This is a genomic window from Paraburkholderia megapolitana (assembly GCF_007556815.1).
Lineage (GTDB): Bacteria > Pseudomonadota > Gammaproteobacteria > Burkholderiales > Burkholderiaceae > Paraburkholderia > Paraburkholderia megapolitana.
Genome location: NZ_CP041743.1, coordinates 2953378 through 3011048, shown reverse-complemented (window position 1 = coordinate 3011048; position 57671 = coordinate 2953378). Strand labels below are relative to the sequence as shown.

Here is a 57671-nt window from a genome sequence, read left to right as displayed (position 1 = left end):
CACACCGCTCACGCCTGCATCGACGGTCACGGCCGCGGCGTTGGCCACCGCGATCTGCGGCGTCGGCGCGGTGTTCGTCGTCGGTGTGGGCGTCGAAGTCGACGAATTGGAGCTGTTGCTCGTGCTGGTAGTGCTGCTGCCGCCACCGCCGCCGCCACCGCACGCGGCGACAACGAGCGAGATCAGGATCGCGAAGACACGCAAGAGGAACGACCGTTGATAACTCATGACCGCTCCGTTATTGAATGACGCTGACATCGACGCCGGCAGGCACGGCCTGCGGCAGATAGGCGTAGCCCGAGAACGCGCGCAGATGACCCGCCGAGTACACGACGAGGTCGTCGCTCGACACCGCAAGCGGCGTGGCCCGGCGTGTGGCGTTGGCGGCAACGTAGCGATCGAAGGCCGCACCGAGCGTCGCCTTCAGGTCGGGCAACGTCGGGCCGTCCCACGCGACACCGAAGACGATGCCATCGGCCGCGACGTACTCGCGGACCACGGTGCCCGAGGGCAGCGTGATCGTGTGCACGGTGTAAGCGGAGGAAGCTGCGGCAGCGGCGGTGTGCGTCAGCGCATGCATGCGGAGCTGGTCGTTGCCGACGCTGCTGACGTTGCCGCCGAGCGTTGCGTAGGCCGGCAAGGAGAGCGCAAAGGTCGCCCCGAGCATTGCGCCGGCAATGCCTGTATGAAGCATCGGTTTCAAGTGCGTTCCCTCTAGGTGAGAACGTCCGTGCCTGCCGGAGGGGCCGGCACGGACGATAAACGGAGCACGCTCACCGCGGCCGCTCGTTCGCTGTTTCAATCGCGCTGCAGAGGTGGCGTGAATGCGTCTACGGAACGGCGGGGGAAAACTTTAGGGAATGTGAAGTCTTTGGCGCAATCGTTTGCGGCAACGATTGCGTCAAACGCACCGTTCGATGCGTTTGAGAAAAAAAATCGCTGAACCGGCCGGCGGCGCGGGCCGGGGTGTCGAGCCCGAAAAACGCGTTTAAGCGAACGGCTGTTCGACAGACGGAATCGCTGGGAAAAATATTTTTGCGAAACGCGTGATGAAGCGCGGCAGTTTAAAAAATCGCTACACATGGGCGGTGTGTGGGAGCGGTTTTAGTGGTGGACCTGGCGGGCTGTTGGTGCTCGTTGCCGATTGCGACGAAAGCTGCAGTACGGTTTGTGACAGCGTTGCCGTTGTGCAAATAAAAAACGGCTGCCGTCGGAAACGGCAGCCGTGTCGAAACGAAACTTGCAGCGATCAGTACGCGCCGGGCGGAGGCGGCGGAGGCGAGCCCGGCGGCGGAGGCGGCGGCGCGTAGCCGTAACCGCCCGACGACTGCTGTGCCGAGCCCATACTGCCCGCCGACACCGGAATCCGGTCGCCGGCCGCGTACATGCACTGCATGTACGCGTAGTCGTAGCGACGCTGTACGTCGTAAGCCGAGCCTTGCGCCGCACCCGCACCGACCGCGCTGCCGGTCAGCAGCCCGGCGCCCGCGCCGATCGCGGCACCCCGGCCGCCGCCGAACGCAGCACCGGCCGCCGCGCCGAGCGCGGTACCGATCGCCGCGCTGCCCAGCGCGCTGGCGGTGGCGGCCTGGTTGGTCGATACGCCGCCGGTCTGTTGGAAGGCCCATTGGCGACATGAGCCGTCGTCCGCGCGGAACTGGTCAAAGGATTTGCCGCTGCCCGGCAGCGCCATCACGCTGGGGCCGGTCGGCACGATCGCGCAGGCGCTCAGGATTCCGAGCGAGGCAAGCGCTGTAACAAGAGCGAACCTGGAATGTTTCATGTGCTTCTCTTTGCGATAGATCGTTTTCGGCGGCATGTTCAGTTGCCCGGTCCCGAAGGCTGGGCCGGCACCGGACGCCATCCGGTGCGGCATTCCTTCACGTACGGGTAGTAGGTTTTCGACGCGTCGCAGTAGTACCAGGTACCGGCCGACTGCTCCGGCCCGGCCTGGGCCGGTCCCTGTCCCTGCTCGACGTATTCCTGCGGCTCGGGTGCGGGCACCGGTACCGGCACGACCACCGGCGCAGGCGGGTAGTAGTACGGCGCCCACGGGTAGTAATAACCGCCGCCGCCGATATACACGCCAACACGTGCGGCCTGTGCTGTTCCGCTCGCGCAGATGACGAGAGCGGCCGACAGCCCGAGTACAACATTGAGTTTTTTCACACGGATCTCCACGACGAACAACGGGAGCGGAACAGGCGCTCACCGCCATGGCTGAACGCTATGCCAGCCGGCGTGGCAACTCAATTACGGGGGGCAGGGTGAATTTTTCGCGGCATTACGCCATTAACGTTTTGCCTGTTCAGGCAATAACGGGGCGCGGGCGCGGGGTCTGGCCCGGACGTGCATCGGCGGCACGCACGGTGCTAGCAGTCGGGAATGAAACGTAACGTGTCGGTAACATCCTGTGCGCATTGGGCGTTGCAGATGCGCAATCAAACGCGGCGGTTTCCAGGAAAACGCGAGGTAGACGCGCAGACAAGCCATTGCGCGCTGCGCAAGATTGTTCGCGCAGCGACGTGCGCCGCTGCGCGCTTTCGTGCCGGCTGCGGATCAGACGTGATGTACGCGCGGCGGGCGGTCGACAGGCGGAACCGCGATGCGGTCGTAGTCGTCGAGCTCGAGCAACAGGCTATCGACCGAGCACAACTGGCCCTTGGTCAGATGGTTGCCGTTGAGCAGTTGATGCAGACGTTTGCGCCAGTAAGGCGCGGGAAGAATCGGACCGCCGAGGTCGCCAAGCAGTGACGGACGCATCACTCTGGCTATATGCGCGATCTCGTGATCGATAAAAGTAATCATGGTTGCCCCCGTAACTTTTTTAATCTGGCCGATCGAATATCGACGTTTTGTAAGACAAAACTTTAGGTCAGATTTCGCAAATTGCAAATCTGCTTGATGCGCGCTTGACCCGATCCAGCGAGGCGACTCTACCCGGAGTGGGCGCGGATCAATCTATCGATTAAGGGGCATTTCCGGCCGCATATCGTAACCAGAGCGAATGCGGCCGAAAGCAATGAAAGAAACAGGTCTGAAGAGTGAGCAAGCGGCGCTCGCCGACGATGGCAGCCACGCCATTCTGTAGCCAGCAAAGGGCCACGGTGCGGCTCATAGACTTCGGTCACGTTCAGCGGATTTTGCCCAGCCTTCGCGCGAAGCCGCTGCACGGTACTCCCGTTGTCCCCCACATCAAGGAGCCGCACCATGAACAAGCTTATCGCCGCCGCCTCATTCGTCTCGCTCGTCGCCTTTGCCGGCGTAGCCAGCGCCCAGGATGCCCCCACCGCCAACCCCGCTGCACCCGACCAGTCCGCAACGACGAACGCCGGCGCGGCCGATGTAGGCGGAACGTATTCCGGCTCGGGTGCGTCGGGCGGTTCGATGGGACTGTCGCGTCAGGCCGTGCGTCAGCAACTGATCAACGCCGAGCGCGATGGTCAGCTTCAGCAGTTGAACAACACGGTCTACAAGGGCGATTGACGCAAACGGGCGACGCACCGCGTGCGTCGCCTTTCGTCCATCCGCTATTGCCTGCGCCGTCCCGCTTCCCGTCGCGATACTGACAGCCGCGCCATGTTCACGTCATTATGGCGCCCGGCCCGTCCCCTAGCATCCCGGGTATTTCGTTATCCGCCTGTCCGGATCTGAGCCGGGGCGGCCACCTTTTCCATGACCTCGGGTTGCCCCCATGTGGATCGTCAATCTGGCGCTCAAGCGGCCCTATACCTTCATCGTTCTCGCGATCGGTATTCTGCTTGCCACGCCCTTCGTGTTGCTGACGATGCCGACCGATATCTTTCCGTCGATCGATATCCCGGTGATCAGCGTGATCTGGAATTACACCGGTTTGTCCGCACGCGATGTCGCGGATCGCATCACGTCGGTCAACGAGCGCGGCATTACGACGACCGTCAATAACATCCAGCACATCGAATCGGAGTCGCTGTCGGGGATCGCGATTATCAAGCTGTTCCTGCAGCCGGGCGCGAGCCTGCAGACCGCGATCGCACAGACCGTCGCATCGGAGCAGGCGCAGTTGCGGCAGATGCCTCCCGGTGCCACGCCGCCGCTCGTCATTACTTACTCGGCGTCGAGCATTCCCGTCATCCAGCTCGGCCTGTCGAGCCCGACGATGAGCGAGCAGGCCGTCGCCGACATCGCGCTGAATTTTCTGCGCCCGCAGCTGATCACGATTCCGGGTGCCCAGGTGCCGTTTCCGTACGGCGGCAAGACGCGCGTGATTTCCGTCGATCTCGATTCGCGCGCGCTGATTGCCCGCGGTCTCGCGCCGGCCGATATCGTCAACGCGGTCAACGCGCAGAACCTGATCCTGCCCACTGGTACCGCAAAGCTAGGACAGACCGAATACACGATCGGCATGAACGGTTCGCCGGATACGATTGCCGCGCTCAACGATATTCCAGTGCGCACATCGGGTGGTTCGACGGTGTACCTGCGCGAAGTCGCGCACGTGCGCGACGGCTACACGCCGCAGACCAACGTCGTGCGCCAGGACGGCCACCGCGGTGTGCTGCTGTCGATTCTAAAAAGCGGCGACGCGTCGACGCTGCAGATCGTCGATACGCTGAAAGCGCTGCTGCCGCATGCACGCGACACGTTACCGCCGGACCTGAAGATCGCGCCGCTCTTCGACCAGTCGGTGTTCGTGCGGGCGGCGATCAGCGGTGTGATTCGCGAGGCGGGAATTGCCGCGGCGCTCACGGCCGCGATGATCCTGCTGTTTCTCGGCAACTGGCGTAGCACGGTGATCATCGCCGTATCGATTCCGCTGTCTATCCTCTCGTCGCTGCTGATGCTGCATGCGCTCGGCGAGACGCTCAACATCATGACGTTGGGCGGCCTTGCGCTCGCGGTCGGGATTCTCGTCGACGATGCGACGGTGACGATCGAGAACATCGAGCGGCATCTGCATCTCGGCTCCGGCCTCGAACTCGCAATTCTCAACGGCGCTGGCGAGATCGCGACGCCCGCGCTCGTGTCGACGCTGTGTATCTGTATCGTCTTCGTGCCGATGTTCTTTCTGACGGGCGTCGCGCGCTATCTGTTCGTGCCGCTCGCGGAAGCGGTCGTGTTCGCGATGATCGCGTCGTACATCCTGTCGCGCACACTGGTGCCGACCCTCGCGCTGCTGATGATGAACCATCGCGCCGCACCTGCGCATGCAACGACCGCGAAACCGGGGCCGTTCATGCGGATTCACCGGTCATTCGACGGCGCCTTCGAGCGGGTCCGCGCGAACTACATCGTGCTGCTCAGCATGCTGCTGTCGCGGCGGCGCTTCTATGCGCTTGCGTTCGTCGGCTTCTGTATCGTATCGACAGGGCTAGTGCTTGTACTCGGCCGCGATTTCTTCCCGACCGTCGATGCCGGCGACATCCGTCTGCACATGCGTGCGCCGAGCGGCTACCGGATCGAGGAAACGGCGCGGCTCGCCGACCAGGTCGAACACGTCGTGCGCGAAGTCGTGCCCGCCAGTGAACTCGAAACGATCCTCGACAATCTCGGCCTGCCGTATAGCGGGATCAACCTGTCGTATAGCAACGCGGGCACGATCGGCACACTCGACGGCGAAATCCAGGTGGCGCTGAAGCCCGATCACAAGCCGACCGAAACCTATATGCGCCAGCTGCGCGCACTGTTGCCGCAGCGCTTCCCCGGCGTCGAGTTCTTCTTTCAGCCCGCCGACATCGTCACGCAGATTCTGAACTTCGGGCAGCCTGCCGCAATCGACGTGCAGGTAACGGGCAGCAATCTCACCTCCGATATGACGGTGGCGAGCCACCTGATGAAAGACGTGCGCCAGGTGCCCGGTACCGTCGATGTCCACGTCGAGCAGCGCAACGACAGCCCCACGCTGACCATGCAGATGGACCGCACGCGCTTGCAGCAGGTGAGCCTCGTCGCGAGCAACGTCGCGCAGAATCTGCTGGTGTCGTTGTCGGGCAGTTCGCAGACGGCGCCCGCGTTCTGGCTGAACCGGCAGAACGGCGTCGAGTATCCGCTGACCGTGCAGACGCCGCAGTATCAGATCGAATCGCTCGATGACGTGCTGCGTATTCCGGTGGCGCAGCCTGCGGCTGGTCCCGGGGTTACCCCCATTCCTAATGTGCCCGCCGGTGCCCCTGGCAACAATCTGCAACTACTCGGCAATCTCGCATCGGTGCAGCCCGGTGTGCAGCCGGTCGTCGTCACGCACTACAACATCCGGCCCGCGGTGGACCTGTATGTGAGCGTCGACGGCAGCGACCTCGGGTCGGTGGCATCGCACATCGATACGCTCGTGACGAAAGCGCGCGCATCGCTGCCGCGCGGCACCGATATCGTCGTGCGCGGCCAGGTCGAGACGATGCGTTCGTCGTATGTCGGGCTCGGCGTAGGCGTGGCGATGGCGATCGTGCTCGTCTACCTGCTGATGGTGATCAACTTCCAGTCGTGGGTCGATCCGCTGATCATCATCAGCGCGTTGCCCGCGGCGATTGCCGGCATCGCGTGGATGCTGTTCCTGACCAGCACGCATTTGAGTGTGCCCGCGCTGACCGGCGCGATCATGACCGTTGGCGTTGCGACAGCCAACAGCATTCTCGTGGTGTCGTTCGCACGACAGCGGCTGCACGATGGCGCGATGCCGCTCGTCGCCGCGCTTGAAGCTGGAGCCACGCGGATTCGTCCCGTGCTGATGACGGCGGCCGCGATGATCATCGGCATGGTGCCGATGGCGCTCGGCCTCGGCGAAGGCGCCGAGCAGAATGCGCCGCTCGGCCGCGCGGTGATCGGCGGCCTGCTGTTCGCGACGGTCTCTACGCTGCTGTTCGTGCCGCTGGTGTTCGCGGGGGTGCACAGCCGCCTCGCGCGACGCCAGGCCGCGCGGGCAGCAGGCACCGATTCTCTTTCCTGAAGCGACACCGACCGACATGAACGACAAACATCACGAATCCCTTGCGATTCACGCGGACGATCCGGACCGCGGCATGGACCTGCCGTCACGGGCGACGGTGCGCCGGCGCGCGCGCTATGCGGCCTATGGCGTCGCACTGGTGCTCGTAGCCGGATCGATTCGCACCATCCTCGCGAACGTCAGCAACGACCACGCGCTGTCCTCATCCGTCGAACAGAACGCTCGCCAGTACGTGAACATCGTGTCGCCGACACCCGCCGATGCGGCCACTGCCGCCGAGGCCAACGTGACGCTGCCGGGCACGCTGCGCGGCTATTCGGAGTCGCCGGTATATGCGCGCGCAACCGGTTATGTGCGGCGCTGGTACGTCGATATCGGCACGCATGTGCAGCAGGGCCAGTTGCTCGCGGAACTCGATACACCCGAGGTGGATCAGGAGCAATCGCAGGCTAGCGCGCAACGGCAGCAGGCTGAGTCGACGCTCGCGCTCGCCAAGGTATCGCTGGCTCGCGCGTTGCAGCTACGACAACGCGACGCGGTGTCGCAACAGGAACTCGACGATCGCCAGGGGGCGTACAACCAGGACGTCGCGAACATGTCGGCCGCCGAAGCGAACCTGCGACGCCTGAACCAGCTCGAATCGTTCAAGCGCATCGTCGCGCCGTTTAGCGGCGTGATCACCCAGCGCAACATCGATACCGGCGACCTGATCGATGCGGGCAGCGGCAGTTCGACCCGCGCGTTGTTCGCGGTTGCGCAGTCCGATCCGCTGCGCGTGTTCGTGCAGGTTCCGCAGTCGTATTCGAATACCGTCGCGGCCGGGCAGCATGTTGCGATCCGTCAGACCGAATTGCCGGACAAAGTGTTCGACGGGGTGATTTCGGATGTCTCCGGTGCAATCGATGTCGGTACGCGTTCGTTGCAGGTCGAAGTGCGGCTACCGAATCCCGATGGTGTGCTGATACCCGGCGCATATGTGCAGGTGAGCTTTCCCGGCGCAGTGCAGGGCAAGCTGATCCTGCCGGGCAACACGTTGCTGTTTCGCGCGCAGGGGCCGCAGGTGGCCGTGGTCGGCGCGGACAACCGGGTGAAGCTGCACTCGGTCGTGATTGCGCGTGACTTCGGCTTGACGCTGGAAATTGCGAGCGGCGTTGGACCGAACGATCGCATCGTCCTTAACCCGGCCGATTCGATTGCGGATGGAGATCCGGTGACGATCGCACCGGCCGCGGGTGCGGGTGGCAGCCCCGTTGGCAATAGCAAAGGCAACAGCGGGCAGGGCGGCAAGCCCGCGGCGGGAGCGGCGGCATGACGGGTTTGCGCATCAGGCAGAGCCACTGGACTCGCTGGACTCAGCGCGCGCGCTGGCCCGCCGGCGCGCTGGCCCTGCTGTGGCTCGCGGCCTGCACGGTCGGCCCGGACTACGTGCGCCCAGGCGTCGATACGCCGCAGGCGTGGCGCACCACGCCCGATCCGGGCTGGCGTGTAGCCGAGCCTGGCCACGCGCCGCTTCAGCCCGACTGGTGGCGCACGTTCGGCATCGCGCGGCTCGACGATCTCGAACAGCAGGCGCTCGACGGTAACCAGACGCTGCGCGCCGCGAGCGCGCATTACGAGCAGGCTCAGGCGACGCTGGCCTCGGTTGCGTCGACGCAGGCGCCGCAGGTCGCGTTGAACGGCGGTCTCGCGCGCGAGCGAGTGTCCGCCGACCGGCCGCAGACGAACTATGCGACCCCGAACACATCGACCGTGCAGAACGATGTGACCGCGGGCATTGGTGCGAGCTACGACATCGACCTGTTTGGCCGGATTCGCCGCGAAGTCGAGGCGTCGACGGCATCGGCGGAACAGGCCAGCGACGATCTCGCGAACGCGCGCCTCGTCGTCACGACCGATCTCGCCACCGCCTATTTCGCGCTGCGCGAGCTCGATGCGGAAATCGACGTGCTCGATCGTTCGACGGTACTGCAGCAGAAGGCGCTCGCGTTCGTCACCGCGCAGCACGACAGCGGCGCGGTGTCGGGGCTCGACGTGTTGCAGCAGCAATCGGAACTCGACGCGACGCGCACGCAGCGGCAACTGCTCGTGAACCAGCGCGCGCAGTTCGACACGGCGATCGCTGCGCTGATCGGCGTGCCGGCGCCGCAATTCACGATCGCCCCTGCCGTCGAACTGCCGCCGATCCCGGTGCTGCCCACCGGCATGCCGAGCGACCTGCTGCAACGCCGCCCCGACATCGCCTCCGCCGAACGCGCGATGGCTTCGGCCAACGCGAGCATCGGCGTCGCGCGTGCGGCATACTTCCCCGATCTGACGCTGTCGCCGCAGCTCGGCTGGGAAAGCACCCGTTTCGCGAGCCTGTTCGGTGCGCCGGCGCTGGCGTGGTCGATTGGGGCATCGGCGGGCGAGGTGCTGTTCGATGGGGGCAAGCGCGCGGCGGGTGTGGCGTTTGCGCGCGCCGGCTATGTCGCGGCTGAGGCAAACTACCGGCAAACCGTGCTCGACGCGTTCCAGCAGGTGCAGCGCGCGGTGACCGGTCTGGCGGTGCTCGACGACGCGCATGCGCGCGCGCACGAGGGCGTCGTCGATGCGCAGCACCTGCTGAGCCTCGCCAACGACCGTTATGCGGGCGGCCTGACCGCCTTCATCAACGTGCTCGACGCCGAACAGCAGCTATTGACCGCACAGCGTACCGAGGTGCAGATTGCAGGGGATCAGGCCGCCCTTGTCGTGCAACTGGCAAAGGCGCTCGGCGGCGGCTGGCGGCCCGATGCGGCGCGGCAGAATGGCGGTGTGGGGCAAACTGCACAAGCGGCACCGATAACACACGACGTAACACCCGCAGCAGCTAGCCCGGACAATCCGAGGATGTGATGAAAGTACTGCTGATCGAAGATGAACCGAAGGTCGTCGAATACCTGCGCAATGGCCTCTCCGAACAAGGCTGGGTGGTCGACGTCGCGACCGACGGCGAGGACGGTGCGTTCATGGCGATGGAATACGACTTCGACGTGGTGATTCTCGACGTGATGCTGCCGAAGCTCGATGGCTTTAGCGTATTGAAGAGGATTCGCGCGCAGAAGCAGACACCGGTCATCATGCTGACTGCGCGCGACCGCGTCGACGATCGCGTGCAGGGTCTGCGCAGCGGCGCCGACGATTACCTGATCAAACCGTTTTCGTTTCTCGAACTGGTCGAGCGGCTGCACGCGCTGACGCGCCGCGCGCGTACCCAGGAATCGACGCTGATCTGCGTGGGCGATCTGCGGGTCGATCTGATCAGCCGGCGCGCGAGCCGCGACGGCACACGGCTCGAACTGACCGCGAAGGAATTCCAGCTGCTTAGCGTGCTGGCGCGCCGGCACGGCGAAATTCTGTCGAAGACGCAGATCACCGAGCTGGTGTGGGACGTCAACTTCGAGAGCGACACGAATATCGTCGAGACGGCGATCAAGCGGCTGCGTGCGAAGCTCGACGGGCCGTTTGCGAATCGCCTGTTGCATACCATCCGCGGGATGGGCTACGTGCTCGAAGAGCGCGAGGGAGTCTGATCATGATGAACCTGTCGATCTCGCGCCGGCTATCGATCATGTTCGCGATGGTCTCGCTGCTGGTGTTCACGCTGGTCGGCGTGGGGCTCTTCGTGGTGATGGAACGTCAGTTGAGTGGCGATGTACGCGCAACGCTCGACGCTCGCGCCGAGATCGCCCGCTCGGTGATCGCGCGTGTGAGCACGCCGGAAAAATGGCATTTCGTCACCGAGCATCTGAGCGATCTGTCGCCGGCGGGGCGGCCGCTCTTCTTTATCCAGAGTTCCGATCCGCGGTTTCGTTTCGGTACGCCGTTTACCGCTGAAAAGCAGCTTTCCACCGACGGCCGTTATCGCGTGATCCGGGTTGCCGGGCTGAACGCCGACATGGTGACGACGGAGTTCACGGTACCGGCTGCGGGCGTGCGTCCGGCCGTCGATGTCGTGGTGGCCGGCGACTGTACCGCGAGCGAACGCACGCTGCACCACCTCGCGGTCACACTCGCCGCGCTGATCGCGCTGGCATGCGCGACCGTGCTGTTGCTGAGCAGCGTCGTCACGCGCTTCGGCTTGCGCCCGCTTGCGCGGCTCTCGGACGAAGCGGGGCAGGTGAGCGCCGGTAACCGCGGGCAGCGGCTGCGCACCGACGAGTTGCCCGGCGAACTGCACGATCTCGCGACGTCGTTCAACGGCGCGCTCGAGCGGCTCGACGGCGCGTATGGTCGGCTCGAGTCGTTCAACGCGGACGTTGCGCACGAACTGCGCACGCCGGTCAGCATCCTGATCGGCCAGACCGAAGTCGCACTGACCCGCGACCGCTCGATCGGCCAGTTGCAACAGACGCTGCAATCGAATCTCGAAGAACTCGAACGGCTGCGTGTGATCGTTAACGACATGCTGTTCCTGTCGCGCCGCGATCGCGGCGAACGCGCAATCAACCTGACCGACGTGTGGATGGCCGACGAAATTACCCGCATGCTCGATTTCATGGACATCGCGTTCGACGAAGCGCAGCTGCGGGTCGAGTTGAGCGGCAATGCGCGTGCATCGGTGGACCCTTCGCTGGTCGGCCGGGCACTGACCAACCTGCTGACCAATGCGATCCAGCATTCGCAGCCGGGCGGCACCGTATCGGTCAGCGCGCAACAGCGCGGCGAGCTGGTGTTCGTGGCGGTATCGAATGTGGGCACGCCGATCGCGCCGGAACTGCGGATGAATATCTTCGAGCGCTTCTACCGGCTCGACGAATCTCGCTCGAACAGCGGCGAGAACCACGGGCTCGGTCTCGCGATCGTCAAGGCGGTGGCCGAGATGCATGGCGGCAGCGTGTTCGTGAGCTGCGAGGACGGTGTCAATACGTTTGGCTTTTCGGTGGCCGCGGCAAGCGCCCATAACGCACCCGATGAACGGCCGGTCAGCGACGCGCGGCGGCCGTTGCGGGTGCCGGAAGCTGCGCTGCTATTTCCCGCTTCGCGCCGGCGTAATCGCGCGTAGGGCGGTTGGGCCCGGTCCAGCTTCGTCCGGGGCCGCCGGGGTCCCGCCCGGATCTGCCGAGGTCTGCCCGAGCCGTCCGGTCTGCCTGGTCGATCCGCCCCGGCCCCGCTCGACGCACATTCCCGCAACCAGCCCACGCACGGGCAACCACAACCATCCCCGCCCCGCCTGACCGTCAGATGACAAAACGGTCATTTTCCAGCCAGTGTTCCGACAGCACCTCGCGCCTAGACTGTGCCCATACCGAGGTACCCGTCGCTCTTGCATTCGCCGCGACGGTTCAATGGGACTGGCCCCCGCCGGTCCGATGCACGAGCCACTGGAGTCGTTTCATGGATCATCTGGAATCGATGCGGATTTTCGTTCGCGTTGCGGATCTCGGCAGCTTTGTCCGTGCGGCGCAGGCCCTCGATGTGTCGGGCGCCGTCGTGACCCGCCACGTGGCCGGCCTCGAAGGGCGGCTTGGCGCGCGCCTGCTGAATCGCACGACGCGCAGCCTGTCGCTGACCGAAGCCGGGCAGCTTTACCTGGAGCGCGCCCGCCAGGTGCTCGGCGAACTCGAAGACGTCGAACAGATGGTGCTGTCGCGCAATCATCAGCCGATCGGTACGCTGCGCATCGTTGCTCCCGTCGAATTCGGCATGCATAACCTCGGGCAGGTGCTGCAGACCTACACCGAGCGCTATCCGAAGGTGACACCCGATGTGACGCTGGTCGACCGGCCCGTCGATCTGGTCGAAGAGGGCTTCGACGTCGGCGTGCTGGTGTCGTCGCAGGTGCGGGCCGGCAGCATCGTGGCGCGTCGTTTCACGACGACCTATCTGATCGCATGCGCGGCGCCGGCCTATCTCGCGAAGCACGGCGTGCCGCGGCAACCCGAGCAACTGAACGACCATGCATGGCTCGGCCAGTCGTCCGATTCCTGGGCGGCTGCACAGACCTTCATGAATAGCGACGGCAACGTGCGCGTGAGTCCGTCCGGTGCGGTCGTCGCCAACAACACGGAAATGCTGCGCCGCTGCGCGCTGCTCGGCATGGGGATCGCGATCCTGCCCGCCTATCTGGTCGACGAGGATCTTGCGAACGGCCGCCTCGTGCGGTTGCTCGACGATTACACGCTGCCGCATATCGAGTACAGCGTCGCCTATCCGAGCCGCCGCCATCTGCCGGCGAAGGTGCGAACCTTCGTCGATCATGTCATCGCGCGCTTCGGCGCCATGCAGGCCGATGCGCCGCGCGTGGTCGACGATGCGCTCGACCACGCACACGAAGACGCGCTCGTATAGGCCGGTTCGGCCTGCAGAGAGCGGAGATTCAGCGGATGGAAGGCGGTTTTACGACCCGGCGCCGTTATCGCGCGGCGGGTCGTCGCTTTTTTCCAGCTCGGCGATGACCGTATCGATCAGGCCACTGCGTTTCCATTGCAGCCAGCGGGCGTAGCAGGTCTGCGACGGCGGAAAGGTGGACGGCAGGTGGTGCCACTTCTCGTGATTCAACAGAACCCACAGCACGCCGTTGAGCACATCGCGCGACTGTCTGCGCGGCCGGCCGACGTTCGTGGGCCCCGCCGCAGGTTCCTCAAATAGATGACAGACACGCAGCCACGCGTCGTCTGTCAGGGGGACGGTTGTCATACAGCAAACTTCGTTAACTAGTAGGTACACTGAATTATGCCAAAACCGTGCATGGTTGAATATTCAATGTAGGTGGCTTTTCCCGACTGGTTAGAGGAATTTTGCAGTTTGTTGGCAATTTGTCTGAATAAAGTAAAAAGGTCAGACAATTTTCCATCTTTATACAAGCTGTTTCACAGAACTGTCGTCGTTGCTGCTCCTGTAAGCAGGAATAAGCGGGAATCAGCGCGGCCCGAGCGTCTTCGCGGCCGTGCTGCGCCAGGTAGCGTCGAGTCCATCGAGCACGGCAGACAGATCGCCGGTGGGTCGCGAGAAGTAATAGCCCTGTACCAGCACGTTGGGCCACTGTTCCAGCCAGTGCGCCTGATCGGCGGTTTCCACGCCTTCCACGACAACGCGAATATCGAGTTTTTCGAGCAACGCCAGGATACCGGCGATCACCGCGCTCGCCCGCTGACGCGTCGGCACGAAAGCCAGCAGTTCGCGCGCGAGCTTCACCGTGTCGACGTCCATCTCGCTGAGCAGCGCAAACGACGAGTAGCCGGTACCGAAGTCGTCCATCGAGATGCGGATGCCCGCTTCGCGCAACGGCCGGGTCAGCGTTCTCGTCGCGAGGATCTTCGCCGTGTCTTCCGTTTCCACCAGTTCGATTTCGAGCAACGCGGGTGCGACGCCGTGCATCTGCGCGATCGCTTCGACTTCGGCGGCGAAATTTTCCTGTGCCGCAACCGAAGGCGGTACGTTGACGGCGAGCGGAAGCGCCTTTTGTCCCGCGCGCAGGCATGTCGCGAGTTGCGCGCAGGCGCGATCGATCACGAAGTGTGTGACGTCGACGGCGACCTCGAGATCGTCGTGAAGCGCAGGAACAAAAGCGTCCGGCAACAGCAGACCGTAGTCGGGATGGTTCCAGCGGATCAACGCTTCGATGCGCTCGAGCTCGAGCGTGCGCGCGCCATAGATGCCCTGAAACACCAGATGAAATTCGCCCGCGCTCAAGCCTTGCTGGATGCGCTGGCCGAGACGGTTGCGCACCGGCGTGTCGAGTGCGTCGATTGGATCGATTGCGACTGCCTGTCGTATGTGTTCGATTTGCACCGGAGGTCCCCGTCTTTTGCCGTGTCGATTCGCATGCGCGCTTTTTTTCATGGTCACTCTTTCAGATCGCGCGAGGCCACATTACCCCTGCGGGAATCAGCACGTTTCATGCCATCGATTGGGATCGGCACGAACCCGTTGTGCGCGCTACACGCACGTGTGTAGTCGCGGTTTTGCGCGTCGTATTTCGCACTGAAGGACCGCGCTTCGCATCGGTCACACGCGCGTTTGTTCCGGCCTGTTACGGCGGAGCGTTACGTAACGGGCGCGTTTTCTTTGCATGCGCCGCGAGGTCCCGAAGCACGAATCAGCGCAACAACATTAACTCAAAACGCATAGCACATGCGCTCCTTAGGACCGTGTACGAGTTTTCGATAGAACGTTGTCCGACAATTGGCATGGATGCTGCTTATTCGATGGCGCAGTGCACAACCTGACATCAATAAGACAGGATCCGTAAATGACTATCTGTTTGAATCAACCGTTCTGGTCCGGGGCGAGCCAGCGGTTCTTCTCCTCACCACCCCGGTCCGTGTGTTCTGCACGGACCCGTCCAAGCCGGGCGCGCAGTCGTATCGATTGTGCGATGCCGGATCCAAGTAGTTCGTAAAACGCAAGTACTGAAGACCGCTTGATCGGCATGACGGACTGATTGTTCCGTACGGCGTTCGTGCGTCCGTACGACAGGCAGGTTCGATGCGACAGGCGGCGGTGCGTAGCAGCGCGCTTTTTCGCGTGCGGGGAGAAGTGTTGCCGCGCGAAACGCAACGGCTGGACGCAACCGGCTTGGCGGTGACATACGACGACCATTCGCAGACGACGTGCCGCCTGATGGGCGATTGCGCGTGGGCGAAGCAGAGGACGACCAGAGCATGAGAACAAACCGATCGCACCGCGGTACAGCGACCCGCCTCCTGCTGCGCGAGCAGCATGCGTCGTGCCGGCATACGGGGATGCCGACGTGAGTACCGCCGACTTCGCTTTCACACGACGCAGCACGCAGGGTTCCGGACCGCCAGGGCTGCTCGCGCGCGCAGTCGACGTGCTGCTGATCGTCGGCGGTGCGGCGGCTGCGGCACAGATCCGCTTCGAGCACGTCGCACACAGCCGCCTCGATGCCGCGTTCGTTGCGTTTGCAACAGCCTTCACGCTGGCGCTGTTTCCGGTGTTCGGCATCTATCAGTCGTGGCGCGGTCGTTCGCTGCTGCGACTCGCGAGCCAGATATCGCTGGCATGGGTGGTCGTGCAGGGCTGTGCGCTGGTGTTGATGTTCTCGCTGCACCGCACGGATTTCATCTCGCGACTGTGGTTCGCGTACTGGACCGGCATTACCGGCGGCGGGTTGATCGTCTCGCGGCTCGCAACGCATGCCGTGTTGCGGCGCGTGCGCCATGCGGGGCTGAATCTGCGCAACGTCGCGGTCGTCGGGCGCGGTGTGCATTGCCACGACGTGGTGAGCAATATCGTGGCGTCGCCGGCGAGCGGGTTTCGCGCGGCCGCTGTGTTCGATGTCGCTCCGAACGTTGTTCCCGCAAGCAACGCCGCCATGCCAGGCGTGCCGACCTTCGACGATCTCACGCAGTTCATCCGCCATGTTCGCGAGCAAGGGTGGCAGGAGCTGTGGCTCGCGTTGCCGCTGTCGGAAGAACGCACGATGCTGCGCCTCGTCAGCGAGTTCCGCGACGACCTCATCAACATCCGTTTCATTCCGGACATCAGCAGTCTTGCGTTGTTCGACGGCGGCATGATCGATCTGATCGGTGTGCCGGCGATCAACCTCGCCGCATCGCCGCTGCCGCCGCATGCGCTCGCAAAGAAGGAACTGTTCGATCGCGTGTTCGCGGTGCTCGCGCTACTCGCACTGACGCCGCTACTGATCGCCATCGCGCTGGCCGTCAAGGTGTCTTCGCGCGGCCCGGTGCTGTTCAAGCAGCGGCGCAAGGGCGCGGACGGCCGCGTATTTCGCATCTACAAGTTCCGCACGATGCGCACGCACGACGAAGCGGCCGGCGTCGTTACCCAGGCAACCCGCAGCGATGCGCGCGTGACGTCGCTGGGCCGCTTTCTGCGCCGCACGAGCCTCGACGAGCTGCCGCAGTTCGTCAACGTGCTGCGCGGCGAGATGTCGGTGGTGGGGCCGCGTCCGCATGCGCTCGAACACGACGAGCTGTACCAGAAGGTGGTCAGCGGCTACATCCACCGTTACCGGATCAAGCCAGGGATCACCGGCTGGGCGCAGGTGAACGGTTTTCGCGGCGAAACCGATCGCGTCGAGAAGATGCAGGGACGCGTCGAGCACGACCTGTACTACTTGCGCAACTGGTCGTTTGCGCTCGACATGCGCATCGTCGCGGCGACGATCGCAAGAGGCTTTAGCGACAGCAACGCATTTTGACGGCGCGAACGTGCCGCACAGGCGGCGCGCGCGGTACACGCAAAAAAAGAATTGCAAGCAATACGGGGTGAATCAGATGGGACCTTTGACGAACCGGTGCAACGCCGGCAAAACAGGTGGGCGCCGCAGGCCGGCAGCGCTCGCGCTGAGTATCGTGGCAAGCGTTGCGTTGTCCGCCTGCGGCGTGGCGCCCGGCATGCGGATGATCACGCCTGCCACATTGCCGGTGACGGGTGGCGACGCCCAAACGCCGGCCACCGACATGCCGGTGCCGATCGCCGACATCAATACGACGCTGATCCGGCAACTGCGCGACGACGCTGCGCAGGCCAACGTCGACCAGCTGCGCGAGCTGTCGGTGAAACCCGGACCGTACACGCTCGGTATCGGCGACGTGCTGCAGATCACCATCTGGGACCACCCCGAACTGACGGCCGCGCTCGGAGCGCAACCGCAGATCGCCGGTCGTCCATTCGATCCGGCGCTCGGCTTCGTGGTCGACAGCGGCGGCAACGTCCAGCTGCCGTATGCGGGCAGCGTGCACGTCGCGGGCCTGCGGACCGATCAGGCGCAACAGACGGTTTACGCGGCGCTCGCTCGGGTCTTCGCCAAACCGCAGGTGACGGTGCGGGTCGCATCGTTTCGCGCCAAACAGGTCTATGTGGACGGCGAAGTGCATACGCCTGGAACCGTGCCGGTCAACGACGTACCGATGACGCTCTACGAAGCGATCAGCCGCGCGGGCGGCTTCAACCCGACGGCCGATCAAAGCCGCATGGTGCTCGTGCGCGACGGCGTGTCCTATTCGCTGAACCTGTCGCGGATGCTGGAGCGCGACCAGAACCCGTCGGACATCGTGCTGAAGACAGGCGACCTGTTGCGTGTCGTCTCGCGCGACGACAACGGCGTGTACGTCATGGGCGAAGTCAACAAACCCGTGACTGCAATCCCGATGAAGACCGGCAAGCTCACGTTGAGCGATGCGCTGTCGCAGGCAGGCAGTCTCAACACCGCGAGCGCCGACGCCGCGCAGCTGTATGTGATTCGCGGCTCGCTCGAAGCGAAGCCGCAGGTCTATCACCTCGATGCGCGCTCGCCGGTGTCGGTGGTGCTCGCGAACCAGTTCGAACTGCAGCCGAAGGATGTCGTGTACGTGGATGGCAACGGTCTCGTGCGCTTTAGCCGCGTACTGAGCTTGTTGTTGCCGGGGATCAACGCCGGTCTCACTGCAGCGATTGTGACGAAATGATCGAACGGATTCTTGTTGTGTGCGAGGGCAACCTCTGCCGCAGCCCGATTGCGCAGGGCCTGTTGCGGCGTGAGATGGCGGACACGGTGGTGGCGTCGGCGGGGCTGTCGGCGGTTGCCGGTACTGCGATCGATCCGGTCGCTGCATCGTTGCTGGCGGCGCGCGGTATCGACATGTCCGCGCATCGGGCGCGCCGGCTCGACGAGCGGATGTGCCGCGTCGCCGATCTGATTCTCGTGATGGAACTGGCGCAGCAGCACGCCATCGAGCGCTTCTATCCGATTGCACGCGGCCGTGTGTACCGGCTTGCCGAAGCGTATCCGACCGACGTGCCGGACCCGTACGGACGACCGCATCGTAGTTACGAGTACGCGCTGACGCTGATCGACCACGGCGTGCAGGACTGGACCAGACGCATTGCCAGCCTCGCACGCAGCAGTCGCTACTGACGCTGCACATGAGCTCCTGACGTTTTCCATCGTTTTCCGTATCTGCATCGACAACCTGTAGCGACTATGAATGCTCCAAACCTGCAGCACCAGTTTTCCCGCGACGCGGACGAGATCGACATCCGCGCAGTGCTCGATGTGCTGATCAAGAACGTAAAGACCATCGTCGCCGTGACGGCGGTGTTCGTGCTGGTGGGCGCGCTGTATGCGCTGCTCGCGCGGCCGGTCTACAGCGTCGATATCACCGTGCAGGTGGAAAGCAACGACGATCTGGCCGGCGCGGCCGCGGGCAATCTGATTGGCGGATTGAGTTCGCTGTTCGATGTGAAATCGACCGATGACGGCGAGATGGAGATTCTCCACTCGCGGCTCGTCACGGATAAGGTCGTCGACGACCTGCGGCTCTATATCGATGCGCAGCCGCACTACTTCCCTGTGATCGGCGCGTGGATCGCGCGCCACGGTCATACGCTGTCGCGGCCGGGGCTATTGGGCATGGGCGGTTACGCGTGGGGTGCCGAAAGTATCGCGGTGAACCAGTTCGACGTACCGAAAGACTTCGAAGAGGACAGCTTCACGGTCACCGCGCTCGGTGCCGGCCGCTACCGCCTCTCGGGCAGCGACCTCGACACCGATGCAACCGGCCAGGTCGGCACGCCGCTGAAGGTCGCCACGCCGCAGGGCGACATCACGCTGCTGGTCGCGCAACTGAATGGCCGCACGAACGCACAGTTCGTCGTGAAGCGCTATTCGAAGCTGAAGGTACTCGACAAGCTGCAGAAAGACCTGACCATTACCGAGAAGGGCAAGGACCAGTCGGGCGTGATTGGCGTGACCTACGAGAACCCCGATCCGGCGCTTGCGTCGGCCGTACTGAACGAGATCGCCGACAACTACGTGCGCCAGAATGCCGACCGCAAGGCGGCGACGGCAGAGAAGTCGCTGCAGTTTCTGAACGCGCAGTTGCCCGATGTCGAGCGCCAGTTGCGCACTGTCGAAGACCGCCTCAACGCGTATCAGAACAAGCACGAAGTGGTGGATCTCAGCGAACAGGCGAAGGCCATCCTGACGCAGTCGGTGGCGGCGCAATCGAGCCTCTTCGAACTCGAACAGAAACGCAAGGAACTCACCGCGCTCTATACCCCGGAGCACCCGGCACTTGCCGCGCTCGACCAGCAGATCGCGGCGGCGCGCGCGAACATGGATTCGTTTAACGGCTCGATCCAGCGGCTTCCGGATGCGCAGCAGAACATCGTGCGGCTGCGCCGCGACGTGACTGTCGAAACCGATCTCTATGTCGGCTTGCTGAACAGCATGCAGCAATTGCGGCTCGCCACCGCGAGCAAGATCGGCAACGTACGCGTGATCGATCATGCGGTGATCCCCGACGAGTCGGTCAAGCCGAAACGCGTGCTGATCGTCGCGATTGCCGCGGCGCTCGGGCTGCTGTGCGGCGTGAGCACGGCGGTCGTGCGCGCCGCGCTGTTCGGCGGTCTGACCGATCCGATGGATATCGAACGCGACGCGATGTTGAACGTAATCGCGACGATTCCGCTCAGCGGCGCGCAGCGCCAGCTGATGCGACCCGGCGAGCGTTCCGATCTCGTCCCGTCGATCCTCGCCCTTGCGCGACCGCAGGAACCCGCCGTCGAGGCGCTGCGCAGCCTGTGTACCGCCTTGCAGTTCGCGTTGCTCGAACGGCCGGACAACAACCTCGTGCTGATGACGGGACCGTCCGGTGGGATCGGCAAGTCGTTCATTTCCGCGAACGTGGCGACGTTGATCGGCCTGTCGAAGAAGCGCGTGCTGCTGATAGACGGCGATCTGCGGCGCGGACACCTCGCGACCGACTTCGGCGTGCCCGGCCGCGTTGGCTTGACCAACGTGCTGCGCGATGCCACGCCGCTCGGCGAAGCGATCGTCGCCGACATCACGCCGAACGTCGACTTCCTGCCCACTGGACCACTGGTTTCGCAGCCGGTCGAACTGTTCTCGGCGGGCGGACTCGCGGACGTGCTTGCATGGGCCGCGCAACGCTACGACGTCGTGCTGCTCGATGCGCCGCCCGTGTTGCCCGTGACCGACGCGACGGTGTTCGCGCCGTATGCGGGAATCGTGTTGCTCGCCGCGCGCTCGGGGATGACCAGCAACGGCGAAATTCTCGAATCGGTCAAGCGTATCGAACGTGTCGGCGCGAAGGTGACCGGTGTGGTTTTCAACGGATTCAGGCCGGGCCTGCGCTCGGCGCAGTACGGCAACTACGGTGGTTATGCCTACCGGGGCAACGAGCAGGAAGCACAGCTTGGCAGTCGTTGAAGACGTTGACGGAGCGATACATGGACATCGGCAGAAAGAAGATTCTCGTCACGTTCGGCACGCGGCCGGAGGCGATCAAGATGGCTCCGGTCGTGCGCCGCCTGCGCGCAATGGAGCACGTCGACTGTGAAGTGTGCGTGACTGCACAGCACCGGCAGATGCTCGACCAGGTGCTCGATCTGTTTGCGATCGCACCCGATTACGACCTCGACGTGATGCGGCCGGGCCAGACGCTGGCCGGACTGAGCGCACACATGCTCGGCAAACTTGGCCCGGTACTCGAAGCGAGCCGGCCCGACCTCGTACTGGTCCACGGCGATACGACGACGACCTTCGTCACGTCGCTTGCTGCGTACTACCAGCGCATACCGGTCGGCCATGTGGAAGCGGGGCTGCGTACCGGCAACCTGTACTCGCCCTGGCCGGAAGAGGCGAATCGCAAGCTGACTGCCGCACTCGCGGCACATCATTTCGCGCCGACCGAAACGTCGCGCGGCAACCTGCTGCGCGAAGGCATCGCGCCCGGACGAATCGTCGTGACCGGCAACACCGTGATCGATGCGCTGCTGACGGTGCAGGCGCGGCTCGATCGCGAGCGCGACCTTGCGCAGCGTTTGCGCAGTGCGTTCGCGTTTCTCGACGAGACGAAGAAGATGATCCTCGTTACCGGTCATCGACGCGAGAATTTTGGGCAGGGGTTCGAAGACATTTGCGCCGCGCTGCGACGCATCGCTGCATCGCATCCGCAGGTGCAGATCGTCTATCCCGTGCATCTGAATCCGCAGGTCCGCGAGCCGGTGAACCGGCTGCTCGGCAACGTACGCAACGTCGTACTGATCGAACCGCAGGAGTATCTGCAGTTCGTGTTTCTGATGACGCGGGCGTGGCTGATCCTGACCGATTCGGGCGGAATCCAGGAAGAGGCGCCGTCGCTCGGCAAGCCGGTGCTCGTGATGCGCGATACCACCGAGCGGCCCGAGGCGGTTGCGGCGGGCACCGTGCGTCTTGTCGGGACGGACGCACAGCGCATTGCGGACACGGTCGCGCGTCTGCTGAACGACACAGCGGAGTACGAGGTGATGAGCCGCGCCCATAACCCGTACGGCGACGGACAGGCTTGCGAGCGGATTGCCGCTGCGTTGCCTGCGGTGCTCTGGGGGGACGCGCTGCAGGCCGAGCAGACCGATGCCGTGCATTAGATCGATTACAGACAGTCAAAACAATCAGGCGAAGAGACCTACGCTATGTCATTCGATGTCGTTTCCATTCTTGGGCTCGGGTATATCGGGCTCCCTACGGCGGCTGCGTTTGCAGCGCGCCGCAAGACCGTCGTCGGTGTCGACGTCAATCGCGAGACGGTCGATACGATCAATCGCGGCGATGTTCACATCGTCGAACCCGAACTCGACATGCTGGTGCGTGCCGCGGTGACACAGGGACATCTGCGCGCGACTACCGAGGCCGAGCCAGCCGATGCGTTTCTGATCGCGGTGCCGACGCCGTTCTGCGAAGGCCACAAACCTGATCTGAGTTATGTCGAAGCGGCGAGCCGTGCGATTGCACGGGTGCTGAAGGCGGGCGATCTCGTCGTGCTCGAGTCGACTTCCCCGGTGGGCACCACCGAGAAGGTGGCTGCATGGATGGCTGAGATGCGACCTGACCTGAGCTTTCCGCAGCAGGCGGGTGAGGCGTCGGATATTCGTGTTGCGCATTGTCCGGAGCGCGTGCTGCCGGGGCACGTGATTCGCGAGTTGGTGGAGAACGATCGTGTGATTGGCGGGATGACGCGTCGCTGCAGTGAAGTCGCGGCTGACCTGTATCGGACGTTCGTGCGCGGCGAGTGCGTGTTGACCGATGCGCGCACCGCGGAGATGTGCAAGCTGACAGAGAACTCGTTTCGCGACGTCAACATCGCGTTTGCCAACGAGCTGTCGATTATTTCGGACACGCTCGACATCAATGTATGGGAGCTGATCCGGCTGGCGAACCGGCATCCGCGTGTGAGCATTCTTCAGCCGGGGCCGGGGGTGGGTGGGCACTGTATTGCGGTTGACCCGTGGTTTATCGTCGATTCGGCGCCGGAGCAGGCGCGGTTGATCCGGACGGCGCGGGCTGTTAATGATGATAAGCCGCATTATGTGGTGGAGCGGGTAGAGCGCGCGGCGAAACGGTTTCGCGAACCGGTGATCGCCTGCCTCGGCCTCGCGTTCAAGGCCAATATCGACGACCTACGCGAGAGCCCGGCCATCGAGATCGTGAGTCAGCTTGCGCAACGGTTCGAAGGACAGGTGATCGCCGTCGAGCCTAACGTCGACGCATTGCCGCCATCGCTGCACGGCCGGGTGCGCTTTGGCGATCTGTCGAGCGCATTGGCGCAGGCCGATGTCGTCGTGATACTCGTCGATCACACGCCGTTTCGACGCATCGATCCGGTGAGGTTGCAGGCGAAGGTGGTGATTGATACGCGGGGGGTGTTGTCGCATGGCTAGGCGAGGACTTGGCCTGGCGGCCGGTTACGCGACTTCGTTGATCGGCGGAATCGGTGCGCTGGTGTTGTACGCCCACGTACTCGGCCCCGCTGATTATGGGCGGCTCGCTGTTTACCTGGCATTAGTCGAAGCGATTCAAGGAGTGCTGTTCCAGTGGCATCGGCTAGCGGTCGTGAAATTCTGGGCGGTCAACGAGGACGCCGATCTTGCGTCGTATCTGGCGACCAGCCATCTGACGTGGGTGGGGATGGCATGTGTAGTCGTGGTAGCTGGACTGGCAATCGTGACGGTCGGCAGTCGACCGCCAGTTGAATGGCTGGCAGCCGCTGCGATGGGCGTAGGCAAGAGTGCTGCACTGTACGCACAGGAGCTTGCGCGAGCGTCGGGGGCAGGCCTGCGCTATGCGGTCGGTTCGCTTTTAATGACGCTCGTGTGTGCCGCTGTGGGTGTCGAGGCGTACCGGGTCAGTCATTCGATAGTCGCAATACTGGTGGCGTCGACCGTCGTGTTTGCCTGCACCGCTGTCGTGTGTGGATGGAGAAGAGGAGAAACCGGCTTGCGTGGCAGGTTCCGGCGCGGTCATTTTCGTGCGATGTTGAGGTATGGCTTGCCGCTGATCCCCGTGTTCGTCGCCACCGTTGCGATGACGCGTCTCGACCGTCCAATCCTCGCGCAATTCGAACCTGCACGCATTGTAGGTATCTATGCAGCGACCGCAACGCTTGTGTCCAATGTCATTTCGGCGGCGTGTCTGCTCGTAGTGACGCCAGCCTATCCGTGGCTGTTGCGCGAGAAAGAACGGCGTACGGCCGCCGACTATCGACGGCTGCATGTCCAGACCGGGCTCCTGATGCTCGGTGGTGTGCTAGCGGTGTCGACGTCAATGTACTGCGCTCGTGGTGTCGCAATGCCTTTGCTGCTGGGTAACGATATCGGCGAGGCGGCACAGTCTTTAGTTCTTCCGTTACTGGCAATTACCGTCGTCGGAGGCTTTAGGGCGCATTTTTTTGACCAGACATACCACCTCTTTTCGAGGACGCGCACGTTGATGATGCTCAATCTTGCAACGCTTGGCATGGCGGTTACCGCGCTGTATGTCGGAGCGCGCATCGACGGATTGAACGGTCTGCTGGTCGGTCTGGCCGTCGCGAACGGTCTCTCGCTTTTGCTAAGCGCGATTTTTTCAAGGGCGTTTATCGATCTCCGCAAGCTGACGGATGGCATCGGTTTACTGCTCGTTGTGCTGGTGACCGCAGGTATCGCCGGCCGCCTCGCGGCAGTGATGGGCTGGTTCCGGATTCTGGACGATCACTTGCGAGGCATTGCGACTGCCGGGATTGTCGCAGTCGTGTTTGCCAGCGGGATGTACCTCGCCAATATTGGTGCATTGCGTACGATGTTATCGAGGCGCTCATGAAGCAGAGCTACGACGTAATTTTGCATATTCCTTCACTGGGGGGCGGCGGTGCCGAGCGGGTGGCGCTAGACATCGCGCGACATTTCGTCGCCGAAAAGAAGACTGTCGCACTCTTTATCTATCGAAACGGATCCGCCTACGAGTTGCCTGCCGGAGTCGACGTAATCGTTTCGCGCAGCAACGGACACATCGGGCGTGTTCTGGAGTTTCGTGCACTATTGCGCAACGTAGAAGTGCAGACGGTGGTGTCGTTTCTTCCCTATGCCAATCTGGTGTCGCTACTCGCTAATCTATGGGTGAGGCAACGCCCGCGACTCGTGGTAAGCGAGCACCTTTCGTCCGTGGAGTTGGGGCATCCCAGTCTCAAGGAGCGTATCAAGTTTGCGCTTCTCACTCTTTTGTATAAGCGAAGCGACTGCATCGTTGCGGTGTCGGAAGGCATCGCCGCAGATCTGAGAATGCGGCTCGGAAAGGCGATCTCCCACAAGATCGTGGTTATTTATAACCCCTGCCGCATAACGGAAATATACGATTCGTGTCCATCTGGGGACGCGCAAAACCAGACCATTCTGGCGGTCGGAAGACTGGTTCCGCAGAAAGGCTTTGACACACTGATTTCGGCATTTCGCGATGTCAGGAAAAGAGTGGCCGATGCCCAACTGACGATTCTGGGTGAAGGTCCAGAACGCCTGAAACTAGAGGCGTTGGTGGCGCAATACGGCTTGCAGGAGAGCATCGCGTTACCGGGTTTCTCACGAGATATCGCCGGTGCGTACCAGTGTGCCGATCTCTTCGTTTGCTCCTCGCGTGCAGAGGGTTTTGGAAACGTGATCGTGGAGGCGCTGTCGTTCGGTCTCCCGGTTGTTTCAACTGCATGCAGGCATGGACCCGAGGAGATTCTCGAAGGCGGTCGATACGGAACTCTGGTACCGGTTGGTGATGAGCGTGCGCTCGCGGACGCGATCGTCGCAGCGTTGGGAACGACTGTCGATTCGATGAGACAGATTGCGCGATCCAGGGATTTCTCGCTCGACATCATAGGCGACCGCTACATGAAGGTCGCGGGGTTCAACGCATGAAACGCAGACTGCTTTCAATGATCGGACTGACGATGTGTTTCGGTAGGGAACACACGCAGCCAGTCGAGATGAAAGTGACGTACACCGAACACGGATCGTTGCAATGAGCACATTGTCTTTCGAGGTATCCGCGCGTTTAGCGCGTCGACAACTCAGTTGCGGTGCTGTGGGATTTGCCGTTCTGGCGATTTCGTATCTCGCGTTCTGTATCAGCGACACGATGCTTGCGCTGGACGACGATCGCTCTCAGGTAATCAAGATTTGTGCGTTCGGTCTTCTCTTGCTGGCGCTCGCGATGCGTCCGCGATTTCACCGATTGATTCTACTCTGCGCTCCTTTGCTCGTGCTGCTACTGATCGGACTGATGCGATCGTTCAATTACGACGCCGGATGGGAGGAATTTCTCCGCTTTCTGTTTCCGATCGTCATTACGATGACGTTGTTTGCGTATCGAGACAGACTGGATGGACTGGTGAAGGTGTTCCTGGCCGTAGTGATCAGCAACGATCTGTTTCAGTGCTACTTCTACGCGGCGTACCTCACGGGAATGCCATTGCTGCTTCCAATACGTATTGATTCAGGGCTATTTCTGCGGGCTCAAGGCTGGATTGGATTTTTCTCGGAGTTCAGTTTCATCAACTTCTGTGCCTTCATGCTTTGCCGATGGTACAGGCCGACGAAGCTCGCCCGGTTTATGTCATGGGGTTACATGCTGTTCGCAGTTCTGGGTTTTTCGTTCAAGCTGTTTGCGCCGCTGATCTTCTATCCGCTGATCATCAAGAAGGGATCGCTGCGGGTATGGCTGGCTCTGGTGGCGGTTATCTGTGTCGTCCTGTTTTTGCTGGCCAACGGTTATCTCGACTCTCTTCTGGGGGTTGCCGCGGCGAAGCTGTCGTTTTACGTGATCGCCGGGAATTCGGCCCGAGCAGAATCGTACCGGGTGATGTTTGAGTCTCTGGGCAAGATCAATCTCATCGGAGAGGGCCTCGGATCGTTTGGCGGTCCTGCTTCGGTCAAGTATGGTTCGCCCCTTTACAGTGAATATCACTTCAACTGGTACGGCCTCGGGGACATTCTAAAGACTACCGATACTTTCTACCCTCATCTTTTTGTCGAGTTGGGATTGATCGGAGCAACGATCTGGATGCTACTGGTGTTGCTTTACGGTCAAGGTCGGAGGTGGAATGCCCCGTGGCTGTTCATTGTTGGAGCGTTCTGCTTCGACAATCTTTTTTCGATGGCCATCCTGTCTCCCTCCTACGTGTTTTCCGCGTTGCTGACCATGTATGTCTTCTCGCGAAAGTATCCGAACCCCAACGGTGTATTGAGCGGATCATGAAGCCATCTAAAAAAATGCGTAGTGCAGACGCACCTCGTCTCATTGTCCAGATCGGACCGGATATGTCGGCGCATGGCGGGATCGCTTCCGTGCTGTCCGCCTACGCGTTGCATCGGGACGGATTCGAAGCGTTCGGTTACCGACTGCTGTTCATCTCAAGCGGTGCTGGGTCCGGACGTGGTGCCCTGGGAGTATTTTTCCTGGCATGGATCAAATTGGTGATCCTGTCTCTAAGCGAGCAGGTTCATGTCGTGCATATCCATGTATCGATAAAAGGCTCGCTGCTGAGAAAACTGGTATTTGCAATAACCTGCATGCTGTTTCGCAAGAAGTACGTCATTCATGTTCATAGCGGGATGTTTCCGGCGTACTGTGCCGGTCTTCCCGGCTTCGCATGGCGGATTGTCCGCACAGTACTGACGAGCGCCCAGTATGTTATTTGTCTGTCCGGACACGCGCAGAAGCAACTCATTTCGATGCGACTGACGACACGTGAGAAATGTCGACTCGTGTACAACGGTATCGCGGAACCGATCGGCATGGAAACACGAAAAACATCGTCGTCGTCCGACATAGCGCTTACCTTTCTGGGAAAATTATCCGAACAAAAAGGGATATTCAGGTTACTGGAGGCGCTCGCGTTACTCCCAGAATCCAGTCCGCGATATCGCCTGTTTGTTGGTGGGGAGGGAGAGGTCGAGGCGCTTTCTGAATTGTCGAGAAAATATCGCCTGGACGATCGAGTGGTTTTCGGCGGTTGGGTGACCGGCGAAGCAAAGACCCAATTGCTCGCTGATACCGAGATATTTGTGCTGCCATCGAGAAGCGAAGGTTTTCCGGTATCGATTGTTGAGGCGATGGCTTTCGGTACGGCGATCGTATCCACGCGAATTCCGGGCGTAATGGATGCCATCCGGCCAGAGCTGGAGGGTTTGCTGGTCGAACCCGATGATATCGGTGGGTTGCGCGATGCGATATCGCTGCTGCTTGGCGATGCAGCCACACGTCGCCGTCTCGGCGACGCCGCGCGTCGACGGTTTCTTGATCAGTTCACGATACAGAAGACCGTCCACAGCCTCGTTTCAATATACGACAACGTGACGTGATCGCTATGGGAACGACATCCCCTTATACCTTCGATGCAACGGCAATTGCCGACTCATTGCTTGCACAGAGCAGGCTTGAGAATTTTGCCGGCTACGATCCGTTCGATGGATTGAACAGTGTTTTGTTTGACAGACTAGGGGCGAAGCGCTTTTCTCTCGCACGTATAGCATGGCTGCAATTGCACAAGCGAAGCCCGATTAATCTTCGTGGACTCGTGGGAGTCGCGAAGAAGCGAAATCCCAAGGGGATCGCACTCGTTATTCTCGGACTCATCGAGCGTCGTCGTGTCGATCGGATTGCGACAGAACTTGACGAAGCCGTAGCGCTGGGAGACTGGCTGCTTGCACAGAGTGTCGATCGAAAAGTATGGCGTCACTATGCATGGGGCTATCACTTCGACTGGGCAGCGCGAGCGTTTTACGTGCCATGCGGGAAGCCGAATGCGATCACGACTTGTTATATAGCGAGAGCGCTCTATGCGCTGGGCAACGTAACGGGGTTTGCGCGATTTACGGATGCCGCCGTCGACGCAGGGCGTTTTCTGGACGATCTATACGTGCCGACGGAAGACGCCGGATATTACGCGTACATTCCCGGTGAAACCACATTGGTGCATAACGCGAGTTTATGGTCTGCTGCAGTTGTAGCGGAAAGCGCGGTTCGTTCAAACGATAGCGGGATGCGAGAGCGGGCGCTGACTGCTGCGCGGCTGTCATCGTCGATGCAAAGGGAGGACGGTTCGTGGCCGTATGGAGCTCGTTCACATCATGGGTTTATTGACGGATTTCACACCGGTTATAACCTGGAGGCACTGAGTTCTCTTCAGGCTGCCTTCGGGACCACAGAATTCTCCCGCGTGATCGACAAAGGGATGAGGTATTACCGGAGGAATTTCTTTCTGCCCGACGGAACAGTCAAGTACTACAACGATTGCATCTGGCCCATCGATACACATTCGGTGGCACAAGCAGTTATCACGCTACTGAAGGTCGGCGGTTCCGACGAAGACCGTACACTGGTCGACGTAGTGCTGTCGCGAGCTCATCGAACGCTTTATCTTGCCAACGAAAATCGCTTTGCGTACCAGAAGGGACGCTGGCTGACCAATCGCATCAACTATTTTCGCTGGACTCAGGCTTGGGCTTTCTACGCACTCAGCTTTTACATAGCAGAAGCATCGAACTGGCGGAGGCATTGCGATGAAGCGAATTGAGTTCCTTTCATGTCCTATGGATGTTGCGACGATGGACGAGAGTGTCGAATGGATTCGCTCGAGAATAGAACGAAGGCAGTTCACGCAACACGTGGTCGTCAATGTTGCAAAGCTTGTTCACTTGCAGAAAGACCTCAAACTGGCGGAGTCGGTTCGTGCTTGCGACATGATCAACATCGACGGAATGGGCGTTGTCTGGGGCGCGCGTTTAATGGGGTTTTCTGTTCCCGAACGCGTAACAGGTGTCGACCTCTTTGAGAATCTGTTGCAGATGGCGGAAGAGCGAAGTTTGCCGATATTTTTACTCGGCGCAACCGACGCAGTGGTGACGCGGACGGCCGAAATCGTAGCTGAGCGTTATCCGAAACTGCAAATCGCCGGCTTTCATCACGGGTACTTCTGGAACGATGAGGCGCAGGTGGTGGAGAAGATCGGCAACTCCGGGGCGCGCCTGTTGTTTGTTGCAATCACGTCCCCGAGCAAAGAAAACTTCATCAATCGCTGGAAGGATCTTCTGCGCGTCGATTTCGTCATGGGCGTGGGCGGAACATTCGATGTCGTGGCGGGCAAAGTGCGCCGGGCGCCGCGATGGATGCAGCGCAGTGGCCTTGAATGGGCATTTCGCGTTCTGCAGGAGCCGCGTCGGATGTGGAAACGCTATCTCGTGACGAATTGCCAGTTCGCGATGATGTTACTCAAGATTCGTCTTGCATCGATCTTCCACCGGACTGTCGACGAACATGGCAAATAAACTTGCATGGCTGACGGGTCTCGTCTTTGCGGGAGCGACCTATGGTCTGCCACTGGCTGACGGGCATGAAAATGGCACGTACGTGCTGGTCTACAAAAGTATGTGGCGTACAGGAATCGATCCACGTCTGACGATCCAGGCGCCCGATAAAGATTCGATTTCGACGGTAACAATGCCTCCGTTTGACGGCACCGTACTCAAGGTCACGATGCGGCGTTCCGACTACATCAGTCACAAGGTTAGTGGCGTGCCGCGCGCCGAAGTGGTTTTTGCACCAGTCGCCCGCTTCGCGCCAGGACACGAATACGAGGTGAGATGGACGACGATGATCCCATCCAGTTATCCGATCGATTCGTTGCAGCCGGAGATCATTACGCAGGTTCATCACAGCAGCAGCGTGGGTTCTCCGCCGTTTTCGTTGATGTTAGCCGGAGCGCACTATCAGGTCGACGTGAGAGGTGGCTTGGGTACACCGAGTCGATCATATACATTCGGTGCGCCGCTTGAGGATGAGGGCAAGGTCGTAGCGTGGGTACTCCGTTACCGCCCGGACGACCAGGGGCAGCATGCATTGACGGACCTGTACAAGGACGGAGTGCTCGTGGTGCACAGCGCCGGCAAGCCAAATGCTTACCCCAACGATAAAAATGCCTATCTTAAGATCGGCGTGTACAAGTGGTGGTGGAATACGCGTCCGTCGGACGTCAGTGAGCGCACTATGTATTACGGTAATGTCGAGATCGGTGAGCAGTTGCTTGCGTCTGCGAAACCGTGAGGGGTTTGCTCGCCAACATGCCGCTTTGCCTGGTAGAGTGCGAGACCCGGCTGTTAGCTTCTGGAACTCTCGGCAGACAATGACATGTAACGCTGCGTAATCTCCGCATGACTAGCTGCATCAGCACTAACAGTACTACCGTTACTTCGCATAACATTGACCCGTACTACCTCATGAGCAACTTCATCGTGTTCGCTGCGTTGATCTGCGGCGCGATGAGCGGTACTACTGCTCGATTGATCGCCGGCTAGCGCCGGTGCGTTGGCTGTGCGCATCGCATGCATCACCCGCGATGCCGCAGCGTTGAATCCCGATAAGCTCCCATAAGCCCCGTGATTAAAATCCCTATGTCAGACGCGGACTGGATACGCGTCAAACCTCTTTTCGACACCCCAGAACCCGTGACAGCGCGTGGCCGCCCGCGCCGCGATGCCCGTCAGATCCTCGATGCGATTCTCTGGGTACACCAGAGCGGTGAGAAATGGCACCGGTTGCCGGCACATTTCCCACCGCAGCAGACCTGCTATGCAAAGTTCATCGCTTGGCGGCGTGCAGGCATCCTGCATCGCGTTGCTGCGATCCTCGATATCAAGCCGTTCGATACCTGATACCTGATGCTCGATGGAGCGTGTCAGGCACTTCGGTCTGAACTGCTCCAGGCGATCCCGCTTATGCAATCCCCTGCACAGCTGCAATATCCGACAAACTGCCGCGAAACTCGTAACTGCCGATGTGTCCAACCTCAAACCACGGCGCTCCATAAACAGCCCCACCCATGTCGCGCCAACGCTTACAAAAAAACAGATCTTCCGACAGCATCTCGCCACGCTCGTTCTTGCCGATATCGAAGAACGTATGAATGGTTTCGTTACCGCCGGCGCGATCCGGAGACGACATGACTTCGTTGGGATATGCATCGGCCATGTCCAGGAAAACATGCCGCTTGATTAGCATGATTCCTGTGCCGATTCCCTCGACCTCCACGGGTTTCTCGACGCTGAACCCCTGGCCCGGTTGTTTAAGCTGATAGGTTCCATATGAACCTGCCACCTTGGCCAGTTCACCCGGCGCCATGTCCGGATAGGCACGTGCCGCCGATGCAACGTTCAGCCAGTTGATTTCCTTCCGAGGACACATCGCAGCGATCACATCCAGATCGGCGTCCAGCAGCGCCAGCACGTCGTCGCTGCGGAAGACCATATCGGCATCGATAAATAGCAAGTGAGAGCAGTGGGTTCGCTTGAGGAACCAGTTGCTCAGCAGATTGCGGGCGATCGTGATGACGCTCGAGCTTTTCGTCCATGCATACTCGAAGCCTATGCCGCGTTGATACAACGCAGCCTGCAACTGCAACAACGAGTGGGTATACGAGCCGTAACACTGGTCGTTGTAGATCGGCGACGCAACCAGGATGCTGATGGGGCGCTGCGTATCATCGTGCTGGATCATTTTTTCACAGAAGGGCTGGTTGGACCGGACGCGGCCATACAGGAATTTTCCCCAGACGTTGGCGACAACGTCGCCGTCGAGTTTACGACATAGCCGGCCGGACATCTAAACACCACCTTGCCGCGATCGCGGCCATCCTTGATTCCATATCTTGAGTTCGCGGTCGCGAGTTGCACGGCAAAGTCCTGAAAGTCCTGCTTCATCGTGTTCACGATGGTCGGAAACTCCGCCTGAGTCGGCGTGCCCCGTCCGCCCGTGCCGGTATAACAGCCGAAGTTGTTCTGGCGATTGCCGGATGTGTCGCTGGCCGAATAACAGAGCAGGAAACGGACACGAGAGGGTTTGGTGACAACCAGATATGACTGGGCGTCGACGATCACGGCACCCGGATTCAACGGATCAGCCGACATCGAACCGTCGTTACCGAGCACCCATGTTGCGCCCGTATCGAGAAGACCCAGTGAACCAGGGCTCTGGTTGAGATTGATTTCCGACGGCGCAATATCGATCGGGTATGACCACACCCTGTAGGACATCGCCAGCTCTGGCCACGTGAACATGGTGACGCAATCGTTCGCGCCGGAAGTCATCGATAGTTTTGCGTTCAGGTTGGCCACATAGCCTGCCGGACATCTAAACACCACCTTGCCACGATCGCGGCCATCCTTGATGCCATATCGTGGGTTCGCGGCCGCGAGTTGCACGGCCAAGTCCTGAAAATCCTGCTTCATGATGTTCACGATTGTCGAAGACTACGCCCGTGTCGGCGTTCCTAGTCCGCCGGTGCCTGTATAACAATCGAAATTACTCTGACGACTATTAGCCATGTTAAGCGCCGAATAGCAGAGCAGGAAACTGGCTTGAGAGGGTTTCCTGATCACCAGATAGGCCTGGCTGGCGAGGACCGTGGAACCCGGATTCAACGGATCAGCGGACATCGAACCACCGCTACCCAACGCCCATGTCACGCCCGGACTCAGAAAACCAAGCGAACCAGGGCTTTGGTCAATATCAATTTCGGAAGGTGCAATACCGGCGGGATAGGAACTCGCTCTATAGAACATTGCCAGCTCAGGCGCTATTGCACCCGGTACTGGTTGAGCGTTTGCCGCGGTGGATAAAGTGGCGATCGTGACTGTCCCACAAGCAAACGCGTACCGCAGCAAAACCAAAAACCTCGAATACATTTTTACACCCCGCTAACTGGTTTCGTGAACTGGCCGGATTTTTATGAATGTTTTTATCGCGGCACGTAACACAGTACGTTGATTCACATAGCGGGGTGAACTACGCCGAAAGACATAGGAAAAGGGAAACCTCTGCATTTACCAGGGCGTTCTTTCGGCAACCGGTATTCAGCACCAGACGCAGTCTGTTAATGAAAATTGCGGCTGACCGTAGCCAGTCCGCCAAGCAAATGCGACAGGTCGACGAGTCGTTTAGCGATCAGGTGTCGCACCTCGCCCTCGCATTGCCATGTGCCGTAGACGGCCAGCAACGATGCATTCAAGGTTTCCTTGCGCTGTCTTTCGAGCAGGTTGGGCCAGATGATCACGTTGACGTTGCCGGTTTCGTCTTCGATCGTCATGAAGATCACGCCCTTGGCCGTGCCAGGTCGCTGTCGTCCCGTCACGATGCCGCAGGCGCGCGCCAGCTGGCCGTTGCGATAGGTGCGCAGCGTTGCGGCCGGCATCAGCCGTTGCGCGTGCAGGGTTGGCCGCAGCAGTTCGAGCGGATGTCGCTCGAGCGTGAGCCCCACCGAGCGGTAATCGCCGACAACGGTCTCGGCCTCCGTCGGCGTACCCAGTTGCGGCGTCTCGTCCTCCGTGCGCGCGGCGGCCAGCATGTCGCGATCCGGCACGGCGGCGACCGATTGCCACAGCGCTTCGCGCCGGTTGCCGGCCAGCGACGCGAGGGCGTTCGCATCGGCCAGCACATGCAGGTCGTGGCGGTCGAGTTGCGCGCGCCGGGCGAGATCGATCACGCTCGTGAACGGTCGCACCGCACGCGCATTCTCGATGCGTTCGGCCGCGCCGTCGCGCATCCCGAGCACCAGCGACAGTCCGAGCCGCACCGCCGGCCTCAATTCGGAACCCTGCGCTTCAAGCGATGCATCCCAGCCGCTGATCGTCACATCGGCCGGCAACACCTTGACGCCATGTCGCTGCGCATCCTGCACGAGTTGCGACGGCGAGTAGAACCCCATCGGCATGCTGTTCAGCAGCGCGGCGAGGAACGCTTCGGGCTCATGGCATTTGAGCCAGCTACTCGCGTAGACGAGTAGCGCGAAACTTGCTGCATGGCTCTCGGGAAAACCGTATTCGCCGAAGCCCTTGATCTGCTCGAAAATCGCATCGGCGAACGTACGTTCGTAGCCGCGCGCGAGCATGCCGGTGACGATGCGGTCGTAATACTTCTGCAAATTGCCCTTGCGTTTCCACGCGGCCATCGCGCGCCGCAGTTCGTCGGCTTCGCCTGGCGTGAAGCCGGCTGCGATGATCGCGACCTGCATCACCTGTTCCTGGAAGATCGGTATGCCGAGCGTGCGTTCGAGCGCGGCCTCCAGCTTGTCGCTCGGATAGTCGACTGGAACGAGCTTCTGACGCCGCTTCAGATACGGATGCACCGCACCGCCCTGGATCGGCCCAGGCCGCACGATCGCCACTTCGATCACGAGGTCGTAGTAGGTACGCGGCTTCAGTCGCGGCAGCATCGACATCTGTGCGCGCGATTCGATCTGGAACACACCCATCGTGTCGGCCTTGCAGATCATGTCGAAGGTCGGGTCGTCGCCGTCGGGGATGTCGCGCATCTGGACGCGTTCGCCGCGCTGCTCGGAGACGAAATCGAGCGCGCGCCGGATCACCGACAGCATGCCGAGCGCCAGCACGTCGACTTTCAGCAAGCCCAGTGCTTCGAGATCGTCCTTGTCCCACTGGATCACGCTGCGCTCGGCCATCGCGGCGTTCTCGACCGGTACGAGCCGCGTGAGCTTGCCGCGGCTGATCACGAAGCCGCCCGAATGCTGCGACAGGTGACGCGGAAACCCCACCAGTTGGGCAGCAAGCGAAGCCCACGACTGAATGATCGGCGCGCTTGGATCGAGCCCGGACTCTTCGAAGCGCTTCAGCAACTCGGTGCCGCTATCGAACCAGTGATGCGTCTTCGCAACCGCATCGACGATCTGCGGATCGACGCCGAGCGCCTTGCCGGTTTCGCGCAGCGCACCCCGCGGACGGTAGGTCGACACGGCCGCCGCGATGGCCGCGCGGTCGCGGCCGTATTTGTTGTAGATGTACTGGATGACTTCTTCGCGCCGCTGGTGCTCGAAGTCGACGTCGATGTCGGGCGGCTCGCCGCGCTCCTTGCTGATGAAACGCTCGAACAGCATGCTGCTGCGGTTCGGATCGACCTCGGTGATGCCAAGGCAGAAGCAGACCAGCGAGTTCGCCGCGGAGCCGCGTCCCTGGCACAAGATGTTCTGGCTGCGCGCATACAGGACGATGTCGTAGACCGTGATGAAGAACGGTTCGTACTCGAGACTGGCGATCAGATCGAGTTCGTATTCGAGCTTCTCCTGCACGTCATAGGGAATGCCCGACGGGAAACGTGCGTGCGCGCCGACATAGGTTTCTTGCCTTAGCCATGAGGTCGGCGTGAAACCGTCGGGGATCAGTTCGTCCGGATATTCGTAGCGCACCTCGCGGAGCGAGAACGTACAGCGCGCCATGACCGCCAGCGTCTGTTCGAGTGCGGCCTCGGGATACAGCAGCGCGAGGCGCAGACGCGCGCGCAGATGCTGTTCGGCATTCGGCGCGAGATCGTAGCCGCATTCGTGCACCGGGCGCCCCACGCGGATCGCCGTCATGGTGTCCTGCAACGGCTTGCGCGAACGCACGTGCATCACGACATGACCGAGTGCCACGACCGGCACGCCATGCTGTTGCGAAACATATTCGAGCGCACCGCGATGGATGTCGTCCATGGCGCGCTGATGCAGGATCAGCCCGCACCAGGCGCGGCCCGGGAACGTCTCGTCGAGCCATTCGATCTGTGCATCCAGCCGCTCTTCCTGCGCGGGAAATTCCGGCACGAGGATGGCGAGGCAATCGGGCATGCCGCGCAGGTGACCGTACTGCGGGTCGGGGCGCGACAGGTCTTGTGGCGTCAGCCGGTATTGACCCTTCGGTGCGCGGGTGCGCGCGAGCGTGATCAGCTCGGACAGGTTGCCGTAGCCCTCGCGGTTCTGCGCGAGCAGGATCAGCCCGAATGCCGGCGAACCGTCGGCATGGACGAGCCGGAAATACGAACCGATGACGAGCGGCAACTTCGCGGTTTCTGCGGCGATGTGCGCGCGCACGGCACCAGCCAGCGAGCATTCATCGGTGATGGCGAGTCCTGCGTAGCCGAGTTGCACGGCGCGTGCCACGAGTTCATCGGCATGCGATGCGCCGTGCAGGAACGAGAAATTCGACAGGCAGAACAGCTCGGCATAGGCCGGCAGGGGACGGGCAACTGGATTCATCGCACGTCACCCAAAGAGTCCGTGCAGGAACCAGTGCGGATCGTTTTCGTCGCGGCTGCTGATGAGTTCGCGATAGATCCAGTAGCACGACTGGTCGTCGGCCTGGGCGACGAAGTAGTCGCGCTTGACGAGTTGCTCGTCGAACCAGCCGGCCTCGATGCGCTCGCCGGTCGAGGCCATTTTCAGCGGCGAGCCGTAGAACGGCCGATTGTTGCGCATCAGCAGTTGCACCGGCGTTTCGAGCAGCCATGTGGGGCGCGGCAGTCCGACGGGTAACGGCATGGGCTGACCCGCTTGGCCGGACTGGCCAAGCGGCACCCAGCGGTTAGCGACTTCCGGCCGATGATCGGCACCCGGCATGGGGCGCAGCACGTTCTCGTTGCCGAGGCGCGCCGCCAGCAACTCGACGAGCCGCGCATGATCTTCCGCCGAACCACCCGGTTCCTGGAAGAGCGTGCCCGAAGGCGGTTCGGCGGCCTGGACTTGGGCAGCGTCGAGCCGCAACGCGATGACCGGTGCCTCGAGCGTGAGGCGCGCAAGCCGTTCGCGGAGCAGACGGAGCAGATGGTCTTCGCGCCATGCCGGTTCGCCGAGCGCGATCTCGATGACGGTAGGGGCAATGGCGAGCCGGCCGCGTTCGTGTTCCAGCAGCAACTGCACGCCGGTTACCGCCAGTTGCTTCGCGCACAGCCAGCCGCATAGCTGCACGACCAGCCGATGCGCGGCAAAGAGCGCGCCTTCGGTATGTTCGAGACGATCGGGTAACTCAATGCGGGCGGAAAAAGTGGGCGGCAAATCGAGCCAGTCGAATAGTTCGGGGGCGGTGCCGAATGCGCGATCGAGCGAATCGAGCAGGTGTTCGCCGCAGCGGCGCTGCAAGCCCGCACGCGGCAGTCGCCGTACGTCGGCAATCGTTTCGCAGCCGAGGCCGGCAAACCAGTCGACGAACGGTCGCACTTCGACCACCGACCAGAGCGGCACGGTGGCGAGGTGCCGTTCAAGCGAGCGCATCTTCAGCAGGCGCCGGTTGCCGCGCTTCGCGAGCAGCCACGCGCCCTGGCCGGTTGGCGCGAGACTCACGCGCGCGCTGAAGCCGAGCGTGGCCAGCAACGCCTTCGCTGCGCGGCACAGATTCAGCACGCCGCCAAAGAGCCGCAGGCTGGCGCTGATATCGACGATGACCGTGGCTTCTTCGGCCAGCGCGACCTCCGGCGAGAACTGCATCAGCGTGATCGCGACGGCGCGCTGCGCGTCGATTTCGCGCGCCACGTCGCGCTCGAACATCTCGACGCCGGGCGCGAGCGTGAGCACGCCGCCGCGCTTCATGCCGGGACGGATACCGGCCGCGCGGGCCGTGCGGCTGGCGACCAGCACGCGGTCCTGCTCCAGTACCGCACAGCCGTGCGCCGGCTCAGGCAGCCACTTCGGCCTGAAGACCTCGAGCTGCAACCGGGGCAAGTGGACGGCGAGCAGTACGCGCATGACGGGAAAACAGTACCGGTGTGGGTTGAAGGGGAAGCGACAGAGGTTCGGTGCGCAACGGACCTCGTCGCTTGACGATGTCGACGCTGAGGCCATCGCCGCAAGCGCGCAGGGCCAGCCGCAGCAACGCGGGCGAAGCGTCTTTCGCGGCCGCCAGCGGCCGGATCATCACGAAGAGCGTGTCCGACGACTGCGCGGCGAGATGCAGCCGCCGCAGCGACGACGTCTGCACGTGCTGCCCCCAGAACAGCAACGCGCCGCAACTGCCGGCGCGCAGGATCTGTTCGGCGGCCCAGAGCGCGTCGACGGTTTTCGCCGCTTTGACCAGCATCAGCCGGCTGAGCGGCACGCCGATATAGTCGAGCCCGGGGCCGTTCGGAACGTGCGGCGGCTGGACCAGCGCGATGGGGCGTTTGTTGCTGGTACCGCCAGTACCGCCGATGCCGCCGGTCGCACCGAGCGCCGGCGCCAGCAACCGCATTTCGCCGACGCCCGCCTGCTGAACCAGCAGGTCGATGAGCGCGCCGACCGGCCAGCCGCCGCCGGGTAGTTCCGCGGAGAGTGCGGCGTAGCCGGTGTCGAGCGTGCGCGCATGGTGACGCGCGAGCTGCGACGCCCGCCAGAGCGACGGATGCAGGTCTTCCGGGTGAGACGCGAACGCGGACGGAGAAGAGGGCATCGGCTGATTGCAAAAATCACTGTATATATGTACAGTATCCTACACCGAAAACCGGAACGGCAAACGGCTACTTTCCGGCACTCATCCAGGTCAGCAGGAATTGCACGACACAAGGTAATGGAGAGCGAATCATGTATGTCCGCACTATCGCGCTGACAACGCTACTCTTCGGCGCGGCTTCGGTCGCTCATGCGGAGACCTACATCGAAATCTGGAATCCGCCGGAGGCGCGTGCGCATCCGCCTGTGCCGCGTGTTTCTCGCAGTACGCGGTCGCATGCCGGTGTGTCGGTGCCGCGTCTGGCCAAACGGGTGACCGAGCCCACGCTGCCCGGCGAATCCGCGCAGGCGTTGGCGCAGTCGCCGAAGAAGCGCGGTGTGCCTGCCATCCCCATGCTGCCCCGCAAGATCGGCCCGGACGGCCGTGTCCTGCAGGTCTGAGCGAGTGCCCGTGACTCCGGATGCAAATGAACCCGGCAAGCTACCGTCTGCCGATGAACTCAGCGCCCATTCCACAGCAGCCTTGCTGTGCTATCTGGCCGTGAGCGAACTGGCGGCAGTCGTACTTCACGACACACCATCAACGGATGCGCAGCTGGTCGAATCCGCGCGCATCTGGCTCGCGCGCCACGCGCTCGATGCGGGCTGGCTCGAACGGGTGACGTTTGCCCGCAAGGCACGCCGCATCGCGAAGCGCTTCGTCGTCGGGCAGACATGGTCCGCCGCACAGTTGCAGCCGTCGAACCTGTTCCTCGATGCGACCACCACGAATCCGGCAGACCCGGTCGTGGCGCAGGTCTGGCGCGCATGCACCGACGCCGATGCTGTGAACTGACTGTGCTTCGTCACTACCGAGGGACGGCGAAATTCGTTCAACTGGGTGCAGCGACCTGGTAATCATTGGGTAACCAGGCCCCATGAAATCCAGCGGGAATTCGCCTGGGCAGATGTACCGTTGCGATCGGAGCGTTGTCTATATTCTTGCCGTCGAGAATGACCAGATCACTGGTATCCGTTGCCTGGCGATAGACACATACGAGCAGCCAGCCATCGTCTTCGACAGAGGCGCCGGGGCGCGCCACGAAGACCGGTTCGCTGTTCTGGTCACCTTCGGGAACGCTATATCGCTGTAGTGAACCGGACTCGAGATCATAGCGAACGACACCGCGAAATTCGGTATTGGTCGGTTGTTCTGCGGCATAGAAAAATCGATAGGGACGGCCGGTTCGTCCTTCGTTGATGCGAGGCAGTTCGATATGGATATCCGCGATTTGTCTTTCCGCCACGGTTCCGTTGTCGAGGTCGATGACGTAGCGCCACGGAATGCCCAATGGAGCGGTCTCGAATGTTGACCCTCCATCAGCGAGACGAAAATATCGGGGATATCGAATCGCATCCAGCACAACGGTCGCCTCGTCGGCGTCGTACGCATTCAGCACGTGCTGGATAAAGCACGGCGCTATGTCAAACCAGCGCAGCTCGCCGCCATGGCGAGGCATGATCCCGAGCCTCGCCTGATGGTCGTCGCGCCAACGCAATGGCATTCGATATCCTCTCGACAGCATCGAGAAGTCGTACCCGACATTAAGATCAAGAAAGATACTGCGGGTAGCAGTGATTGCCATGTCGTGCATCATCGAGGGCGACGACATCTCGATCTCGATGTCGACACCCGGCATACCGCTCGCGTCCGTCACGGCATAGCGCAAAAACGGCTTCTTCCAGTCAGCGCGAAAGCTCATCAGTTCACCCGTTTCCGGGTCGATTTTCGGATGGGCCGTCATGCCGTTTGCCAGCCCAGGATGACAACGGGTTGCGCCGAGTGTTTCGAGTTCAGCTGTCATGGCAAGTGGAGGGCCGCCCTCAGACAATGCCAGTATTTCGCCCGCGTGGAAGAGCACATTCACGTTCGGATTCGTATCGAGCAGGGTCGGTGAGGCATCGGGGTTATATACGTCAGCCCACCGTTTTGTACGAGCCCAGCGATTCCTGTAACCCGTTGCGTGGCCGTCGTGCAACGAGATGGCATGCAGCATGGCATCTTCGGGCCACCAGTCCAGCACGTCGTTTCCCTTGAAGCGGCCACGCAGAGGGTTGGGTCCGTTGCGTAGCAGCACACCGTTGAGATCCTGCGGAATCGCTCCTGTGACGGGAAGATCGATAAGGTCGACTTCATCGGGCACGGCCGCTCCGGCGCCGGAATTCAAGTCGAGTGTGGTCATGTTGGTAGTCCTTCTATCCGGGCGTCGTAGGGCACACATCGTCACCAGCGCCAAAAGCGGGCGCGATTGCGTGATCGCACCTGTCCTCGGGCCAGGTGGCGATGAGCTAATTTATATCCGGGTGAAAACATTGTCAATTAAATCCGGGTATAAATATGGGCGACCGCCACGAATCCGGCAGATTGTGCAGAGCCGCTACATCAGCCGGTCGGCAGCTGGGCGTTGAAAACCGCCAGTTGAGCGGCGAAAGCGCGCTGGTACGCGGGGCGCGCTTCGCCGCGGGCGACATAGGCGAAGAGCTTCGGAAATTCGTCGAGCAGGCCCGATGGTTTCAACCGGAGTAGCACCGCGATCATCATCAGGTCGCCCACGCTGAACGCACCATCGAGCCAGTCGGCACTGCCAAGGCGATCGGACAGCTCGCCTAGCCGGCCACGGATGCGATCCAGGACCATCAGCAGGCGCTCCTCGTACCACGGCTTGTCGCGCTCCAGAAACTTGACGGTCTGGAGATCGAGGATAGTCGGCTCAACCGTGTTGAGCGCGGCAAACATCCATGTGATCGCGCGTGCCCGGGCGTGCGCGTCGTCGGGTAGCAGGCCGGTATGGGACTCTGCAATATGAAACACGATCGCCCCCGACTCGAACAGCGCAAGCGTGCCTTCTTCGTAGGTCGGGATCTGCCCAAATGGATGAATCGCTCGATGCGCGGGTTCTTTCATTGCACTGAACGACACCAGACGAACCTCGTAAGGCTGGCCCGCTTCTTCAAGCGCCCAGCGAACCCGCATGTCACGTGCGAGTCCCTTGCCGCGATCGGGCGACCGTTCAAAGGCGGTGATAACGGGGAGCAGTGGAGGGGGCATGCTGACTTCTCCTTTGTTTGATGTCTTGTCAGGTGCCGGATACACAACCCGGCGCATACCTGGTCGACGTTCGAGATCGGGCTAAATCGACATCTCTTGGCTACTTTTCTTATCGAAGAGCGGTTTCTAATCAGATTAGACCGTCTCATTAGCGCCGCTTCGCCGGCTGCGCATGAAAGAATCTTTACGCTTCTTCTTTGCTCCCAAGGCGAGCACGCGCGGTTGCGATCGACTGATGCAGCTTTTCCTGCAAGATTTCGCGAGACGGCAGTACGGTCAGATATTCCGCGACGTGGATTCCGCTCTTGCCCAGCTCCAGAAGTTCGATCTGCTCCTGCTTCTTTCCCGCGCAGAGGATGATGCCGATCGGCGGGAGTTCGTCGCGTTCCTGCTCGTGGCGGGTGAGCCAGCGCAGATAGAGTTCCATCTGGCTTTTGTATTCAGCCTTGAAGGCGTCGAGTTTCAACTCGACGGCAACAAGCCGTTTCAACTTGCGGTTGTAGAACAGCAGGTCGATATAGAAATCGTCGTTGTCGATCTGCAGGCGTTTCTGGCGGGCGACGAACGTAAAGCCCGCACCCAACTCCAGCAGGAACTGCTCCATTTCGCGCAGGATGGCGTTTTCGAGATCGCCTTCGAGGTAGCGGTCGCTCAGCCCGAGAAAGTCGAGCACATAGGGATCTTTCAACACGACGTCGGGCGGGGTGGGCTGTTCACTGCGTAACAGCGAAAGCTCGTGCCGGATTGTGTCTTCCGGCTTGCGCGAAAGCGCGCTGCGCTCAAACAGCAACGAGTTGACACGTTCCAGTAGCTGGCGCGACGACCAGCGTTCGGCACGACACAACTCGATGTAAAAGTCCCGTTTCAGCGGATCGTCGATGTAAATCAACGTTTTTAGATGGGTCCAGCTCAATTCTCTCCGCACTGCGGAGAGAATTGGTTCATCCTGAAACACCTCGGCCAGGCGAACACAGTGTCGCAACTGGCGCTCGCTCCAGCCGCGGCCGTACTCTGCTGTCAGGCGTTCAGCGAGCCCGGCCACGGTTGCATCGCCGTAGCCGGCGCGCGCATTCCGCAGAATGTTCACGCGCACCCGGTGGCCGATCTGCCAGTAGAGCAGCGATAGTTCCGCGTTGACCGCCGCAGCGGCCCGCGATCGCGCGGTGTTAATGAGGCGCCGCACATCGTCGAGCAGGGTTGAAGGAAAAAGATCGGTCATCTTGCCAAAGCCAGCGTGCCTGATCGCACGGTCCATGGGGAAAGACCACCTTACCGAGGGATGGCAGAAGGAGAAACCTGGCCGAATGGTCTCCGCAGCGCAGAGACAATCCGTCGTCAAGAACCTGTCACCATCCACTCATCAGCGCCGCTTCACCGGCTGCTCCAGATCCTCAGGCACCGGAATATGACTCGTCGACTTCACCTCGCGCAGCGCGAGACTCGACTGTATCGACGCGACGCCAGGTTGCTTGCGCAACACACGCTCGATGAAATCGCCGTAGCTATCGAGATCGCTGGCCAGCACCTGCAGCAGATAATCGGCGTCGCCGGTGACCTTGTGGCACGACAGCACCTCCGGCAGTTTCGCGACCGCTTTCTCGAAGCGGTCCGGTGCATTGTCGCCATGCGACAGAAAGCGCACGAACACGAACGCGAGCACGTCGAACCCGAGCTGGCGCCGATCCAGATTCGCCTGGTAGTCGCGAATCACGCCTTCGTCTTCGAGACGCTTTCGTCTTCTCCAGCACGGCGTCACGCTCAGCGCGAGACGCTCGCTCAACGCGGCGTTCGACAGCCCGCCGTCCTCCTGCAATAAACGCAGCATCGCGCGATCGGTTGCGTCGAGTTCCGGTTTAGGGCGATTCGTTCTCATATATCAAATTTAGTAGTTTGTTTGTGCGGGAAGTGTAGGTTTGAGTAGATCGAAAAGCAAATTAAATGCCCCACGGGGTCGATACACTGTTCGCTGAACTCTGTATGGACCCAACCCGTCATGCTTACTGTATTCAGCGAGTCTCATCGTTTGCACTACGGCATCGAGCTGAAAGATGGCCTGATCGCCCGATCCTTCGAAAACCCGCAGCGCGCCGACACCGTGGTCGCACGCGTGCGCGCAGCCGGACTCGGCGAGGTGATCGGCGAGACGCACTACGACCGCTCGCACTACGTCGGCGCGCACAGCGACCGCTACGTGCATTTTCTCGAAACGGCGTGGGCCGAATGGTCCGCAACGGGCCGCAAGCACGATGCGCTGCCACTTGTCTGGCCGGTGCGTACGTTACGCGACGATATCGAGCCTTCGTTTATCGACGGTAAACTCGGTTACTACGCCATGGATGCCGGTTCGCCGATCGGCGCCCATACATGGGAAGCCGTGTGCAGTAGCGCAAACGTCGCGCTGACCGGTGTCGATGTCGTGCTGGCCGGCGCACGCGCGGCGTTCGCGTTGTGCCGGCCGCCCGGACATCATGCGGCGCGCGAATACATGGGCGGCTACTGCTACCTGAACAACGCAGCGATCGCGGCACAACGCTGCCTCGCCCACGGCGCGCGACGGGTCGCCGTACTCGACGTCGATTTTCATCACGGCAACGGCACGCAGGACATTTTCTACGAGCGCGCCGATGCGCTGTTCGTCTCGCTGCACGGCGATCCGCGTGTGTCGTTTCCGTATTTCTCGGGTTTCGCCGATGAAGAGGGCCGCGGCGTTGGGCTCGGTTTCAACGCCAACTATCCGCTGCCCGAAGGGACCGACTGGCCGCGCTACAGCCATGCACTCGGCGATGCGGGCAAGCGCTTGACGGCCTATGCGCCGGACGTGCTGGTCGTATCGCTCGGCGTCGATACGTTCGAAGGCGATCCGATCAGCCACTTCGCGCTGAAAAGCAACGACTTCATCCGTCTTGGCGAAGCGATCGCGCGTCTCGGCATGCCGACGCTGTTCGTGATGGAAGGCGGCTATATGGTCGACGAGATCGGCACGAATGCCGTGAACGTGCTGCTGGGATTCGAAGGCCGCGCCGCGTGAGGGTGCGTTCATCCTTGCGCTCGACTGCAGAGCGCGACCGTTTTTATCAAATCAATAGAGGAAAGTGATCATGACTCGATATATCGATGTCAACCATGTCGCCCAACTCGTGAATGAAGTGGGTGTCGGCAAAGTCATCGCATCGATGGCGTCTTACATCGAACAGGACTACCGGCGCTGGGACACGTTTGAAAAAACGGCGCGCATTGCGAGCCATTCGCCGGATGGCGTCATCGAATTGATGCCGACCGCCGATGCGAAGCTGTACGCGTTCAAGTACGTCAACGGTCATCCGAAGAACACGCGTGTCGACATGCTTACCGTGATGGCATTCGGTGTGCTCGCGGATGTCGATAACGGCTATCCGCTGTTGTTCAGCGAGATGACGCTCACCACGGCGATCCGCACGGCGGCCACCTCCGCGCTGGTCGCTCGGTATCTGGCGCGCAACGAGGCACGGTCGATGGCGCTGATCGGCAACGGCGCGCAAAGCGAATTCCAGGCGATCGCGTTCCACACGATGCTCGGTATCGATGAGATCCGAGCCTACGACGCCGACCCTGCGGCCACCGACAAGCTGATCCGCAATCTCGCTCCGTTCCGCGGCTTGCGCGTGGTGCGTGCACACACCGCCGCCGAGGCGGTACGCAGCGCCGATATCGTGACGACCGTCACCGCCGACAAGACCAACGCCACCATCCTGACGCCCGACATGATCGAGCCCGGTATGCACATCAATGCGGTGGGCGGCGACTGCCCCGGCAAGACCGAACTGCATCCCGATGTGTTGCGCGCGGCGCGCGTGATCGTCGAGTTCGAACCGCAGACACGCATCGAGGGCGACATCCAGCAACTGCCGCACGACCACCCGGTCATCGAGTTTCATCGTGTGCTGTCGCATGCGGAGAAAGGACGCGAATTCGATGGGCAGATCACGGTGTTCGACTCAGTTGGTTTTGCGCTGGAGGACTTCTCGGCACTGCGCTATCTGAACGACGTCACGCAGGAACGTAGCATCGGCGCGTTGCTCGATCTGATTCCCGAGCCGGCGGATCCGAAGGATCTGTTCCGCGTGCTCGCCTCGGGCGAGATGCAAACCGACGCACAAGCGCAGGCACGCTCGCCGCAGTCGTTGCGTGAATCTACTGGCGAACTAAAAGGCGAACTAAAGAGCGACCCAAGGCTCGCACTGCAAAGCGATTCGACGCATGCACGCGCGGCAATGCCGGCGCTCTGATCCATCGTCGATACAAACGCGCCACCCATCGGCGCTCAAGATATGGAGGAGACAACCATGAAGGGCAGTTCCAGCCACCGCACATTGGCGCTGACGATCATCGCCGTAGCCTGCACGCAGGCCGTCGCAGCGCACGCCGATCAGGTCGTAAAGATCGGCCACTCCGCACCGTTGACCGGCGCGATCGCGCATCTCGGCAAGGACAGCGAGAACGGCGCGCGGCTCGCGGTCGAGGAGATCAACGCGAAAGGGCTCGTGATCGGCGGTCAACGCGTCACGTTACAACTGGACTCGCAGGACGACGCGGGAGATCCGCGCGCCGCGACGCAGGCCGCGCAGAAGCTCGTCGACGACAAGATAGTCGGCGTGGTCGGTCATCTGAATTCGGGCACGTCGATCCCCGCGTCGCGCATCTACAGGGACGCGGGCATCGTGCAGATTTCCCAGGCCGCGACCAATCCCGCGTACACGCAGCAGGGCTTCAAGACCACCTACCGTGTAGTTGCCACCGACGCGCAGCAAGGCCCCGCGCTCGCCACTTACGCGGCACAGTCGCTACACGTGAAGACGGTCGCGATCGTCGACGATGCGACCGCCTACGGCCAGGGCCTCGCCAACGAATTCGAGAAGACCGCGAAATCGCTCGGTATTCGGGTCGTCTCGCATGACGCGACCAACGACAAAGCCATCGATTTCCGCGCCATCGTCACGAGGATCAAGGGCGAAAACCCCGACGCGATCATGTACGGCGGCATGGATGCGACCGGCGGCCCGTTCGCGAAGCAGGCGCGGCAACTCGGTGTGCGCGCCCGGGTGCTGGCCGGCGACGGCGTATGTTCCGGCGATCTGCCGAACCTCGCGGGCACGGCGGCGGACAACGTGGTGTGCTCGGAAGCGGGCATGGCGCTCGACCGGATGCCAGGTGGCACGGCGTTCGCGTTGCGCTACCAGAACCGCTTTCATCAGCCGTTGCAGGTGTATGCGCCGTTTGCGTACGACGCGGTGTTCATCATCGTCGACGCGATGCAGCGCGCGCAGTCCACCGATCCGGCGAAAACGCTCGCGGCCATGCCGGCAACCCACTATCGCGGGGTGATCGGCGAAACGAGCTTCGATGCGAAGGGCGATCTGCAGCATGGCGTGATTTCGCTTTACACGTACAAGGACGGCAAGAAGCAACTGCTCGACGTCGTCAAGTTGTGAGCGATCAGTACGCAACCTCAGCCGGAACACGATACCCACGCGGCGCTCGTCGGGTGGGGATACCTGTCGTGCTTCTTTAGGCTGCGCGGGACCTTAGGTGCGAGGGCCGAGCGGATCGGCATGGCGATGAACGAGTTTCCACGCGCCGTCTTCCAGACGAAAGAGCTCGGTCACGCGCAGATTCATGTCCATCGGCGTTGCCAGATTGCCTATCGTCACGCGGGCCTTCTGAATGCCGACCCAGTAGGCGGACGTGCTGTCGACGTGAACCTGGAGCGTTTCGAGTTCGCTATCGCCACGCCTGAAAGGTGCAGCCTGCTTGCGAAAGACTTCGGCGATGGCCCCGGCCTGCTGTTCGACCGTGCCGGTAGGGCCGAAGAATGTCACCGGTACGCGAGTCGCAATCAACCGCGTGACCGGTCCCGCATTACCGTTTACGAAAGACTGGCCCGCGGCTTCGCGGTCCTTGAAGAACTGCTGGAAATCGGTGTTAGCGTTTGCCATTCGTTGCTCCGTGAAGTGATGGGAATGCATTCCCGCACGATCGGCACGCATCCATGCGGGCGTCCTGTCTCACCCATTAGACGTGGCAGCCCCTACCGTTGTGACAGACCATCGACCGGTGCTTCAACACCGGATCGTTTTGCGGTTGGGAGGCTTGATGACGGTTTCAGCACGGACTGAGTTGTTGCCCATCCGCACTGTCCTGGATCTGCCAGCCCATCGCCTGCAATGCGTCGCGCAAGCGGTCGGCCTCTGCCCAGTTCCGTTCGGCGCGGGCGTTCTCGCGCTGGATGACAAGCTCCGCGACGTCTGCGGGAATATCGAAGCTGCCTGCCCGCCATGCGGCGAGGTTCAAGCCGAGTACCGTATCGAAACGATCGACTGTTGCCCGACGCGTTTCGACGGGTAGTTCGCTCCTGACCATTTCCCACAGCACCGCCAGCGCGCGCGGCAGATTCAGATCCTGGTTGACCTCGGCGTCGAAGCGAGCGACGAAGTCTTCGTCCGCGGTGCCACCCGAGGGCCAGCTCGCATAGGCTTTGCGCAGTCGATCAAGCGCGGCCTGTGCGCCCTCGAGCGCCTCCTGCGTGAACCGCAGCGTGCTCCGATAGTGCGCTGTCAGGCACAGATAACGGTAGGCCAGCGGATCGAAACCGCGCTCGACCAGCGTCTCGATGCGCAGGAAGTCGCCGCTCGACTTCGACATCTTCGCGGCATCCAGCATCAGGAAGTGACCGTGCATCCAGAAGTTCGCGAGCCGCGTGCCGTGGCACGCCTGGGTCTGCGCGATCTCGTTGCTGTGATGCACGGCGATGTGATCTTCGCCGCCGCAATGAATATCGAACCACGGGCCGAGATACTTCGCCGACATCGCCGAGCATTCGATATGCCAGCTAGGAAAGCCGCGCCCCCACGGGCTGTCCCATTCCATTTGCCGGGTGGAATTGGCGGGACTGAATTTCCATAGCGCGAAGTCGGTGATGCTGCGCTTCTCGCCGAGTGCGACGCGCTTGCCCGCTTGCAGACCGTCACGGTCGAGGCGCGCCAGAAAGCCGTAGTCGTCCTGCTTGCTGGTGTCGAAGTAGACGCCGTCGGTGGTGCGATACGTGTAGCCGTTCGCTTCGAGTGTGGCGATGAAGGCGATCTGTTCGGCGATGTGGTCGGTCGCGCGGCACCACAGGGTCGGCTCCAGCAGGTTGAGCGCGTGCCAGTCGTCGATAAAGGCTGCGGTATAGCGCTCCGCGATATCCCAAGCCGATTGTCCGGTGCGGCGACTGCCTTTTTCCATCTTGTCTTCGCCTTCGTCCGCATCCGAAGTGAGATGTCCGACGTCGGTGATATTGACTACGTGCCGCACGTTGTAGCCGTTCAGCGCCAAGACGCGACGCAGCACGTCCTCGAACACATTGCCGATATGCGCGTGGTCGTAGACCGTGGGTCCGCAGCAGTACAGGCCGACATGATCGGGCTGTAGCGGCGTAAAAGGGCGCACGGTGCGCGACCAGGTGTCGTATAGGGCAAGAGGCATCGAGATGCTCCGTATGGCAAGGCGGCTTTAAAAACACAAAGGCCACCGGTTTTTCAACGGGTGGCCTTGGGGAAGCGGATGTGATGCGAAGCGACGCGCTAGACGCGAACTCCCCCAGGCAGGCAGCAACAGCATGCGAGTGCATGGGTGGGGCTGGAATGGGAGAGGGCGCGGGTAAGCATGGGAAGCATGCTAACGCGCGCTTTTCGCCAGGTCAACGAAGGCGGGCCCACGAAGCGGGCCCAAAGCATCGGACTTAAATCGCCGTCGTCACCGGCGCAGTCGCAGCCGGATCGGTGATGCTGACCTTGCCTGTCTCGACGTGACCCGCGATACGGCGCAACCAGTTCGCGTTTCCTGCGACCGTCAGTTGCAGGTCGTACCACTGGTTGCTGCACGACAGGTCCCAGTGCGCCTCGATGCTCTTGCCCGCCGGTACGCTCAGCGTGCGCGGCGGCTGGCCGTAGGCGAGATCGGTGGCGGTGATGGTCAACGCGGTGGCCCCGGCGTTGGCGAGCGTCAGATAGACGTGGCCATTCGCGACGTCGTAGCAGGTCACTACATCGGGTTTTGCCGCCGCATCCGCACTGGCGGAACCCGCGAAGCGCCGGAAATAACCGTTCGGACCGTAGACGTTCACGAGGTAGTTGCCCTTCGCATCGAGGGCCCAGACATCGCTCAACTGCTTGCCCGCTTCCACCGTGTAGCGACGCGGCATTGCAGTCGGGTCGCCGGTGTACACCCAGAAATGCGCACCTTGCTTACCGGTGTTGGCAAACGTCAATGTGTATCCCTGCGCCTGCAACTGGCCATTCACATGCAGCTCGTAGGGCAGCGCGCGTGCAGGTCGCGTGCCGGGCTCCTGCGCCGTAACCACCTGCTGTGCGTTGCTGGCGGGCGCGGTCTGCGCAGTCGGACGTGCGCACTGCTGGTCGGACTGGGCGATATACGACTGGGTACTCGGCAGCGTCGGTACCGCGGGGTCCGACTTCGAGAAATCGAGCGCCGAGGTCAGATCGCCGCAGATCGCGCGGCGCCACGGCGAGATGTTGGTTTCCGTCACGCCGAAACGCTTCTCGATGAATTGCAGCACCGACGTGTGATCGAACACCTGCGAGCAGACGAAGCCACCCTTCGACCACGGCGACACCACCGTCATCGGTACGCGAGGGCCGAGGCCGTAGGGCAGGTTATCGGCGGTATAGGTAGTTTGTGTTGCGGTGACGACGTCGTGGCGTTCGAGCGAAATGTCGACGGTGCTCAAGCCCGAGCCCGGCAGCGTCGGCGCCTGCGGCGGCACCATATGATCGAACAGGCCGTCGTTCTCGTCGTACATGATGAACAGAACGGTCTTGCTCCATACATCCGGGTTCGACGTCAGCGCATCGAGAATCGTCGAGATGTAGTTGGCGCCGTAAAGCGGCGTGAACTTCGGATGTTCCGAATAGGCCGCCGGCGGCAGCAGCCACGACACCTGCGGCAGGGCATTGGCTTCGACGTCGGCCTTCAGTTGCGTGAGCGTGCGTGTGCTCATGCCGCGGTTTTGCAGCGACGAACCGGCCGGCGCGTTTACGAAATTCTGGAAACAGGCCAGCATGTTCGTGCCGTAGTTGCCTGTGAAATTATCGAAGCCCGTGCCTTGCTGATAGATCTGCCACGAGATGCCGGCCGTTTCCAGCCGCTCGGGATAGGTGGTCCAGTTGAAGGGCGCCAGCTTGATGCTGTCGAACTGGTTGTCGATGTAGTCGGTGTTGTCGAGCAGCGGGCCGCCGCCGGTTGCCTTCGGATCGACCATACCGGTCATCAGGTACATGCGGTTCGGGTGAGTATTGCCCGGGATCGAACAGAAATAGTGATCGCAAACCGTGAACGCGTCGGCGAGCGCGTAGTGGAACGGAATGTCCGCGCGCACGTGGTAGCCCATCGTCATGTTCGTTTTCTGCACGGCCCATTTGTCGCCGCGACCGCCGTCTATCGCGCCGTGCGTCGTGCTCCACGTATGCGGCAGACCGCCGATACATTGCGCGTTGACGCCCGGATTCGTCGTGTCGTAGCGAAACGGCGCGATGACTTTGGTCTGGTCTTCCTGGCGCGGCTGGAACCATACGGGCTGGCCGTTCGGCAGCGTGACGGGGAAGCGGTCGTTATAGCCGCGCACGCCGCTCAGGTGACCGAGATAGTGGTCGAACGAGCGGTTCTCCTGCATGAAGACGACGATGTGCTCGACGTCCTGGATGGTGCCGGTGACCGAATTCGGCTCGATGGCGAGCGCCTTGCGGATCGACTCGGGAAACAGTGCGGAGGCGACGGTCGCGCCGGCTACGCCGGCTGACAGCTTCAAAAAATCGCGACGGGATTTGGGGTTCATGCGGAAGTTCATGCGCGGGGTTCCAGGCTGGATTCGATCGTCAGGATGCGGGCGGGACAAAGCCCGGCGGACAGCTCATCTTGGTATTGGCGAGCGTGGTGTTGCCACATGCTGCCTTGGGTGGGTCGATGTCCGCACCGCACGCACCGATGAGCGTCGTCGCGCCCAACAGGCCGATCAGTGCCAAAAGCCGAAATACCGGCATCTGCATGAATTGCTCCGGGAAAGATCAGGAGATAACGGAAATAGGGGGACGCTCAAGCATCCGCTGAAGCCACGTCGGGGCGCAAGCTAGCCGCGAAGATAGTTTCAATTTATTACAGGAAGGTGTCTTGAAAGCTAACCGTTACCGGAATCAAGGCAATCAGGGCACATCGGCGATTGCCGGCGGCCAGACGATCTCGAAGCGTTCGAACACCGTGTCGATCTGATCGTGCATGTCGAAACCGTCTTCGGCGGCCTGGGCGCCGAAGAATGCGCGGTGCGCGTCGAGCCAGAAGGCGCGGCTGCGGTCGCCTTCGCCTTCGTCCCATGCAAAGCGGTCGTCGACGGCGATGAGCGGCTTCACGGTGACCTCGGTGGTGCGCCAGATCGCGCATGGCACACCGTCGCCGTCGACGAGCACCACGTAGTCGCCAGGCTTCGGCAGTGTGTCGGGTGCCTGCGCGTAGTAGCGTGCGAGCGATGCGGTCGCACGCTTGGTCCCGGCGACAACGAGTTCGGCCAGCTCATTCGCCATCTCAGCGCTGTCGCCGAAACTGACCACCTCATAGCTAGTCGGGCCGATCCCGGCGTGCGATGCATAGGCACGCCAGAATGCGTCGGATTGCGGCGTTTTGCTGTCCATTGGCGTTCACCTTTGGTGGCGGTTGAAGAACCTGTATGTGCTTCGTCAGCGACACCCCTCAGAGAGGGGCGCACGAAAGCATACACACAACCGCATGCATTGACCGCCATGCGCCAAAGTCCCGACTCACTCCGGTACCGACTGCACCAACGGCTTGTCCTTCTCGACAATGAACGTGGCAACAATCGTCGATTTTTCGGGGCCGTTTTGTACGCTATGTGGCGTAAGCGGCGGAATCTGATAGCCGTCGCCGGCTTTTACAACGAGGTCCGGCTCGCCCTGTATCGACAGTGTGATGCTGCCCGTGGCGATATAGCTGGATTCGACGCCCGAATGCATATGCCGCGCGACGCGCTGTCCTGGCGAGAGATCTTCCGAAACAAGGATGCAGGCGTACTTGTCGCCGGGGTACTCCGTTTTCGCGAGGAACCTGAGGGGGTATTTCGGCGCATCCTGCGCATCGGCGTTGCCTTGAAACAAAGCTAGACCAACCGCGGCGCCAAGCGCGCCAGATACGAAACCGCGTCTATTCAGCATGGTTGTGCTCCTTCAGTCTGGATAACAGGCATGACGATGACGATCACATGCCATGAGTAAAGCGGTGCACCGCTTGATCCAAACCTTAGGCGCGTTCGAAGTCGTTGCGAGGGGATTCTTGTCGGGCTGTGTATCCCTCAGGAAGATAGATACATGCCGATACAAATTTCCGTATGCGAGCCGTCAGCGATTCCGCGATGCCACGCATTGCCGCGTGCGCAAATTCCCGCAGACGGAATCGATAGCACAAAAAACTCGAAGCAGCGCATTGACCCGTGCGGATCGGTCCACGCATGATGCATAGCCGCTGTGCGGAAAGCGCATCGGCATATCGACGCCATTGACGCATCGGCAGACACGCTGACGGACACGAAGAGACTCACGCATATGACATCGAAGAAAGACATCAACGCCGCCACGCACGACGGCGCACGTCGCACACTGTTGAAAGCCGCAGGCGCGGCTACGCTGGCCGTCGCGCGCGGCACGACGCTGTTGGGCGGCGCCGCGGCATTTGCGGCGAGCGAGGCGGCCCACGCACAAGGCAACGGCAAGACGCTGCGCATCGGCTATCAGAAGTACGGCAACTTCATCGTGCTGAAGGCGCGCGGCACGCTCGAAAAGCGTCTCGCTGCCCAGGGCGTCGCGGTGCAGTGGCTGGAATTCCCGGGCGGACCGCAACTGCTCGAAGGTTTGAACGCGGGCGCGGTCGATGTCGGCACAGTCGGCGAGACACCGCCGATCTTCGCCCAGGCCGGTGGCGTCGACCTCGTCTACGTGGGCAGCGAGCCGCCGGCGCCGAAGGGCGAAGCGATCATCGTGCCGGCCGACTCGCCGATCAAGACGGTCGCCGATCTGCGCGGCAAGAAAGTTGCGCTGAACCGCGGCTCGAACGTTCACTATCTGCTGGTCAAGGCGCTGCAGAGCGCCCAGGTCGACTACAAGGAAATCGTACCGGCCTATCTCGCGCCTGCCGATGCACGTGCGGCATTCGTGCAGCGCGGCGTCGATGCATGGGTGATCTGGGACCCGTATTACGCGGCGGCCCAGCGTCAGACCGGTGCGCGCGTGATCGTGGACGGCGAGGGTCTCGTGCGCAACACGCAGTATTACGTCGCGAGCCGCAAGTTTGCCGCTGCGCAACCGCAACTGGTCCATGCGCTACTCGATGAAACCGCGAAGGTCGACGAGTGGGCACGCGATCACATTCCGGAGGTTGCGGCGCAGTTGTCGCCGCTTACCGGTCTCGATACCGCGACGCTCGAAGTCGCGCTTAAACGCGCGGGCTACGGTGTGCAGCCGATAGATAGTGCGACGCTTGCGTATCAACAGCAGATCGCCGATGCGTTCACGAACCTGAAGCTGATTCCGCGCAAGATCGAGGTTGTTGATGCCCGGTGGCAGACGGCGTGAGGGTGGTGTTGCCGATGTGCCGGCTGTGAACAGCGTTATCGAGCAAGCCGCCACGCGGTGACCGGCTGTTGCGCAGGCAGTCCTCCGTGCGGCGGCTCACCATGCGTCGTCGAAGCCACACCAGGTTCCACAAAATCCGCCAGCACCACATCGCGCAAACGAATGAAGCGCGGATCGCTGCGCTCGCGCGGGCGCGGCAATGCAACGTCGACGATACGTTCGATGCGACCCGGGCGCGGCGCCATCGTGACGACGCGATCGCCCAGATAGAGCGCTTCGTCGACGTCGTGCGTGACGAGAATCATCGTGATGCGTTCGTGTTCCCAGATGCGTTGCAGCTCGTTCTGCAGGCGACCACGCGTGAGCGCATCGAGCGCGCCGAATGGTTCGTCGAGTAACAGCACGCGCGGCCGGTTCACGAGTCCCCGGGCAATCGCGACGCGCTGCGCCATGCCACCCGACAGCTCATGCGGATACGCGTTCTCAAAACCGTTCAATCCGACGAGCGCGATGTGCTCAGCGACGGCATCGCGCTTTTCTTTCGCCGACAGCGGTGCGTTGCGCAACGCTGCGTGAATGTTCTGCGATGCAGTGAGCCACGGAAACAGCCGATGGTCCTGAAACACGATCCCGCGCTCTAACGACGTGTCGCGCACCGGCTCGCCGGCCACGCGGATCGTGCCGCGATAGTCGGCATCGAGCCCCGCGATCAGACGCAGCAGCGTCGACTTGCCGCAACCGCTCGCACCGACCACGCTGACGAATTCGCCAGGCCGCACGCGCAGCGTGATGTCGTCGAGCACGGCGAGCGGCGCACCGCGCTGCGCGTAGTGTTTGCTGACGTGAACGATGTCGATGCCTTCGGAAGAGAGGGGGGCGGTCGTCATGAACGGTCCTGTGCGAGTGGGGCGGTTTTCAGGCAAAACAACCGAGGCAAAACAACTCAGGCTGATACCGCATCGGGCCGGCGCGCAAACACCGCCCGCTCGATTGCACGCGCAAGCGCATTCAGCGCCCAGCCCGTCAAACCGACGACGATGATCCCGAACAGCACCAGGTCCATCCGGAACTGCTCGCTGCCGTCGATCAGCGTATTGCCGATGCCGCGGCCCGCCACCAGTAGATATTCGGCGCCCAGCGTCGCGAGCCAGGAGTAAATCAACGCGAGATAGATGCCGGTGAAAATCGACGGCAGTGCGGCGGGCAGGATCACATGGCGGATCAGTTGCAGGCGCGAATAGCGGAACGCGCGCGCGACTTCGATATACGCGCGCGGCACGGAATGAATGCCGTCACAGGTATGTGCAGCAACCGGCAGCAGCGCGGCGAGCGACAGAAACACGACCTTCGCGGCATCGCCGAGACCGAACCAGACGGAGATCAACGGAATCCACGCGAACAGCGAGATCTGCTTGAACGTGTCGAAGCTCGGCGCGATCAACCGCGTCGCGATACGCGACAGTCCAAGCGCACTGCCGAGCAACAACCCGGCAATGCTACCGATCGCGAACCCGCTAGCTTCGCGTGCGAGCGATGCCGACAACGCGCGCACCAGCGCTCCGCTGACGATCTGCTCCCACGCGGTATGCGCGACATCGGCGGGACTGACCAGCAGGCCACTCTTCACCAGATGCGCCGCGCTCACCGTCCACCACAACGCAAAGACCACGAGTGGCAAGACGAGGCCCCGCCAGTCGATGCGACGCGATAACGATTTTTCGTCGGCGGCTGACAGAGCGTCCTGCTCGACGGCGTCGCAGCCGCACGGCGGCGGCCCCTTGCGCCGGTTATGACGACGCAGACGAAGTTGCGCGGGAATTCGGTTCGACGCCATCGTGTGCTCCTTCTACGCAGGCGGTGATGCGAGGGTTATTCGCGAAACGCGGACGGTTGCCCACGCCGCAGACGCGCTTCGAGCGCATCGAGCAACCGGTTCATGGCGAGGCCAATAGCGCCGACCACGACGACCGACGCCATCACGAGATCGAGTTGAAATAGCTGCCGGCCGTAGACGATCAGATAGCCGAGCCCCTCGGACGAAGCGACGAGTTCGACCACGACGAGCGCAAGCCACGCCTTGGTAAACGCAAGCCGGATACCGGTAGCAAGCGTCGGCACGGCCGCGGGCAGCACGAGATAAACGATGCGTTGCCAGCGGTTGTATTTGAAGACCCGCGCGACCTCGTCGAGCGTGGCAGGTGTTTGCCGGAAACCTTGCAGCGTACTGAGCGTGACCGGCACCAGCGCGGCGTGCGCAATCAGGATGTACTTGAGCGGCTCGCCGACGCCGACGAGCAACAGCAGAAACGGTAGCCAGCCCAGCACCGGAATCTGCACAATCGCATTGAAGGAGGGCAGCACGTACGCTTCGAGCGTCCGCGACAGTCCAAGCGCCGCGCCGATCGCAAAACCGGCCACGGTGCCGGCGCCAAAGCCGAGCAACACGCGTTGCAGACTGATCAACGTATTGCTGGCGAGGTCGCCGCTGCGCGCGAGTTCGATGAAGGTGTCGTAGACGCGCTCGGGCGGCG

51 protein-coding genes and 1 pseudogene (2 of these 52 only partly in view) are annotated in these 57671 nt (G+C 61.8%); 27 read left to right on the top strand and 25 right to left on the bottom strand.

Annotated features, from left to right (window positions below; genetic code table 11):
- From FNZ07_RS12715 to FNZ07_RS12695, 5 genes are all read right to left on the bottom strand, one after another.
- Positions 1-228, bottom strand: the beginning of a protein-coding gene (locus tag FNZ07_RS12715; RefSeq protein ID WP_091006794.1) for a DUF3443 domain-containing protein. It extends 1050 nt beyond the left edge of the window; 228 of the gene's 1278 nt are visible here — the first part of the coding sequence; the start codon lies at positions 226-228; the stop codon falls past the left edge of the window.
- Positions 229-238: 10 nt separating this feature from the next.
- Positions 239-694 carry a DUF2844 domain-containing protein gene (locus FNZ07_RS12710; RefSeq protein WP_177228251.1) on the bottom strand — a complete coding sequence of 152 codons (456 nt, stop codon included), beginning with the start codon at positions 692-694 and terminating at the stop codon, positions 239-241.
- Between the two features lie 555 nt (positions 695-1249).
- Positions 1250-1783 carry a YMGG-like glycine zipper-containing protein gene (locus FNZ07_RS12705; RefSeq protein WP_091008757.1) on the bottom strand — a complete coding sequence of 178 codons (534 nt, stop codon included), beginning with the start codon at positions 1781-1783 and terminating at the stop codon, positions 1250-1252.
- A 38-nt stretch (positions 1784-1821) separates the two neighbouring features.
- Entirely contained in the window at positions 1822-2169 is a 348-nt protein-coding gene (locus tag FNZ07_RS12700; RefSeq protein WP_091008760.1) for a hypothetical protein, read from the bottom strand.
- Between the two features lie 390 nt (positions 2170-2559).
- Positions 2560-2808, bottom strand: a complete 249-nt coding sequence (locus FNZ07_RS12695) for a hypothetical protein (RefSeq protein ID WP_091006792.1) — start codon at positions 2806-2808, stop codon at positions 2560-2562.
- Positions 2809-3210: 402 nt separating this feature from the next.
- Between FNZ07_RS12695 and FNZ07_RS12690 the strand changes: the two genes are divergently transcribed.
- The 7 genes and pseudogenes from FNZ07_RS12690 to FNZ07_RS12660 all read left to right on the top strand — a co-directional run.
- The gene (locus tag FNZ07_RS12690) at positions 3211-3486 is read left to right on the top strand and encodes a hypothetical protein (RefSeq protein WP_091006791.1); all 276 of its coding nucleotides are present in this window, start codon (positions 3211-3213) and stop codon (positions 3484-3486) included.
- 208 nt (positions 3487-3694) lie between these two features.
- Positions 3695-6922, top strand: coding sequence for an efflux RND transporter permease subunit (locus FNZ07_RS12685; protein WP_091006790.1), 3228 nt, complete (start codon positions 3695-3697; stop codon positions 6920-6922).
- 16 nt (positions 6923-6938) lie between these two features.
- Positions 6939-8234, top strand: coding sequence for an efflux RND transporter periplasmic adaptor subunit (locus FNZ07_RS12680; RefSeq protein WP_091006788.1), 1296 nt, complete (start codon positions 6939-6941; stop codon positions 8232-8234).
- Complete coding sequence (locus tag FNZ07_RS12675; protein ID WP_091006786.1) at positions 8231-9796, top strand: efflux transporter outer membrane subunit; 1566 nt, start codon at positions 8231-8233, stop codon at positions 9794-9796. The genes FNZ07_RS12680 and FNZ07_RS12675 overlap by 4 nt, the downstream gene beginning before the upstream one ends.
- A complete protein-coding gene (locus tag FNZ07_RS12670; RefSeq protein WP_091006784.1) occupies positions 9796-10473 on the top strand; it encodes a heavy metal response regulator transcription factor in 678 nt (225 codons plus the stop codon). Before FNZ07_RS12675 ends, FNZ07_RS12670 begins: the two co-directional genes overlap by 1 nt.
- A 5-nt stretch (positions 10474-10478) precedes the next feature.
- Positions 10479-11945 (top strand): heavy metal sensor histidine kinase, encoded by a 1467-nt coding sequence (locus FNZ07_RS12665; RefSeq protein ID WP_091008755.1) that lies wholly within the window; start codon positions 10479-10481, stop codon positions 11943-11945.
- Positions 11946-12277: 332 nt separating this feature from the next.
- Positions 12278-13156: pseudogene (locus FNZ07_RS12660) on the top strand (LysR family transcriptional regulator); the annotation flags it as partial.
- Positions 13157-13279: 123 nt separating this feature from the next.
- Here FNZ07_RS12660 and FNZ07_RS12655 read toward each other — a convergent pair.
- Together FNZ07_RS12655 and FNZ07_RS12650 are read right to left on the bottom strand one after the other, a co-directional pair.
- Positions 13280-13579, bottom strand: a complete 300-nt coding sequence (locus tag FNZ07_RS12655) for a transposase (protein WP_218161334.1) — start codon at positions 13577-13579, stop codon at positions 13280-13282.
- A gap of 222 nt (positions 13580-13801) precedes the next feature.
- The gene (locus FNZ07_RS12650) at positions 13802-14674 is read right to left on the bottom strand and encodes an EAL domain-containing protein (protein ID WP_170275734.1); all 873 of its coding nucleotides are present in this window, start codon (positions 14672-14674) and stop codon (positions 13802-13804) included.
- Between the two features lie 961 nt (positions 14675-15635).
- Here FNZ07_RS12650 and FNZ07_RS12645 point away from each other — a divergent pair.
- The 14 genes from FNZ07_RS12645 to FNZ07_RS12580 all read left to right on the top strand — a co-directional run bounded on the left by FNZ07_RS12645 (position 15636) and on the right by FNZ07_RS12580 (position 31861).
- Complete coding sequence (locus FNZ07_RS12645; RefSeq protein WP_245811307.1) at positions 15636-17069, top strand: undecaprenyl-phosphate glucose phosphotransferase; 1434 nt, start codon at positions 15636-15638, stop codon at positions 17067-17069.
- 76 nt (positions 17070-17145) lie between these two features.
- Positions 17146-18318 (top strand): polysaccharide biosynthesis/export family protein, encoded by a 1173-nt coding sequence (locus tag FNZ07_RS12640; protein ID WP_245811305.1) that lies wholly within the window; start codon positions 17146-17148, stop codon positions 18316-18318.
- Positions 18315-18767: a low molecular weight protein-tyrosine-phosphatase gene (locus tag FNZ07_RS12635; RefSeq protein ID WP_091006778.1), complete on the top strand. Its 453-nt coding sequence runs from the start codon at positions 18315-18317 to the stop codon at positions 18765-18767. Before FNZ07_RS12640 ends, FNZ07_RS12635 begins: the two co-directional genes overlap by 4 nt.
- Positions 18768-18833: 66 nt before the next feature.
- On the top strand, positions 18834-21083 hold the full coding sequence (locus tag FNZ07_RS12630; RefSeq protein ID WP_091006776.1) for a polysaccharide biosynthesis tyrosine autokinase: 2250 nt from the start codon (positions 18834-18836) through the stop codon (positions 21081-21083).
- A 20-nt stretch (positions 21084-21103) separates the two neighbouring features.
- On the top strand, positions 21104-22282 hold the full coding sequence (gene wecB, locus FNZ07_RS12625) for a non-hydrolyzing UDP-N-acetylglucosamine 2-epimerase (RefSeq protein WP_091006775.1): 1179 nt from the start codon (positions 21104-21106) through the stop codon (positions 22280-22282).
- A gap of 45 nt (positions 22283-22327) precedes the next feature.
- On the top strand, positions 22328-23572 hold the full coding sequence (wecC, locus tag FNZ07_RS12620; RefSeq protein ID WP_091006773.1) for a UDP-N-acetyl-D-mannosamine dehydrogenase: 1245 nt from the start codon (positions 22328-22330) through the stop codon (positions 23570-23572).
- On the top strand, positions 23565-24989 hold the full coding sequence (locus FNZ07_RS12615; RefSeq protein ID WP_091006771.1) for a lipopolysaccharide biosynthesis protein: 1425 nt from the start codon (positions 23565-23567) through the stop codon (positions 24987-24989). Before wecC ends, FNZ07_RS12615 begins: the two co-directional genes overlap by 8 nt.
- Entirely contained in the window at positions 24986-26068 is a 1083-nt protein-coding gene (locus FNZ07_RS12610; protein WP_091006769.1) for a glycosyltransferase, read from the top strand. The genes FNZ07_RS12615 and FNZ07_RS12610 overlap by 4 nt, the downstream gene beginning before the upstream one ends.
- A 103-nt stretch (positions 26069-26171) precedes the next feature.
- Positions 26172-27407: a hypothetical protein gene (locus FNZ07_RS12605; RefSeq protein WP_091006767.1), complete on the top strand. Its 1236-nt coding sequence runs from the start codon at positions 26172-26174 to the stop codon at positions 27405-27407.
- Complete coding sequence (locus FNZ07_RS12600) at positions 27404-28513, top strand: glycosyltransferase family 4 protein (RefSeq protein WP_091006764.1); 1110 nt, start codon at positions 27404-27406, stop codon at positions 28511-28513. The genes FNZ07_RS12605 and FNZ07_RS12600 overlap by 4 nt, the downstream gene beginning before the upstream one ends.
- Before the next feature lie 5 nt (positions 28514-28518).
- On the top strand, positions 28519-29727 hold the full coding sequence (locus FNZ07_RS12595) for an aspartate-semialdehyde dehydrogenase (protein WP_091006762.1): 1209 nt from the start codon (positions 28519-28521) through the stop codon (positions 29725-29727).
- Positions 29714-30478: a WecB/TagA/CpsF family glycosyltransferase gene (locus FNZ07_RS12590; RefSeq protein ID WP_091006761.1), complete on the top strand. Its 765-nt coding sequence runs from the start codon at positions 29714-29716 to the stop codon at positions 30476-30478. The genes FNZ07_RS12595 and FNZ07_RS12590 overlap by 14 nt, the downstream gene beginning before the upstream one ends.
- Positions 30468-31253, top strand: a complete 786-nt coding sequence (locus FNZ07_RS12585; protein ID WP_091006759.1) for a heparin lyase I family protein — start codon at positions 30468-30470, stop codon at positions 31251-31253. The genes FNZ07_RS12590 and FNZ07_RS12585 overlap by 11 nt, the downstream gene beginning before the upstream one ends.
- A 401-nt stretch (positions 31254-31654) precedes the next feature.
- Positions 31655-31861, top strand: coding sequence for a transposase (locus FNZ07_RS12580; RefSeq protein WP_245811303.1), 207 nt, complete (start codon positions 31655-31657; stop codon positions 31859-31861).
- Positions 31862-31922: 61 nt separating this feature from the next.
- Here the strand turns inward: FNZ07_RS12580 and FNZ07_RS12575 are convergent, their stop codons facing one another.
- From FNZ07_RS12575 to imuA, 5 genes are all read right to left on the bottom strand, one after another.
- Positions 31923-32702 (bottom strand): hypothetical protein, encoded by a 780-nt coding sequence (locus FNZ07_RS12575; protein WP_091006756.1) that lies wholly within the window; start codon positions 32700-32702, stop codon positions 31923-31925.
- A complete protein-coding gene (locus tag FNZ07_RS12570) occupies positions 32699-33433 on the bottom strand; it encodes a hypothetical protein (RefSeq protein ID WP_143098003.1) in 735 nt (244 codons plus the stop codon). The genes FNZ07_RS12575 and FNZ07_RS12570 overlap by 4 nt, the downstream gene beginning before the upstream one ends.
- Before the next feature lie 644 nt (positions 33434-34077).
- Positions 34078-37227 (bottom strand): error-prone DNA polymerase, encoded by a 3150-nt coding sequence (locus FNZ07_RS12565; RefSeq protein WP_091006752.1) that lies wholly within the window; start codon positions 37225-37227, stop codon positions 34078-34080.
- Positions 37228-37233: 6 nt separating this feature from the next.
- The gene (locus FNZ07_RS12560) at positions 37234-38709 is read right to left on the bottom strand and encodes a Y-family DNA polymerase (RefSeq protein WP_091006751.1); all 1476 of its coding nucleotides are present in this window, start codon (positions 38707-38709) and stop codon (positions 37234-37236) included.
- Complete coding sequence (gene imuA / locus FNZ07_RS12555; protein WP_091006749.1) at positions 38639-39388, bottom strand: translesion DNA synthesis-associated protein ImuA; 750 nt, start codon at positions 39386-39388, stop codon at positions 38639-38641. Before imuA ends, FNZ07_RS12560 begins: the two co-directional genes overlap by 71 nt.
- Before the next feature lie 131 nt (positions 39389-39519).
- Here imuA and FNZ07_RS12550 point away from each other — a divergent pair, with 131 nt between their 5' ends.
- On the top strand, positions 39520-39828 hold the full coding sequence (locus FNZ07_RS12550; protein WP_091006746.1) for a hypothetical protein: 309 nt from the start codon (positions 39520-39522) through the stop codon (positions 39826-39828).
- Positions 39829-39838: 10 nt separating this feature from the next.
- The gene (locus FNZ07_RS12545; RefSeq protein WP_143098002.1) at positions 39839-40222 is read left to right on the top strand and encodes a hypothetical protein; all 384 of its coding nucleotides are present in this window, start codon (positions 39839-39841) and stop codon (positions 40220-40222) included.
- A 37-nt stretch (positions 40223-40259) separates the two neighbouring features.
- On the opposite strand, the gene FNZ07_RS12540 is transcribed toward FNZ07_RS12545, so the two are convergent.
- From FNZ07_RS12540 to FNZ07_RS12525, 4 genes are all read right to left on the bottom strand, one after another.
- Positions 40260-41609, bottom strand: a complete 1350-nt coding sequence (locus FNZ07_RS12540; RefSeq protein ID WP_091006741.1) for a carotenoid oxygenase family protein — start codon at positions 41607-41609, stop codon at positions 40260-40262.
- A 200-nt stretch (positions 41610-41809) separates the two neighbouring features.
- The gene (locus FNZ07_RS12535; protein WP_211367841.1) at positions 41810-42475 is read right to left on the bottom strand and encodes a glutathione S-transferase family protein; all 666 of its coding nucleotides are present in this window, start codon (positions 42473-42475) and stop codon (positions 41810-41812) included.
- Positions 42476-42659: 184 nt separating this feature from the next.
- Entirely contained in the window at positions 42660-43694 is a 1035-nt protein-coding gene (locus FNZ07_RS12530) for a PDDEXK nuclease domain-containing protein (protein ID WP_091008744.1), read from the bottom strand.
- 141 nt (positions 43695-43835) lie between these two features.
- Positions 43836-44348 carry an Lrp/AsnC family transcriptional regulator gene (locus FNZ07_RS12525; protein WP_091006739.1) on the bottom strand — a complete coding sequence of 171 codons (513 nt, stop codon included), beginning with the start codon at positions 44346-44348 and terminating at the stop codon, positions 43836-43838.
- 120 nt (positions 44349-44468) lie between these two features.
- On the opposite strand from FNZ07_RS12525, the gene FNZ07_RS12520 reads away from it, so the two are divergent.
- The 3 genes from FNZ07_RS12520 (at position 44469) to FNZ07_RS12510 (ending at position 47943) form a co-directional block, all read left to right on the top strand.
- Entirely contained in the window at positions 44469-45503 is a 1035-nt protein-coding gene (locus FNZ07_RS12520) for a histone deacetylase family protein (RefSeq protein ID WP_091006737.1), read from the top strand.
- Between the two features lie 70 nt (positions 45504-45573).
- Positions 45574-46740 (top strand): ornithine cyclodeaminase, encoded by a 1167-nt coding sequence (locus FNZ07_RS12515; RefSeq protein WP_091006734.1) that lies wholly within the window; start codon positions 45574-45576, stop codon positions 46738-46740.
- A 57-nt stretch (positions 46741-46797) separates the two neighbouring features.
- Entirely contained in the window at positions 46798-47943 is a 1146-nt protein-coding gene (locus FNZ07_RS12510; protein ID WP_091006733.1) for a branched-chain amino acid ABC transporter substrate-binding protein, read from the top strand.
- Between the two features lie 93 nt (positions 47944-48036).
- Here the strand turns inward: FNZ07_RS12510 and FNZ07_RS12505 are convergent, their stop codons facing one another.
- The 6 genes from FNZ07_RS12505 to FNZ07_RS12485 form a co-directional block, all read right to left on the bottom strand.
- A complete protein-coding gene (locus tag FNZ07_RS12505) occupies positions 48037-48447 on the bottom strand; it encodes a YybH family protein (protein WP_170275732.1) in 411 nt (136 codons plus the stop codon).
- 166 nt (positions 48448-48613) lie between these two features.
- On the bottom strand, positions 48614-49975 hold the full coding sequence (cysS, locus tag FNZ07_RS12500; RefSeq protein WP_091006729.1) for a cysteine--tRNA ligase: 1362 nt from the start codon (positions 49973-49975) through the stop codon (positions 48614-48616).
- A gap of 256 nt (positions 49976-50231) precedes the next feature.
- Entirely contained in the window at positions 50232-52343 is a 2112-nt protein-coding gene (locus tag FNZ07_RS12495; protein ID WP_091008742.1) for a phosphocholine-specific phospholipase C, read from the bottom strand.
- 40 nt (positions 52344-52383) lie between these two features.
- Positions 52384-52554: a hypothetical protein gene (locus tag FNZ07_RS33605; protein ID WP_170275731.1), complete on the bottom strand. Its 171-nt coding sequence runs from the start codon at positions 52552-52554 to the stop codon at positions 52384-52386.
- Positions 52555-52707: 153 nt separating this feature from the next.
- Positions 52708-53190: an ASCH domain-containing protein gene (locus tag FNZ07_RS12490; protein WP_091006727.1), complete on the bottom strand. Its 483-nt coding sequence runs from the start codon at positions 53188-53190 to the stop codon at positions 52708-52710.
- A gap of 126 nt (positions 53191-53316) precedes the next feature.
- Complete coding sequence (locus FNZ07_RS12485; protein ID WP_091006726.1) at positions 53317-53727, bottom strand: cupin domain-containing protein; 411 nt, start codon at positions 53725-53727, stop codon at positions 53317-53319.
- Positions 53728-54114: 387 nt separating this feature from the next.
- Here FNZ07_RS12485 and FNZ07_RS12480 point away from each other — a divergent pair, with 387 nt between their 5' ends.
- A complete protein-coding gene (locus tag FNZ07_RS12480; RefSeq protein ID WP_091008739.1) occupies positions 54115-55140 on the top strand; it encodes a sulfonate ABC transporter substrate-binding protein in 1026 nt (341 codons plus the stop codon).
- Positions 55141-55175: 35 nt separating this feature from the next.
- Here the strand turns inward: FNZ07_RS12480 and FNZ07_RS12475 are convergent, their stop codons facing one another.
- The 3 genes in view from FNZ07_RS12475 to FNZ07_RS12465 are tightly spaced (at most 56 nt apart) and all read right to left on the bottom strand, a layout consistent with a single transcriptional unit that may run on beyond the window.
- Complete coding sequence (locus tag FNZ07_RS12475; protein WP_091006724.1) at positions 55176-56027, bottom strand: ABC transporter ATP-binding protein; 852 nt, start codon at positions 56025-56027, stop codon at positions 55176-55178.
- 56 nt (positions 56028-56083) lie between these two features.
- The gene (locus tag FNZ07_RS12470) at positions 56084-56974 is read right to left on the bottom strand and encodes an ABC transporter permease (protein ID WP_091006722.1); all 891 of its coding nucleotides are present in this window, start codon (positions 56972-56974) and stop codon (positions 56084-56086) included.
- 35 nt (positions 56975-57009) lie between these two features.
- On the bottom strand, positions 57010-57671 hold the 3' portion of the coding sequence (locus tag FNZ07_RS12465; RefSeq protein WP_091006720.1) for an ABC transporter permease. 193 nt of this gene lie beyond the right edge of the window; 662 of the gene's 855 nt are visible here — the last part of the coding sequence; its start codon lies beyond the right edge, outside the window; the stop codon is at positions 57010-57012.

Excerpts from the sequence above, each read along its gene's own strand:
- FNZ07_RS12630 (WP_091006776.1), top strand. The coding sequence starts at position 18,834 with ATGAATGCTCCAAACCTGCAGCACCAGTTTTCCCGCGACGCGGACGAG.
- FNZ07_RS33605 (WP_170275731.1), bottom strand. The coding sequence starts at position 52,554 with ATGCAGATGCCGGTATTTCGGCTTTTGGCACTGATCGGCCTGTTGGGC.
- FNZ07_RS12540 (WP_091006741.1), bottom strand. The coding sequence starts at position 41,609 with ATGACCACACTCGACTTGAATTCCGGCGCCGGAGCGGCCGTGCCCGAT.
- wecB (WP_091006775.1), top strand. The coding sequence starts at position 21,104 with ATGGACATCGGCAGAAAGAAGATTCTCGTCACGTTCGGCACGCGGCCG.
- FNZ07_RS12635 (WP_091006778.1), top strand. The coding sequence starts at position 18,315 with ATGATCGAACGGATTCTTGTTGTGTGCGAGGGCAACCTCTGCCGCAGC.
- FNZ07_RS12690 (WP_091006791.1), top strand. The coding sequence starts at position 3,211 with ATGAACAAGCTTATCGCCGCCGCCTCATTCGTCTCGCTCGTCGCCTTT.
- FNZ07_RS12575 (WP_091006756.1), bottom strand. The coding sequence starts at position 32,702 with ATGATCCAGCACGATGATACGCAGCGCCCCATCAGCATCCTGGTTGCG.
- FNZ07_RS12525 (WP_091006739.1), bottom strand. The coding sequence starts at position 44,348 with ATGAGAACGAATCGCCCTAAACCGGAACTCGACGCAACCGATCGCGCG.
- FNZ07_RS12705 (WP_091008757.1), bottom strand. The coding sequence starts at position 1,783 with ATGAAACATTCCAGGTTCGCTCTTGTTACAGCGCTTGCCTCGCTCGGA.
- FNZ07_RS12695 (WP_091006792.1), bottom strand. The coding sequence starts at position 2,808 with ATGATTACTTTTATCGATCACGAGATCGCGCATATAGCCAGAGTGATG.
- FNZ07_RS12615 (WP_091006771.1), top strand. The coding sequence starts at position 23,565 with ATGGCTAGGCGAGGACTTGGCCTGGCGGCCGGTTACGCGACTTCGTTG.
- FNZ07_RS12470 (WP_091006722.1), bottom strand. The coding sequence starts at position 56,974 with ATGGCGTCGAACCGAATTCCCGCGCAACTTCGTCTGCGTCGTCATAAC.
- FNZ07_RS12515 (WP_091006734.1), top strand. The coding sequence starts at position 45,574 with ATGACTCGATATATCGATGTCAACCATGTCGCCCAACTCGTGAATGAA.
- FNZ07_RS12590 (WP_091006761.1), top strand. The coding sequence starts at position 29,714 with ATGAAGCGAATTGAGTTCCTTTCATGTCCTATGGATGTTGCGACGATG.
- FNZ07_RS12680 (WP_091006788.1), top strand. The coding sequence starts at position 6,939 with ATGAACGACAAACATCACGAATCCCTTGCGATTCACGCGGACGATCCG.
- FNZ07_RS12685 (WP_091006790.1), top strand. The coding sequence starts at position 3,695 with ATGTGGATCGTCAATCTGGCGCTCAAGCGGCCCTATACCTTCATCGTT.
- FNZ07_RS12490 (WP_091006727.1), bottom strand. The coding sequence starts at position 53,190 with ATGGACAGCAAAACGCCGCAATCCGACGCATTCTGGCGTGCCTATGCA.
- FNZ07_RS12675 (WP_091006786.1), top strand. The coding sequence starts at position 8,231 with ATGACGGGTTTGCGCATCAGGCAGAGCCACTGGACTCGCTGGACTCAG.
- FNZ07_RS12600 (WP_091006764.1), top strand. The coding sequence starts at position 27,404 with ATGAAGCCATCTAAAAAAATGCGTAGTGCAGACGCACCTCGTCTCATT.
- FNZ07_RS12640 (WP_245811305.1), top strand. The coding sequence starts at position 17,146 with ATGGGACCTTTGACGAACCGGTGCAACGCCGGCAAAACAGGTGGGCGC.
- imuA (WP_091006749.1), bottom strand. The coding sequence starts at position 39,388 with ATGCCCTCTTCTCCGTCCGCGTTCGCGTCTCACCCGGAAGACCTGCAT.
- FNZ07_RS12665 (WP_091008755.1), top strand. The coding sequence starts at position 10,479 with ATGAACCTGTCGATCTCGCGCCGGCTATCGATCATGTTCGCGATGGTC.
- FNZ07_RS12550 (WP_091006746.1), top strand. The coding sequence starts at position 39,520 with ATGTATGTCCGCACTATCGCGCTGACAACGCTACTCTTCGGCGCGGCT.
- FNZ07_RS12485 (WP_091006726.1), bottom strand. The coding sequence starts at position 53,727 with ATGCTGAATAGACGCGGTTTCGTATCTGGCGCGCTTGGCGCCGCGGTT.
- FNZ07_RS12530 (WP_091008744.1), bottom strand. The coding sequence starts at position 43,694 with ATGACCGATCTTTTTCCTTCAACCCTGCTCGACGATGTGCGGCGCCTC.
- FNZ07_RS12535 (WP_211367841.1), bottom strand. The coding sequence starts at position 42,475 with ATGCCCCCTCCACTGCTCCCCGTTATCACCGCCTTTGAACGGTCGCCC.
- FNZ07_RS12655 (WP_218161334.1), bottom strand. The coding sequence starts at position 13,579 with ATGACAACCGTCCCCCTGACAGACGACGCGTGGCTGCGTGTCTGTCAT.
- FNZ07_RS12670 (WP_091006784.1), top strand. The coding sequence starts at position 9,796 with ATGAAAGTACTGCTGATCGAAGATGAACCGAAGGTCGTCGAATACCTG.
- FNZ07_RS12610 (WP_091006769.1), top strand. The coding sequence starts at position 24,986 with ATGAAGCAGAGCTACGACGTAATTTTGCATATTCCTTCACTGGGGGGC.
- cysS (WP_091006729.1), bottom strand. The coding sequence starts at position 49,975 with ATGCCTCTTGCCCTATACGACACCTGGTCGCGCACCGTGCGCCCTTTT.
- FNZ07_RS12560 (WP_091006751.1), bottom strand. The coding sequence starts at position 38,709 with ATGCGCGTACTGCTCGCCGTCCACTTGCCCCGGTTGCAGCTCGAGGTC.
- FNZ07_RS12510 (WP_091006733.1), top strand. The coding sequence starts at position 46,798 with ATGAAGGGCAGTTCCAGCCACCGCACATTGGCGCTGACGATCATCGCC.
- FNZ07_RS12520 (WP_091006737.1), top strand. The coding sequence starts at position 44,469 with ATGCTTACTGTATTCAGCGAGTCTCATCGTTTGCACTACGGCATCGAG.
- FNZ07_RS12480 (WP_091008739.1), top strand. The coding sequence starts at position 54,115 with ATGACATCGAAGAAAGACATCAACGCCGCCACGCACGACGGCGCACGT.
- FNZ07_RS12565 (WP_091006752.1), bottom strand. The coding sequence starts at position 37,227 with ATGAATCCAGTTGCCCGTCCCCTGCCGGCCTATGCCGAGCTGTTCTGC.
- FNZ07_RS12505 (WP_170275732.1), bottom strand. The coding sequence starts at position 48,447 with ATGGCAAACGCTAACACCGATTTCCAGCAGTTCTTCAAGGACCGCGAA.
- FNZ07_RS12605 (WP_091006767.1), top strand. The coding sequence starts at position 26,172 with ATGAGCACATTGTCTTTCGAGGTATCCGCGCGTTTAGCGCGTCGACAA.
- FNZ07_RS12495 (WP_091008742.1), bottom strand. The coding sequence starts at position 52,343 with ATGAACCCCAAATCCCGTCGCGATTTTTTGAAGCTGTCAGCCGGCGTA.
- FNZ07_RS12710 (WP_177228251.1), bottom strand. The coding sequence starts at position 694 with ATGCTTCATACAGGCATTGCCGGCGCAATGCTCGGGGCGACCTTTGCG.
- wecC (WP_091006773.1), top strand. The coding sequence starts at position 22,328 with ATGTCATTCGATGTCGTTTCCATTCTTGGGCTCGGGTATATCGGGCTC.
- FNZ07_RS12475 (WP_091006724.1), bottom strand. The coding sequence starts at position 56,027 with ATGACGACCGCCCCCCTCTCTTCCGAAGGCATCGACATCGTTCACGTC.
- FNZ07_RS12585 (WP_091006759.1), top strand. The coding sequence starts at position 30,468 with ATGGCAAATAAACTTGCATGGCTGACGGGTCTCGTCTTTGCGGGAGCG.
- FNZ07_RS12570 (WP_143098003.1), bottom strand. The coding sequence starts at position 33,433 with ATGAAGCAGGATTTTCAGGACTTGGCCGTGCAACTCGCGGCCGCGAAC.
- FNZ07_RS12595 (WP_091006762.1), top strand. The coding sequence starts at position 28,519 with ATGGGAACGACATCCCCTTATACCTTCGATGCAACGGCAATTGCCGAC.